This is a genomic window from Ensifer sp. 22460, assembly GCF_052044935.1.
Taxonomy (GTDB): Bacteria; Pseudomonadota; Alphaproteobacteria; order Rhizobiales; family Rhizobiaceae; genus Ensifer.
The window spans coordinates 212,574-270,244 of sequence record NZ_JBQENZ010000003.1 but is presented as its reverse complement, the minus strand read 5'-3'; the positions used below and the strand labels follow the sequence as shown (position 1 = coordinate 270,244).

Annotated in this window: 49 protein-coding genes and 1 riboswitch (1 of these 50 only partly in view); of the genes, 31 read left to right on the top strand and 18 right to left on the bottom strand. The window is 63.5% G+C overall.

The features are described 5' to 3' along the window. From ACTJKM_RS05525 to ACTJKM_RS05505, 5 genes are all read right to left on the bottom strand, one after another. On the bottom strand, positions 1–654 hold the 5' portion of the coding sequence (locus tag ACTJKM_RS05525; protein WP_058321818.1) for a carnitinyl-CoA dehydratase. It extends 129 nt beyond the left edge of the window; the window shows 654 of its 783 coding nt (coding positions 1–654); its start codon is at positions 652–654; the stop codon falls past the left edge of the window. A 3-nt stretch (positions 655–657) separates the two neighbouring features. Then, the gene (locus tag ACTJKM_RS05520; RefSeq protein ID WP_058326792.1) at positions 658–2,724 is read right to left on the bottom strand and encodes an acetate--CoA ligase family protein; all 2,067 of its coding nucleotides are present in this window, start codon (positions 2,722–2,724) and stop codon (positions 658–660) included. A gap of 195 nt (positions 2,725–2,919) precedes the next feature. Next, positions 2,920–4,080: an acyl-CoA dehydrogenase family protein gene (locus ACTJKM_RS05515; protein ID WP_058321821.1), complete on the bottom strand. Its 1,161-nt coding sequence runs from the start codon at positions 4,078–4,080 to the stop codon at positions 2,920–2,922. A gap of 140 nt (positions 4,081–4,220) precedes the next feature. Then, a complete protein-coding gene (locus ACTJKM_RS05510; protein ID WP_440660007.1) occupies positions 4,221–5,714 on the bottom strand; it encodes a carnitine 3-dehydrogenase in 1,494 nt (497 codons plus the stop codon). A gap of 16 nt (positions 5,715–5,730) precedes the next feature. Continuing rightward, on the bottom strand, positions 5,731–6,633 hold the full coding sequence (locus tag ACTJKM_RS05505) for a 3-keto-5-aminohexanoate cleavage protein (RefSeq protein ID WP_058321823.1): 903 nt from the start codon (positions 6,631–6,633) through the stop codon (positions 5,731–5,733). A 108-nt stretch (positions 6,634–6,741) separates the two neighbouring features. Here ACTJKM_RS05505 and ACTJKM_RS05500 point away from each other — a divergent pair, with 108 nt between their 5' ends. Continuing rightward, positions 6,742–7,713: a GlxA family transcriptional regulator gene (locus ACTJKM_RS05500; RefSeq protein WP_440660005.1), complete on the top strand. Its 972-nt coding sequence runs from the start codon at positions 6,742–6,744 to the stop codon at positions 7,711–7,713. 347 nt (positions 7,714–8,060) lie between these two features. Here the strand turns inward: ACTJKM_RS05500 and ACTJKM_RS05495 are convergent, their stop codons facing one another. Continuing rightward, positions 8,061–9,239: a LysR family transcriptional regulator gene (locus ACTJKM_RS05495; protein ID WP_058321825.1), complete on the bottom strand. Its 1,179-nt coding sequence runs from the start codon at positions 9,237–9,239 to the stop codon at positions 8,061–8,063. Positions 9,240–9,458: 219 nt separating this feature from the next. Here ACTJKM_RS05495 and ACTJKM_RS05490 point away from each other — a divergent pair, with 219 nt between their 5' ends. From ACTJKM_RS05490 to ACTJKM_RS05465, 6 genes are all read left to right on the top strand, one after another. Beyond that, on the top strand, positions 9,459–10,997 hold the full coding sequence (locus ACTJKM_RS05490; RefSeq protein ID WP_058321826.1) for an aromatic amino acid lyase: 1,539 nt from the start codon (positions 9,459–9,461) through the stop codon (positions 10,995–10,997). 18 nt (positions 10,998–11,015) lie between these two features. Then, a complete protein-coding gene (locus ACTJKM_RS05485) occupies positions 11,016–12,392 on the top strand; it encodes a dihydroorotase (RefSeq protein WP_058326787.1) in 1,377 nt (458 codons plus the stop codon). Then, complete coding sequence (locus ACTJKM_RS05480) at positions 12,392–13,675, top strand: Zn-dependent hydrolase (protein WP_058326786.1); 1,284 nt, start codon at positions 12,392–12,394, stop codon at positions 13,673–13,675. The genes ACTJKM_RS05485 and ACTJKM_RS05480 overlap by 1 nt, the downstream gene beginning before the upstream one ends. A 1-nt stretch (position 13,676) precedes the next feature. Further along, positions 13,677–14,771 (top strand): DUF917 domain-containing protein, encoded by a 1,095-nt coding sequence (locus ACTJKM_RS05475; RefSeq protein ID WP_058326785.1) that lies wholly within the window; start codon positions 13,677–13,679, stop codon positions 14,769–14,771. 13 nt (positions 14,772–14,784) lie between these two features. Then, positions 14,785–15,114, top strand: a complete 330-nt coding sequence (locus tag ACTJKM_RS05470; RefSeq protein ID WP_058326784.1) for a TfoX/Sxy family protein — start codon at positions 14,785–14,787, stop codon at positions 15,112–15,114. A 333-nt stretch (positions 15,115–15,447) separates the two neighbouring features. Beyond that, complete coding sequence (locus tag ACTJKM_RS05465) at positions 15,448–17,106, top strand: urocanate hydratase (protein ID WP_058326783.1); 1,659 nt, start codon at positions 15,448–15,450, stop codon at positions 17,104–17,106. 1,143 nt (positions 17,107–18,249) lie between these two features. Here ACTJKM_RS05465 and ACTJKM_RS05460 read toward each other — a convergent pair. From ACTJKM_RS05460 to ACTJKM_RS05440, 5 genes are all read right to left on the bottom strand, one after another. Then, entirely contained in the window at positions 18,250–19,011 is a 762-nt protein-coding gene (locus ACTJKM_RS05460) for an SDR family NAD(P)-dependent oxidoreductase (protein ID WP_058326782.1), read from the bottom strand. Between the two features lie 4 nt (positions 19,012–19,015). After that, positions 19,016–19,834, bottom strand: coding sequence for an ABC transporter permease (locus ACTJKM_RS05455; RefSeq protein WP_057253338.1), 819 nt, complete (start codon positions 19,832–19,834; stop codon positions 19,016–19,018). Further along, positions 19,834–20,700, bottom strand: a complete 867-nt coding sequence (locus tag ACTJKM_RS05450; protein ID WP_058321833.1) for an ABC transporter permease — start codon at positions 20,698–20,700, stop codon at positions 19,834–19,836. The genes ACTJKM_RS05455 and ACTJKM_RS05450 overlap by 1 nt, the downstream gene beginning before the upstream one ends. Positions 20,701–20,966: 266 nt before the next feature. Continuing rightward, positions 20,967–22,127, bottom strand: a complete 1,161-nt coding sequence (locus ACTJKM_RS05445; protein ID WP_058326781.1) for a polyamine ABC transporter substrate-binding protein — start codon at positions 22,125–22,127, stop codon at positions 20,967–20,969. A gap of 70 nt (positions 22,128–22,197) precedes the next feature. Then, entirely contained in the window at positions 22,198–23,280 is a 1,083-nt protein-coding gene (locus ACTJKM_RS05440) for an ABC transporter ATP-binding protein (RefSeq protein WP_057253341.1), read from the bottom strand. Positions 23,281–23,499: 219 nt separating this feature from the next. Between ACTJKM_RS05440 and ACTJKM_RS05435 the strand changes: the two genes are divergently transcribed. From ACTJKM_RS05435 to ACTJKM_RS05345, 19 genes are all read left to right on the top strand, one after another. After that, entirely contained in the window at positions 23,500–24,270 is a 771-nt protein-coding gene (locus ACTJKM_RS05435) for a helix-turn-helix transcriptional regulator (RefSeq protein ID WP_375293061.1), read from the top strand. A gap of 231 nt (positions 24,271–24,501) precedes the next feature. Continuing rightward, on the top strand, positions 24,502–25,467 hold the full coding sequence (locus ACTJKM_RS05430) for a sugar-binding transcriptional regulator (protein WP_058326839.1): 966 nt from the start codon (positions 24,502–24,504) through the stop codon (positions 25,465–25,467). Between the two features lie 122 nt (positions 25,468–25,589). Next, positions 25,590–27,032 carry an extracellular solute-binding protein gene (locus ACTJKM_RS05425; protein WP_058326780.1) on the top strand — a complete coding sequence of 481 codons (1,443 nt, stop codon included), beginning with the start codon at positions 25,590–25,592 and terminating at the stop codon, positions 27,030–27,032. Positions 27,033–27,216: 184 nt separating this feature from the next. Next, positions 27,217–28,140: a carbohydrate ABC transporter permease gene (locus tag ACTJKM_RS05420; RefSeq protein ID WP_058326779.1), complete on the top strand. Its 924-nt coding sequence runs from the start codon at positions 27,217–27,219 to the stop codon at positions 28,138–28,140. A gap of 11 nt (positions 28,141–28,151) precedes the next feature. Next, positions 28,152–29,009 (top strand): carbohydrate ABC transporter permease, encoded by an 858-nt coding sequence (locus tag ACTJKM_RS05415; RefSeq protein WP_057253349.1) that lies wholly within the window; start codon positions 28,152–28,154, stop codon positions 29,007–29,009. 3 nt (positions 29,010–29,012) lie between these two features. Then, entirely contained in the window at positions 29,013–30,131 is a 1,119-nt protein-coding gene (locus ACTJKM_RS05410) for an ABC transporter ATP-binding protein (protein ID WP_058326778.1), read from the top strand. Continuing rightward, positions 30,128–31,252, top strand: coding sequence for an ABC transporter ATP-binding protein (locus ACTJKM_RS05405; RefSeq protein ID WP_057253353.1), 1,125 nt, complete (start codon positions 30,128–30,130; stop codon positions 31,250–31,252). Before ACTJKM_RS05410 ends, ACTJKM_RS05405 begins: the two co-directional genes overlap by 4 nt. After that, a complete protein-coding gene (locus tag ACTJKM_RS05400) occupies positions 31,252–32,829 on the top strand; it encodes an FGGY-family carbohydrate kinase (protein WP_057253356.1) in 1,578 nt (525 codons plus the stop codon). The genes ACTJKM_RS05405 and ACTJKM_RS05400 overlap by 1 nt, the downstream gene beginning before the upstream one ends. After that, positions 32,826–33,863: a 2-hydroxyacid dehydrogenase gene (locus ACTJKM_RS05395; RefSeq protein ID WP_057253358.1), complete on the top strand. Its 1,038-nt coding sequence runs from the start codon at positions 32,826–32,828 to the stop codon at positions 33,861–33,863. The genes ACTJKM_RS05400 and ACTJKM_RS05395 overlap by 4 nt, the downstream gene beginning before the upstream one ends. A gap of 10 nt (positions 33,864–33,873) precedes the next feature. Further along, on the top strand, positions 33,874–34,536 hold the full coding sequence (locus ACTJKM_RS05390; protein ID WP_058326777.1) for a class II aldolase/adducin family protein: 663 nt from the start codon (positions 33,874–33,876) through the stop codon (positions 34,534–34,536). Positions 34,537–34,548: 12 nt separating this feature from the next. Beyond that, a complete protein-coding gene (locus ACTJKM_RS05385; protein ID WP_057254370.1) occupies positions 34,549–36,084 on the top strand; it encodes a glycerol-3-phosphate dehydrogenase in 1,536 nt (511 codons plus the stop codon). A gap of 11 nt (positions 36,085–36,095) precedes the next feature. Beyond that, a complete protein-coding gene (locus ACTJKM_RS05380) occupies positions 36,096–37,148 on the top strand; it encodes a class II aldolase/adducin family protein (protein ID WP_058321842.1) in 1,053 nt (350 codons plus the stop codon). Then, positions 37,145–38,425, top strand: a complete 1,281-nt coding sequence (locus tag ACTJKM_RS05375) for an FGGY-family carbohydrate kinase (protein WP_058326776.1) — start codon at positions 37,145–37,147, stop codon at positions 38,423–38,425. Before ACTJKM_RS05380 ends, ACTJKM_RS05375 begins: the two co-directional genes overlap by 4 nt. Next, positions 38,422–39,267, top strand: a complete 846-nt coding sequence (locus ACTJKM_RS05370) for a TIGR01459 family HAD-type hydrolase (protein WP_058326775.1) — start codon at positions 38,422–38,424, stop codon at positions 39,265–39,267. The genes ACTJKM_RS05375 and ACTJKM_RS05370 overlap by 4 nt, the downstream gene beginning before the upstream one ends. Positions 39,268–39,281: 14 nt before the next feature. Then, a complete protein-coding gene (locus tag ACTJKM_RS05365) occupies positions 39,282–40,220 on the top strand; it encodes a sugar phosphate isomerase/epimerase family protein (protein WP_058326774.1) in 939 nt (312 codons plus the stop codon). A 100-nt stretch (positions 40,221–40,320) separates the two neighbouring features. Continuing rightward, the gene (locus tag ACTJKM_RS05360; RefSeq protein ID WP_058326773.1) at positions 40,321–41,106 is read left to right on the top strand and encodes a DeoR/GlpR family DNA-binding transcription regulator; all 786 of its coding nucleotides are present in this window, start codon (positions 40,321–40,323) and stop codon (positions 41,104–41,106) included. Continuing rightward, positions 41,103–41,870 carry a triose-phosphate isomerase gene (locus ACTJKM_RS05355; protein ID WP_440638340.1) on the top strand — a complete coding sequence of 256 codons (768 nt, stop codon included), beginning with the start codon at positions 41,103–41,105 and terminating at the stop codon, positions 41,868–41,870. The genes ACTJKM_RS05360 and ACTJKM_RS05355 overlap by 4 nt, the downstream gene beginning before the upstream one ends. A 43-nt stretch (positions 41,871–41,913) precedes the next feature. Beyond that, positions 41,914–42,354 (top strand): D-erythrulose-4-phosphate isomerase, encoded by a 441-nt coding sequence (gene derI, locus ACTJKM_RS05350; protein ID WP_057253372.1) that lies wholly within the window; start codon positions 41,914–41,916, stop codon positions 42,352–42,354. A 156-nt stretch (positions 42,355–42,510) separates the two neighbouring features. Then, the gene (locus ACTJKM_RS05345; RefSeq protein ID WP_058326838.1) at positions 42,511–43,794 is read left to right on the top strand and encodes a low temperature requirement protein A; all 1,284 of its coding nucleotides are present in this window, start codon (positions 42,511–42,513) and stop codon (positions 43,792–43,794) included. A gap of 378 nt (positions 43,795–44,172) precedes the next feature. Here ACTJKM_RS05345 and ACTJKM_RS05340 read toward each other — a convergent pair whose 3' ends face one another. The 7 genes from ACTJKM_RS05340 to ACTJKM_RS05310 all read right to left on the bottom strand — a co-directional run bounded on the left by ACTJKM_RS05340 (position 44,173) and on the right by ACTJKM_RS05310 (position 50,917). Next, the gene (locus tag ACTJKM_RS05340; RefSeq protein ID WP_058321849.1) at positions 44,173–44,646 is read right to left on the bottom strand and encodes a 6,7-dimethyl-8-ribityllumazine synthase; all 474 of its coding nucleotides are present in this window, start codon (positions 44,644–44,646) and stop codon (positions 44,173–44,175) included. A gap of 91 nt (positions 44,647–44,737) precedes the next feature. Continuing rightward, a riboswitch (FMN riboswitch) is annotated at positions 44,738–44,888 on the bottom strand. Between the two features lie 478 nt (positions 44,889–45,366). Next, positions 45,367–45,711: a TfoX/Sxy family protein gene (locus ACTJKM_RS05335; protein WP_063891459.1), complete on the bottom strand. Its 345-nt coding sequence runs from the start codon at positions 45,709–45,711 to the stop codon at positions 45,367–45,369. A 95-nt stretch (positions 45,712–45,806) separates the two neighbouring features. Further along, on the bottom strand, positions 45,807–46,868 hold the full coding sequence (locus ACTJKM_RS05330) for an ABC transporter ATP-binding protein (RefSeq protein ID WP_057253378.1): 1,062 nt from the start codon (positions 46,866–46,868) through the stop codon (positions 45,807–45,809). 11 nt (positions 46,869–46,879) lie between these two features. Then, a complete protein-coding gene (locus tag ACTJKM_RS05325) occupies positions 46,880–47,662 on the bottom strand; it encodes an ABC transporter permease (RefSeq protein WP_057253380.1) in 783 nt (260 codons plus the stop codon). After that, positions 47,659–48,540, bottom strand: coding sequence for an ABC transporter permease (locus ACTJKM_RS05320; protein WP_057253381.1), 882 nt, complete (start codon positions 48,538–48,540; stop codon positions 47,659–47,661). The genes ACTJKM_RS05325 and ACTJKM_RS05320 overlap by 4 nt, the downstream gene beginning before the upstream one ends. Positions 48,541–48,726: 186 nt before the next feature. Then, on the bottom strand, positions 48,727–49,833 hold the full coding sequence (locus ACTJKM_RS05315; RefSeq protein WP_440660004.1) for an ABC transporter substrate-binding protein: 1,107 nt from the start codon (positions 49,831–49,833) through the stop codon (positions 48,727–48,729). Between the two features lie 205 nt (positions 49,834–50,038). Next, a complete protein-coding gene (locus ACTJKM_RS05310) occupies positions 50,039–50,917 on the bottom strand; it encodes a MurR/RpiR family transcriptional regulator (RefSeq protein WP_440660003.1) in 879 nt (292 codons plus the stop codon). Between the two features lie 174 nt (positions 50,918–51,091). Here ACTJKM_RS05310 and ACTJKM_RS05305 point away from each other — a divergent pair, with 174 nt between their 5' ends. From ACTJKM_RS05305 to ACTJKM_RS05285, 5 genes are all read left to right on the top strand, one after another. Then, on the top strand, positions 51,092–51,865 hold the full coding sequence (locus ACTJKM_RS05305; RefSeq protein ID WP_440660031.1) for an N-formylglutamate amidohydrolase: 774 nt from the start codon (positions 51,092–51,094) through the stop codon (positions 51,863–51,865). 112 nt (positions 51,866–51,977) lie between these two features. Continuing rightward, entirely contained in the window at positions 51,978–53,525 is a 1,548-nt protein-coding gene (locus tag ACTJKM_RS05300) for an amino acid permease (protein WP_057253390.1), read from the top strand. Between the two features lie 150 nt (positions 53,526–53,675). Beyond that, a complete protein-coding gene (locus ACTJKM_RS05295) occupies positions 53,676–55,040 on the top strand; it encodes a glutamine synthetase family protein (RefSeq protein ID WP_093234439.1) in 1,365 nt (454 codons plus the stop codon). A gap of 83 nt (positions 55,041–55,123) precedes the next feature. After that, entirely contained in the window at positions 55,124–56,509 is a 1,386-nt protein-coding gene (locus tag ACTJKM_RS05290; protein ID WP_440660002.1) for an aldehyde dehydrogenase family protein, read from the top strand. Next, positions 56,506–57,651, top strand: coding sequence for an iron-containing alcohol dehydrogenase (locus ACTJKM_RS05285; RefSeq protein ID WP_440660001.1), 1,146 nt, complete (start codon positions 56,506–56,508; stop codon positions 57,649–57,651). The genes ACTJKM_RS05290 and ACTJKM_RS05285 overlap by 4 nt, the downstream gene beginning before the upstream one ends. The last annotated feature ends 20 nt before the right edge of the window (positions 57,652–57,671 follow it).

Sequence of the window (57,671 nt, the reverse complement as noted above, 5' to 3'; positions counted from 1 at the left end):
GAAGGCCTCGCCTTCGGCGGCGCGCACCACTTCCTTGATCGCGGCATAGACGAGCGGCGGTCCGCTTTCGAGCAGGCGGGCGAGTTCCCAGGCGCGCTCCATCAGCTTGTTTGCCGGCAGGATCTCGTTGACGAAGCCCCAGCGGTGGGCTTCCGCCACGTCGAGCCAGCGACCGGTCAGGAGCATGTCCATGGCGATGTGATAGGGGATGCGCTTCGGAAGCTTGATCGAGGCGGCGTCCGCAACTGTGCCGGAGCGGATTTCAGGTAGCGCGAAGGTCGCGTGTTCGGCGGCAAGGATCAGATCGGTCGACAGCGCGATTTCGAGACCGCCACCGCAGCAGATGCCGTTGATCGCCGCAATGATCGGCTTGTTGAGGTCGCGCAGCTCCTGCATGCCGCCGAAACCGCCGACGCCGTAGTCGCCGTCGACTGCGTCGCCATCGGCGGCCGCCTTGAGGTCCCATCCCGGACAGAAGAATTTTTCACCGGCGCCGGTGATGATCGCGACGCGTAAGCTGTCGTCGTCGCGGAAATCACGGAAGATCTCGCCCATCACCCGGCTGGTTTTCAAGTCGATGGCATTGGCCTTCGGCCGGTCGATCGTGACTTCGAGAATGCCGCCTTCGCGGCGCGTGAGGATCGGTCCGGTCATGGGTCAGTTCCTCCGGCGGATGAGGGCGTCGGCGGCAACGGCTCCCTGGCCATTGGGCAACACCATCAAAGGATTGATATCGAGTTCTTCGAGCTTCGAGGCGTTTGAAACGACATAGGATGCCGCTGCCGCGACAGCGTCGGTCAATGCGCCGAAATCGCCGGGCGGGCTGCCGCGATAGCCGTCGATGAGCTTGCGGATTTTCAGCCCGGCGATCGCCTCCTTGATCGCTTCCGGCGTCGTCGGCAGCGTCAGGATGGCGGAATCGTCGAGCAATTCCACCAGGATGCCGCCGGCGCCGATCGTCAGTACCGGACCTGCCACGGGATCGCGCATGGCGCCGATGATCAGTTCGGCGACGGGTTTTGCCACCATCTTCTCGACCAGGTAACCCGAGGCGACGGCGGCCATTGCCTTTGCTGCCGCATAAACGTCATCGCGGTTTGCAAGGTTGAGCTTCACGGCGCCCGCTTCGGTCTTGTGGGCGACGCCCAGACCCTTGAGCACGACGGGGAAACCGAGGGCCTCGGCAGCGTTTGCGGCCTCTTCGGCGGTCGCCGCCGTTCTGCCTTCAGGCACCTTGAGGCCCGAAGCGGCAAGCTCCACCTTCGCCTCATGTTCGCTGAGCGTGATCGCCTCGCCAGCGGCGCTGCCGCTGCCGTCGAGCAGGCGGGGCGGGACCGGTTTCATCCAGGCGGCGCCGATGTCGGCGGCCGTCTCGATCGCGGCCAGCGCCTCCTCGATGCCGAAGAAGGGGACGACACCCGCCTTCATCAGGAAGAGCGCCGTCGCCTCCGGCATGTTCTCGCCAAGGCTCGCGACGATGCCGGCGCGGGCGCCGGTCGCCCGTGCCGCGTCGATCACCGCGTGGCAGGTCGTCTCCCAGTCGGTCGCGTCGCAGCGGTCAAGCCGCGGGAAATCGAGCACGAGGAGATTGATCGCATAGCCGCCCTTCATCATGGCGGTAAACGCGGTGGTCTGCTTCTCGCGGTTGCCCCAGACGAAGGTGTGGTAGTCGAGCGGGTTGGCGATCGTCACCATCTCGCCGAGCGCATCCTTGAGCGGCTTCTTCTGCTCTTCACGCAGTGCCCGGTAGTTCACCCGGTAGCGCTCGCCGGCGTCCGCCATCAGCGAGGCCTCGCCGCCGGAACAGCTCATCGAGGAGATGTCGTTGCTGTCGAGCGGGCCGGCCACATGCAGGAGCTTCAGCGTTTCGAGAAGCGCTGGCAGCGTATCGACGCGGCCGATGCCGAGGCGGGCAAGCAGAGCCGAGGAGACGCGGTCGTTGCCGGCAAGTGAAGCGGTGTGTGAGACGGTCGCAAGCTGCGCCGCCTCCGATTTGCCGACCTTCAGCGTCACGACCGGCTTGCCGAGTTCGCGCGCCCGCGTCGCCAGCCGTTCGAGGGCTGCCACGCTGTCGAAGCCTTCGATATGCAGGCCGACGGCGGTGACGCGCGGGTCTTCGAGCACGGCGCAGGCGATGTCGGACAAGCCCGTCTGCGCCTGGTTGCCGGCGGTCATGACATAGGCGAGCGGCAGGCCGCGCGTCTGCATCGAGATGTTGCAGGCGATGTTGGAGGATTGCGTCAGGATGGCGACGCCCTTTTCGACGCGCTGCATTCCATGCTGGTCCGGCCAGAGCAGGGCGCCGTCGAGCATGTTGATGAAGCCGTAGCAATTCGGCCCGACGATCGGCATGTCGCCGGCAGCCGCCACCAGCGCCTCCTGCATGTCGTTGCCGTCGTCAAGCTCGCTTGCCGCCTCGCGAAAGCCCGAGGCGTAGCAGACGGCACCACCGGCGCCGCGCGCAGAGAGATCGCGGATGATGTCGATCGTCAGCTGCCGGTTGACGCCGACGAAGGAAGCATCCGGGGCGCCAGGCAGTTCCGCCACCGAGCGGTAGCACTTGCGGCCGAGGATCTGGTCCTCGCGCGGATGCACCGGCCAGATCTCGCCGGAAAACCCCATCTTGTCGCATTGTTCGATGACACGCCGGGCTTCCTTGCCGCCGAAGACGGCGATGGTGCGCGGACGGATCAGGCGGTCGAGGGAGCGGGGGGCGTCGGTCATGCCGTCTTGCTCTCCCTCATTCCTGTGCTTGTCACAGGAATCCAGCCGGCTTGCGTCGGCAAGCCGATAGGAACTCTTTCCATCTCGAAGCGCATGCGCTTGTTGCTTTGGTCATGGGCGGCACGGACGTGCCGCTGCTGGATTCCTGTGACAAGCACAGGGATGAGGGAGGGAGAGAGGGTGGCCGTCATCCCGTCACGCTCCCAGCGGCCGGAGCAGGTCGCGGCTGATGATGTGGCGCTGGATTTCGGACGTGCCGTCCCAGATGCGCTCGACGCGGGCGTCGCGCCAGAAGCGGGCGAGCGGCAGATCGTCCATCAGGCCCATGCCGCCGAAGATCTGGATCGCCTCATCGGTGACGCGGGCGAGCATCTCGGTGGCGAACACCTTGGCCGACGCGATCTCGCGGTTCGACGGCAGGCCATTATCGAGCCGCCAGGCGGCAGACAGCGTCAGGAGGTCGGCGGCGTCGATCTCGGTGATCATGTCGGCGAGCTTGAAGGAGACGCCCTGGTTGGCGCCGATCGGCTTGCCGAATTGCTTGCGCTCGGCGGCGTAGTTGAGCGCATAGTCGAAGGCACGGCGGGCGCGGCCGACCGAGGTCGCCGCCACCGTCAGGCGGGTGGCGAACAGCCAGTCATTGGCGACGTCGAAGCCCTTGTGCACTTCGCCAAGGATCTGGGACGAGGGCAGGCGGCAATCGTCGAAGGTGAGGATGCAGTTGTTGTAGCCGCGATGCGAGACCGAATTGTAGCCCTTGCGGATCTCGAAGCCCGGTGTGCCGCGGTCGACGAGGAAACAGGTGATCTTCTTCTTGGGGCCGCGCGGCGTCTCTTCCTCGCCGGTGGCGATGAAGACGATGACGAAATCGGCGATGTCGGCATGGCTGATGAAATGCTTGGTGCCGTTGACGATCCAGTCGTCACCGTCCTTACGGGCAAAACACTTCATGCCGCGCACGTCGGAGCCGGCGTCCGGTTCGGTCATGGCGAGCGCGTCGAACTTGTCGCCCTTGACCGCCGGAAGCAGGTATTTCTCGCGCTGCTCGGCATTGCACGCCATCAGGATGCCCGAGGGGCGGCCGAAGAAGACGGTCAGGCCCATGGAGCCGCGGCCAAGCTCGCGCTCGACCAGCGTGAAGGAGGTGTGGTCGAGGCCGGCGCCGCCGACTTCTTCCGGAAAATTGCAGCCGAAGAAACCGATCTCCTTGCACTTGCGGGCGATCTCCTGGCCAAGCTCGCGCGGCACCACCCCCGTGCGCTCGACCTCGTCCTCATGCGGATAGATTTCCGTTTCGACGAAGCTCCTGACCGTATCGACGATCATCTGCTGTTCTTCGGTCAGTGCGAAATTCATTGTTCTCTACCCCTCGTTTTCGCGCCGCTGACGTCCATTCCGCAAACGAGAGATGCCTCCTCAAGCCTCCCTCTTTTGCAGTTTGCAGCCTCGCCGCCGGTGCGGCGAAGCTGCCTTGTCGTGACCTGCCGCTGTTGCGGTCAGGCGCGCTTCTGGCCGACGAAGCGGCCCACACCTTCCGGTGCCGGCAGCTGCGCATGTGCTTCGGAAATGGCGGCAAGCTTGCTCAATACGTGTTCCGGTGCCGGCACGGACTTACCGGCCTTGCTGTCGACATGGAGTGCCATCTGCTCGGCGGTCGCGACCGCTTCGTTGGTCTCGGCGTTGTAGATCGTCGAGAAGATGTGCAGGCGCTTCTCGTCGGAGGACAGCACCTGGCAGGTCGAATAGAGCGCGTCGCCGAGCCTGGCTTCGCCGAGGTTCCGGATGTGGGTCTCGACGGTGTAGTAGCTGTGGCCGTCGCGCACATAGTCGAGATCGACGCCGATCAGACGCAGCAGGCCATCGGTCGTATCGCCGAAGACCTGGAGATAGCGATGCTCGGTCATGTGGCCGTTGTAGTCGACCCAGGCAGCACTGACCTTGGTGTCGACGATGCGCAGCGGCTTGACGTCGCCGAGGTTTGCTTCCGGCTTCTTGGCCTTGGCCCAGAGCTTGGCCTCGAAATCGGCGAGCAGCTTGCCGGCACCCCAGCCTTCGCCACCATTGCCCGATTTCAGCGCATGCATGATGCCGACGAGGTTTTCGTCGCGGATGCGCTCGAGTTCGCGGATCGAGCGGCCGGCGGCCTGTGCGTCCGACTGGGCGCCGATCTTTTCGACGAGCGCATCGTCGAGATCGACGACATCGGTGAACTTCGTCCAGGCCCATTTCAGGCAGGGACCGAACTGGGCGAGGAAGTGGCGCATGCCGGCTTCGCCGCCGGCGATGCGATAGGTCTCGAACAGGCCCATCTGCGCCCAGCGCATGCCGAAGGAATAGCGCATGACGTTGTCGAGCGTTTCGGTATCGCAGATGTCGTCCTGGATCAGCCAGAGCGCCTCGCGCCAGAGCGCCTCGAGCAGGCGGTCGCCGACGAAAGCCTCGATCTCCTTGGCGATGACGACGCCCTTCATGCCGATCTGCTCGACGCCCTGCATGGCGCGCTCGATCGTCGCCTTCGACGTCTTCTTGCCGCCGACTAGTTCGACGAGCGGCAGCAGGTAGACCGGGTTATAGGGGTGCGCCACGAACATGCGCTCGGGATGGTGCATCTCGGCTTGTAGATCGGAGGGCAAAAGACCCGAGGTGGACGAGCCGATCAGCGCATCGGCCTTTGCGGCCGCATCGATCTTGGTGATAACGCCGCGCTTCAGTTCCAGCCGTTCCGGCACGCTTTCCTGAATCCAGTCAGCACCTTCGACCGCTTCCTCGATGCTCTTGCAGAAGGTGAGTTTCCCCTTCGGCGGCAGTGGCGCCATGGTCAGCATGGCGTAGGCGCGCTCAGCATTGGCCATGACTTCGCCAATGATGCGCTCGGCTTCCGGATGCGGGTCGAAGATCTTCACGTCGATGCCGGCAAGCGCGAAACGCGCAACCCAGGCGCCGCCGATAACGCCGCCGCCGACACAGGCTGCTTTGGTGATAAAGCTCATGGTGTTCTGCCCTTGCTCAGCGCTTCGTCAGCTTCAGTTTCTCGCGGACTTCCTTCGGCCCGATGATCTTGGCGCCCATGCCTTCGATGACGCCGACCGCCTTTTCGACGAGCTGGCCGTTGGTGGCGAGCTGGCCCTTGCCGATATAAAGGTTGTCTTCGAGGCCGACGCGGACGTTGCCGCCGGCAAGGACCGCCGCTGCCGGGTAGGCAAGCGCGTTGCGGCCGATGGAGAAAGCCGAGAAGGTCCAGTTATCAGGCACGTTGTTGACCATCGCCATGAAGGTGTTGAGGTCGTCAGGCGCACCCCACGGAATGCCCATGCAGAGCTGGATCAGCACCGGATCCTCGATCAGGCCTTCCTCGGCGAGTTGCTTGGCGAACCAGAGATGGCCGGTGTCGAAGGCCTCGATCTCGGGGCGGACGCCAAGTGCCGTCATCTGGCGCGCCATTTCCCGCAGCATCGATGGCGTGTTGGTCATGACATAATCGCCGAGCGAGAAGTTCATGGTGCCGCAGTCGAGCGTGCAGATTTCCGGCAGGCACTCGGCCACATGGGCGACACGCTCGGTGGCGCCGGCCATGTCGGTGCCCTTCTCGTTGACGGGCAAGGGGCTTTCGACATTGCCGAACACCAGGTCGCCGCCCATGCCGGCCGTCAGGTTCAACACGATATCGATATCGGCGGAGCGGATGCGGTCGGTCACTTCCCGGTAGAGATCGAGCCTGCGGGAGGGCGCGCCGGTTTCCGGATCGCGAACGTGGCAGTGGATCACGGCGGCCCCGGCCTTGGCTGCCTCGACCGCCGCTTCGGCGATCTGTTTCGGCGTGATCGGAACATGGCTGGACTTCGAAACGGTGTCTCCCGAGCCGGTGACGGCACAGGTGATGAATACCTCGCGGTTCATGCTGAGCGGCATTGCTGTCTCCCTTTTATTGAGACCATTACGAGCCAAGAAGGGCGCCGCTGCTTTTCATTATCGGCTGCATCCTATACATTATCGGCGACAGAGCGGAGAAGTTTGGGCATGGATCAGAACGTTTCGCAGGTGCAGCAGGTCGATATCCTGGTGCTGCCGGAGACCAATTTGATCCTCGTTGCCTCCGTCATCGAGCCGATGCGCGCGGCCAACCGCATCGCCGGGCGGCCGCTCTACGACTGGACGATCTACAGCCCGGACGGCGCGCCGATCGAGACAAAGAGCGGCATACCCATCCCCGTCTCGGGCATCTTCCGGCCGCAGCGCGAAACGTCGCCGCTCTTCATCCTCTCGAGCTACAACTGGCAGCGTAGCGCCACCTCGCAACTGAAGATGCTGCTTTCGCAGACTGCCCGGCATCGCGAGCTGATGGCCGGCATTGAGTCCGGCTCATGGCTGCTCGCCGAAACCAGCCTGCTCGACAACTTCAGCGCCACGACCCATTGGGAGGATTTCGAGGATTTCACCACCACCTATCCGCAGGTGACCATGGTGCGCGAACGCTTCGTCATCGACGGCAAGCGCATTACGACCGGCGGTTCGCTGCCGACACTCGACTTGATGCTAGAACTGATCCGCCGCGCGCACGGCTATTCGCTGGCGCTCGAAGTGTCCCGCCTGTTCATCTACGAGCAGGAGCGTACCCGCGGCGACCTCTTGCAGATGCCGGCGATCGGCAACATGCGCATCCTCGATCCGCGCGTCGGCGCCGCCGTCAAGCTGATGGAGGAGACCGTGGAGGCGCCCTTGACGCTGGCGCGGCTTGCCCGGCGTATCGGCGTCAGCACCCGCCATCTGCAGGACCTTTTCCGCGACACGATGGGTGTCGCCCCACATGAACACTATCTGGCGCTGCGTCTCAACGCCGCGCGGCGCAAGGTGATCGAGACGCGCCTGGAATTCGCCGACATCGCGGCGATCTCCGGCTTCAACTCATCCTCCTCCTTCTCGCGCAGCTACCGGGCGCATTACCGCGAAAGCCCGAGCGAAACTCGGCGGCGGCTGAAGCTGAAGACTTGAAGTCGTACTTCAAGTGTTGATTCAAGGAAGAGTTTTTCGGAGTCGTTTCAGGCGCTTGGTGGCGGATGATCAGGAACTGATTCCGAAGCCGGAGCGTCAGATGCGGAGCCTGCTTGCTTTGGTCCACGACAGTCTCTCTCCTCCGTCATTCCTGTGCTTGTCACAGGAATCTCTAGCAGTTCCGCAGGAACTGCGGGACCAGCCCAAGTCCTTGGGCTGAAAAGAGTCTTTTCGATGCGCCGACGCGCGTCGACTAGATTCCTGTGACGAGCACAGGAATGACGGCAAGGGAGATGCATCGGCATACGAGATCTTTGTGCTGTGTACTTCGTGACACCCGCACAGTGTCAGGTCGGCGCGCTCGCCTTCATCATCGAAATCATCAGTTCGCCGATCTCGCCGGCGAAAGCGCCACGCGGCCAGACAAGTGTGAGGGATTGCCGGTAAGCAGGGCCAAGCTGGATCATCGCCGGAGGCCGATGCATCCTTGCGAGCGAGGATTCCGGCAGCACCGAGAGGTAGCCGTGTTGAGCGACGAGGTTGATGATAACAGGAATGGAATCGACTTCGACGAGGGCGATGCGGCGACGCTCGGTCTCATCAAGCGTGTCGTCGAGGAAGCGTGCGGTCTCGCGGCGCAATCCGCTCCTGACGCTTGGCACTGCGATCGGGCAGGCGGCGAGCAACCTTGGCAGGTCGCCTGCGAATGCGGAAAGGACGGAGGCGGGGCCTGCCAGCGCCAGCGGCATCTGCGACACCAGCCGGCCGTCGCAATCCAAGGGGATCTCGGCGACATCGAGAAGGGCGGCGTCGAACCGCCTGCTTCTAAGGCCAGCCAAAAGTTCATCCGCCGTGGTGCTGGATATGTATAGCGGCTGGCGCGGGCGGGTGCGTTGCCAGTTCGCCGTCAGCGCCGCCAGCATGCGGGCGATCTCGCTTTCGGGACCGAGCGGCATGACGGCGCCTAGGCGCCAGGTCGCGGCGTCGCGGCGGAAGCGATCGGCCGATGCGTGTGTCAACCGCGCCCAGATGTCTAGCAGGGCCTCGACCAAGGGAATGATCCGCTCAGCGGTTGCCGTGCCGAGGACACCGCCATGAGAGCGCTCGAACAGGCGGCTGCCGAGATGGCGTTCAAGGTCGGCCATCTGCCGTGTCAGCTGCGGCTGACCGAGGCCGAGCGCCTTGGCGGTGGCGCGGATGCTGCCGGAGCGGGCGATCCGGACGAAGCGATCGAGCGCGACGAGGCCGATCGGCGGCGTGGGATCGATCGCCTCCTTACCTGCCGCCTCCATGATGGCAGCAATCTTGGTCGTTGCCTCCCTGATTTCAGTCGCGCGGGCACGCGCTTCGAGCGTCAGGACGAGTGCGGTTTCTTCTCGCCGGAACAGCGACATGGAGATCGCCTGTTCAAAGCGCTTGATGGCGGCGCTGACGCTTGAAGGCGCGCGTCCGCTGAGCTTGGCGGCGCGGCGGATGCCGCCTTCGCGGAGCACCGCATCGACGATCACGATCGTTGCCAAGTCCATTCGGCGATCCTTCTGCCAGACGAGCGGTACCATGCGCCGATGGCATGTCCATGATTACGCATTGCCCGTTCCAGATTTGGGATATAGCACGAGCGGGCGATAAGCGCATAGCATGCATAAAGCAACCAAGGCCTTGCGAGCGGCGGTTGCGAGACATCAGAGCATCCGCGCACCGTTTCGAAACCGAAGCGAGTCCGGCGCGGAAAGGTATCCATCGGCATGCTGCACCAGGTCAAAACCATCGTTCTCTGCGGGAAACCGCTGGACTTCGCGACGCTCGAGGACATCGGGACGGGAAGGGTTCGGCCGGTGGCCGATGACGGCGGCATGGAACGGGTGGCCGCCGCCCACAAGGTGGTTGCCGAGCGTGTCGCGATGGGGCTTCCCGTCTATGGTTCCAACACCGGCGTCGGCTCGATGAAGGACCGTCTCTGGACGGCCGACGATCTGGCTGAATTCAACAATTCGCTGGTCAGAGCCCATCACTTCGGCACCGGCGAGTTCTTCGCGCCGGCGATCGTGCGCATGGCGATCGCCATCCGCGTCAACACCGCCATGCGCGGCCACACCGGCTGCAGCCCGGATCTGATCCGGGCGTTTCTGTCCCTTCTTGCGTCCGACATCATTCCGGCCGTGCGCCGGCACGGCTCGATGGGCTGCGCCGATATCGGCCTGATGGGGCAGATCGCCTCGGTGCTGACAGGCGTCGGCGAGGCCTACTATCAAGGGCGCCTCGTTTCGGCCGAGACGGCGCTTGCCGAAGCGGGCCTGAAGCCATTCGTCATGCAGCCGCGCGACGCGCTGGCGGCGCTCAGCGTCAATGCCATCTCCTTCGCCGCGGCGGCCAACGTGCTGCGCGAGGCGGCGGCCGCGATCCGCGTGCTGCTCGTCACTGGCGTTATGTCATCCTTAGCGCTTGGCGCGTCGGCCGATCCGTGGCGGGTGGCGGCAACGCTCTCGACCCGCGGCGAGGCGCTGGTCGGCTCCTGGCTCTACGGTCAATCCGGTGTTGCAGACTGGCCGGTGCCGACGGCCATCCACGATCCGCTCAGCCTGCGCATGACCGCCCAGGTGTTCGGCGCCGTCGTCGATACACTGATGGTTGCCGCCGGGCGGCTGGTGGAGGCGACCTATCTCTCCGACGACAACCCGGTGGTGCTCGGCGGCCAGGTGCATTCCTCCGGTGCGTCGCTGCCGTTGACCACAACGCTCTATATCGAAGCGGCACAGATCGCCTTTTCGCATGCGGCGCGCAACGTGCTGAACCGCTGCATCCTTCTGTCGAACGGCGGACGTCGCAATCTCTCGGTCAATCTTGTCGCGCCGGGAGAGGTGGCGACCGGGCTCGGCCCGCTGATGAAGCTCGCCGTCGAGCTCTACATGCGCGTGCAGTCGCTGGCCGTGCCGCTCTCGGCGCAATCGATCGTGGTTGCCGGCGGTCTCGAGGAAGAAGCGACCTTCCTGCCGCTGATCGTCGAGCGCATGGAGACCCAGGTGCGGGACCTGCGCCAGCTTGCCGCCATCGAGGCGATGCTGTCGTCGCAGGCGATCGATCTCGTCGGTGACCAGCCGCAGGGCGTCGTCAAGCGCGCCTACGACCAGACCCGTTCCGTCAGCCCTATGTATCTCAAGGACCGGCCGCTCTCGAAGGAGATCGAGGCGCTGCAGGATGCCTTCACCTGCCACGACCTGCTGCGCTCCTTTGTCGCCACCGCGCCGATGCCCGAGTTCGACGACTTCTTCGCGCTCGGCAAGTGACACAACGAGGAGAACAGCATGTCCGATTTCGATCTCGTTCTGAAAGGCACCGTTGTTCTCCCGCACCGGATCGTCGAGGGCGGGCACGTGGCGGTGCGCGATGGCAAGGTGGTGCATGTCGGCCAGGGGGCGGCACCGGCCGCGCGTGAACGGCATGATCTCGGGAATGCGCTGATCCTGCCCGGCGCCGTCGATGCGCAGGTGCATTCGCTGTCGCAGAAGAACCAGGAGGATTTCATCTGGTCGACGCGATCGGCTGCGGCCGGCGGCGTCACCACCATCGTCGACATGCCCTATGACGAGGGCAATCTCGTCTGCTCGGCTGAAGCGCTACGCCGCAAGATCGACCATGCCGGTCCGCAGGCGCGCATCGACTTCGCGCTTTATGGCACCGTTGACCCAGAGGAGGGGCCGGCGCGCATCGGCGAAATGGTGGAGGCGGGTGTCGCCGCCTTCAAGTTCTCGACCTTCGGCACCGATCCCAAGCGCTTTCCGCGCATTCCGGCAGCGCTCCTTGAAGACTGCTTCCGCGCGATCGCGCCGTCAGGGCTTTCAGCCGGCGTGCACAACGAGGACGACGAGGCGGTGCGGGCGGCGATCGATAAGGTCAAGGCGGCGGGCATCACCGACTACCGCGCCCACGGGCTGTCGCGCCCGCCGCTGACGGAACTGCTTGCCACCAACCAGATTTATGAGACCGGCGCTGCCACGGGCTGCCCCGCGCATGTGGTGCATTGCTCGCTCGGCCGCGGCTACGAGATCGCCGCCGCCTACCGCGCGCAAGGGCACGCCGCGACGATCGAGTGCTGCATCCACTATCTGACGCTCGACGAGGAAAACGACGTTCGCCGGCTCGGCGGCAAGGCCAAGATCAATCCGCCGATCCGCCCGCGCGCCGAGGTGGAAAAGCTCTGGCGGCATGTGGCCGACGGTACGGTGACGATGGTCTCGACCGATCATGTGAGCTGGTCGGAGGATCGCAAGACCAATCCGGACATGCTGGCCAATGCCTCCGGCGTGCCGGGGCTCGAAGCCATGGTGCCGCTCTTCGTCAAGGGCGCGCTGGAGCGCGGAATTCCGCTGACTCGGGCAGCCGAACTGATGACGCTGAACCCGGCGCGGCATTTCCGCCTCGACCATCAGAAGGGCGCACTCGAAGCCGGCAAGGATGCCGATATCATCGTCATGACGCCCGAGCCCTATGTCTATGACGCGGCGGCAAGCGGTCACAACGTTGTCGGCTGGTCGCCCTATAACGGTATCAGGCTGCCCTGGCGGGTATCTGCCACGTATCTGCGCGGCAGGCTCGCCTTCGATGGTCGCGAGGTGCTTGCCGAGCCCGGTGTTGGGCAATTCGTGCGCCCGTTGCCGACGCTTGCGCTGCAGGAGGCGTAATGATCAAGACGGCCCATAACAAAGTCCCAGCCAACCTGCCGGTCAATGCCGGCCGGATCGCCGGGATCATCAACGGTCTCGCCGGCATAACCGAGCCGGATCGGCCCTATACGCGGCGCGCCTTTACGCCGCTGTTCCTCGAAGGCCGCGCATTTCTCGACCGGCGTTTTCGGGCGGCCGGGCTTGAAACCCGGATCGACGCCGCCGGAAATCTGATCGGCCGGCGCAAGGGGCGCAAGTCGGCGCTCGGCACCATCATGCTCGGCTCCCATTCCGACACGGTGCCGGAGGGTGGTCGTTTCGACGGCATTGCCGGCGTCGCGGCCGCGCTCGAAGTGGCGCGGGCGCTGACCGACAATGGAATCGAGCTCGACCATGACCTGGAGATCGTCGATTTCCTCGCCGAGGAAGTGTCGATCTTCGGCGTCTCCTGCGTCGGCAGCCGCGGCATGGCGGGCGTGCTGCCGGATGGCTGGCTGAGCCGCGCGCAGGGCGAGTTGAGTTTGCGGCAGGGTATCGTCGAGGTCGGCGGCGACCCGTCGCGGCTTTCGGGTTCGAAGCGCTCCGACATCAGGGCCTTTCTGGAACTGCACATCGAGCAGGGGCCGGTGCTCGAAACCGGGCGGCTCGATGTTGGGGTCGTTACCGCCATCTCGGGCATCACTCGCATCGAGATCATCGTCGAGGGGCAGGCCGATCACGCCGGCACGACGCCGATGGGGCATCGGCGCGACGCGTTGATCGCAGCCTCCCGGCTCGTGCTGGAGATCGAGCGGCTGGCGATGGAGTTTTCGCGGGGTGACGGACACTTTACCGCAACGGTCGGCGAATTTGCGATCGAGCCGAATGCGGCGAATGTGGTGCCTTCGCGCGTGCGGTTGTTGATCGACGCCCGCGCCGAGCTGCGCCCGCAGATGGAGCGGTTTCTCGCGACGCTTGGGCCCCTTTGCCAGGCTCTCGCCGAGGCATCGGGCGTGACGATCGCGCCTGCCAACGTGATTTCCGACAATCATCCGACGCCGGGTGACGCGCTGCTGCTTTCGACGCTCGAAGAAAGCTGCGACGCGATCGGCGCGAAGCATCGGCGCATGGCGTCCGGGGCCGGGCACGACACAGCCTGGATGGGCCGCATCACCCGCTCGGCGATGATCTTCATTCCCTGCCTCGGTGGGCGCTCGCATGCGCCGGAGGAATGGGCGGAAAACGACGACATCGCGCTTGGCGCCGCGGTTCTCTTCGATGCGGTGAAGAGGCTCGACAGACGATTGCAGGAGAAGGTGTGAGATGGGCCGGATACTGAAGGAAAAGGACGTCGAGGCGGCGGTCAAAGGTGGGTCCGTCTATGCGGCGGGCGGTGGCGGCTGGGCCGACCATGGGCGCATGCTTGGCTATGCGGCGGTCTCGATCGGCAAGCCGGAGCTGGTGTCGATCGACGAGCTCGACGCCAACGACTGGGTGGCGACGGCAGCGGCCATCGGCGCACCCGCCTCGACCACGCCCTGGGAAATGCGCGGCGTCGATTACGTCAAGGCGGTGCAACTGTTGCAGGAGGCGCTCGGTGAGAAGCTTTCTGGCCTGATCATCGGCCAGAACGGCAAGTCCTCGACGCTGAACGGCTGGCTGCCTTCGGCGATCCTCGGCACCAAGGTGGTCGACGCGGTCGGCGATATCCGCGCGCATCCGACCGGCGACATGGGCTCGATCGGCCTTGCCGGTTCACCCGAACCGATGATCCAGACGGCGGTCGGGGGAAATCGCGAAGAGAACCGCTATATCGAGCTGGTGGTGCGCGGCGCCACCGCCAAGGTCTCGCCGGTCCTGCGCACCGCGTCGGACATGTCGGGCGGCTTCATCGCGTCGTGCCGCAATCCGGTGCGCGCGTCCTACGTGAAAGCCAATGCGGCGCTCGGCGGCATTTCGCTGGCGCTGGCTCTGGGTGAGGCGATCATCGCGGCGGAGGCCAAAGGCGGCAGCGCCATCATCGACGCGATCGTCAAGACGACCAATGGCGCGATCCTAGCCGAAGGTACGATCACCGACAAATCGGTCGTCTATACCAAGGAAGCCTTCGACATCGGCACCGTTACGCTGGGGACGGGCGCTGACTCGACGGTATTGCACGTGATGAACGAATACATGGCGGTTGACTCTGCGGAAGGCCGGCGGCTTGCGACCTTCCCCGACGTCATCACCACGCTGTCGCCGGAGGGCGAGCCTTTGAGCGTCGGCCAGCTTCAGGTGGGCATGAGGATCTTTGTTCTGCATGTGCCGAAGACGGTGGTCCCGCTTTCGTCCAGCGTGCTCGACCCGACGGTTTATCCGTCTGTCGAAAAGGCGATGGGCATCGAGCTTGCCCGCTACGCGCTTTCCGAAAGCTGATGGGAGCGATGCCATGGCGCGTGATGCCGGGCTTGAGGAACTGATACGGGAGGAACTCGGCGAGCGAGCCGGCCTTTCGGAAAAGGCGATGTTCGGCGGCTGGGCCTATTTGCTGCATGGCAACCTGCTCCTTGGCGCACGCGAGGGTTCGCTGCTGGTGCGGCTCGGCAAGGGCAATGACGGCTGGGCGCTTGCGCTGCCCGATATCGAGCTGATGGTGATGAACGGACGCGCGATGCATGGCTGGGTGCGCGCGGGTGCGGATGCCTATGGCGACGATGCCTTGCGCCGGCGGCTGCTCGATGGGGCGATTGCCTTCGTCGAGACGCTGCCGCCGAAGTGAAGGTTGGTGGTCTGCCCGCCAATAAGTGTTGGCGGGGTTGCCCCTCACCCTAACCCTCTCCCCGCAGGCGGGGAGAGGGGACGTGGCCGCCATTCTCCGCAGTGCGTGTGGCACGCGGTGCGCCATTCACCGGCCGATCGTGGAAGGGGAAACGGCCGCGGTTCGCATTCGGCAACCGAGGCAAACGCAACGCCATCCCCTCTCCCCGCAAGCGGGGAGAGGGCTAGGGTGAGGGGCAGCGACTCCCGCCGACGTAAATGGGGGCAGCGACCTTCTGCCGACATGAATGAGAGGGGCAATCACCCCGCCGAGACAACAATGAGGAACAGGACAATGCCCAAGGCCAACCCCCGTCACCCTGGTTTCCCGATCCCCGGCGGGCCGGAGCTGCGCGCCAAGGGCTGGCGGCAGGAGGCGCTGCTGCGGCTGCTCGAAAATGTGCTCTCCGTCGGCGAGGATCCGGACAATCTCGTCGTCTATGCCGCCCTCGGCAAGGCGGCGCGCAACTGGCCGGCGCATCGCGCCATCGTCAAGGCGCTCACCGAGATGGACGAAGACCAGACGCTCATCATCCAGTCGGGCAAGCCGGTGGGGCTGTTGAAGACCCATGCCAAGGCGCCGCTCGTCATCATGGCCAACTGCAACATCGTCGGCCAATGGGCGAAGGCCGAGGTGTTCTACGAATTGCAGCGCAAGGGGCTGATCTGCTGGGGCGGGCTGACGGCCGGCGCCTGGCAATATATCGGCAGCCAGGGGGTGATCCAAGGCACCTACGAGATTTTCATGCGCATCGCCGAGCGCCGATTCGGCGGCGATCTCTTCGGTCGTTTCGTGCTGACGGCGGGTCTCGGCGGCATGGGCGGGGCGCAGCCGCTAGCCGGCCGCATGGCGGGGGCTGCGATCCTCTGCGTTGACATTGATGCGGAGCGGGCGAAGAAGCGCCGGGAGATCGGCTATCTCCAGGAGATCGCGCCGGATCTCGATGCGGCGCTGGCGATGATCGACGCGGCCGTGAAGGAGAAGCGCGCGCTTTCCGTCGGCCTCGTCGGCAATGCGGCGGAAATCTACCCGGAAATCGCACGGCGCGGCATCGTGCCCGACGTGGTGACCGACCAGACCTCGGCGCATGATCTCGTCTACGGCTACGTGCCGAAGGGCATGAGCCTCGACCAGGTGAAGTCGCTGCGCGATGACGGCCAGGGGCAATTGATGGCGGCAAGCCGTGCCTCGATCGTCGAACACGTCAAGGCGATGCTCGACTTCCAGAAAAAGGGCTCGGAAGTCTTCGACAACGGCAACCTGATCCGCACCCAGGCCCGCGAGGGCGGCGTTGCCAATGCCTTCGACATTCCGATCTTCACCGAAGCCTATCTCAGGCCGCTTTTTGCCCGCGCCATCGGGCCGTTCCGCTGGATGGCGCTGTCAGGCGAGGAGAGCGACATCGCCCGCATCGACGACCTTTTGCTGGAGATGTTCCCGGACAACAAGATCATCACCAACTGGATCAAGCTCGCACGTCAGCATATCCCCTTCGAGGGCCTGCCGGCCCGCATCGCCTGGCTCGGCCATGGCGAGCGCACGGCACTGGCGCGGCGCGTCAACGAGCTGGTCGCATTCGGCGAACTCAAGGGACCGATCGCGTTCTCGCGCGACCATCTCGATGCCGGCGCCATGGCGCACCCGAACATCATGACCGAGCGGATGAAGGACGGATCGGACGCGATCGCCGACTGGCCCTTGCTCGACGCCATGCTGCTCTGCTCGTCGATGGCCGATCTCGTCGTCGTGCATTCCGGCGGCGGCGGCTATGCCGGCTATATGACCAGCTGCGGCGTGACCGTCGTTGCCGACGGCACGGCTGAGGCCGACGAGCGGCTCGACCATGCGCTCACCAATGATACCGCTCTCGGTGTCATCCGCTATGCCGATGCCGGCTACGACGAGAGTTTCGAGGAGATTGCTGCCAAGGGCATCGGGCATGTGAAGGTGTGAGACGAGGCGTGAGAGGTTTCCCGAGTGGAGCCTCAATAAATCCTTGATTCGAGCCGTTTTAATCTGTGCGCCTGGTGATTGCGAGTGCATGAAGCAAAAACATGAAATGTAGAAATAGTGCGGAAAAAGTAGATGTAGCGATATTTGAAACTGTCTTGTGAAGGCCGAGCATAGTAAACTGGCCTTTGTCAACAAGAATTCCGTCAGAGTCTGTAATAGATACCGCCGGCGATCCGGATCCAAAATAATATATATAGAAAACAAATGCTATAATAGAATTTACGAATATCATGTCTGAGATCATCAATGATCTAAAAATAGTATAATTAGATATTGAACCAGAGATGTTGTTAATAAGTTCAACTATGGCAAATATTATCGCTAGCCAAGCGGTGAGAAGTGCAGACCTCAAGAATATTCCAAATATAATTGGCATTGCCATGTGTTGAGAAAAATAAACAATACCAGCGTCAATGATAAATGCCATAAATAGTACAAATATTATGCATAGAAATCTGATGAATAAGATAGTTGAGGTGCGCTGCATATTCCATCCAGGTGGAAACTACGCTCATAATGCGAGTTTTTTCACTTTATTTCAGGGGTGCCCGAGCCTCAGAAATACCGCCTGCCATTCGCCAGTCACCATCTGCAGAAGTACAGTCGTGTCCGACTTAAATGATTATCGCGAGAATGGAGACGGCTCCAATTATCAGAAAGGACGTTAAGAGGCGCTTATTTCCCCTTTTCTTGATGTTCCTAATGAGCACTTCAAAATTAGTTCCGTCAATGGTCTGGCTGACGGATTTATGGCGAGACGCGTTGAGCCCCGCAACCGGACGGGCACGTACTATCTACGCCTTGGTGCAAGGCGTGGCGCGGGACGGTTCCGGAGGCTTGATAAGGTCGCCTCCCTCATCTCTGTGCTTGTCACAGAGATCCAGCGGTGCCGCGTCGGTGGCGCGAAAGGCACTTTCGATCAGGCGTTCTCAAGAGTCATTCACGGCGCGGACGCGCCGTGGCTGGATTTCTGTGACAGGCACAGAAATGAGGGAGGGGAGGAGGCGCTCCAAGCCCAACTGCATGAGGGGAACGCGCGATTGCCGCACCTCGCGACATCGGGAGGATGCTACGTCAGCATCTTCACACCACCGTCTCGCCACCGTCGACCACGAGGATCTGGCCGGTCATGTAGGAGGAGCGGTCGGAGACGAGGAAGAGGATCGACTCGGCGATCTCGTCGACACTTGCCCAGCGGCCGAGCGGCACCTTTTCGCGGATATAGGATTCGATCGCGCCGCGCCCGCCCATCTGGGCGATGAAGGGCTCGTTGAAGGGCGTATCGACCCAGCCGGGGCAGAGCGCGTTGACCCGGATGCCGTGGCGTGCGTAGTCGCCGGCCATCTGCTTGGTCATGGCGATGACGGCGTGTTTGGTGGTCGTATAGGCGATCATCTCGCGATCATAGAGCACGCCTGAGGAGGACGAGGTATTGACGATGACGCCGCGGCCGGCCCCCCTCATCGACGGCATGACGAGGCGTGCGGCCATGAAATGGGCGCGGACGTTGAGGTTCCAGGAGCGATCAAAGCCTGCGACCTCGACTTCTTCGAGATCGCCCGCCACTTGAGCGCCGGCATGGTTGTGCAGGATGTCGATGCGGCCGTGGCGATAGAGGATATCGGCGATACCATCGCTGAGCGCTGAGTCATCCGTCACGTCGATGGCAAGCGCCTCGGCGCTGCCGCCCTTGGCGGCGATCGCCTCGACGGCGGTGCTGGCAGCCGCAAGGCTGCGGTCGACGACGACGACATGGGCGCCCTCGCGCGCCATGATGGCAGCACCCGCCTGACCGATCCCGGAGCCGGCTCCGGTCACGATCGCGACCCGGTCTTTCAGGATCATGGTTTCACTCCCCGGATTTTGTTTTCTTCTCTCGCATCAGGATGCGGGCGGTCAGGATCAGAAGCAGCGAGGCGACAAGCACCAGCGTCGCGATCGCGTTGATCTCGGGCGTCACGCCGCGGCGGATCGAGGCGAAGACGTAGATCGGTAGCGTGGTTTTCGAGCCCGCGACGAAGAAGGCGATGATGAAATCGTCGAAGGAGAAGGTGAAGGCCAGAAGAAAGCCGGCGAGGATCGACGGCAGGATCTGCGGCAGCACGATCAGCCGGAAGGTCGTGAGCGGTGTCGCGTAAAGGTCGCTCGAAGCCTCGACGATATCGCGGCCGAGGCTGGCGATGCGGGCCTTCACGATCATCGTCACCAGCGCCATCGAGAACAGGCCGTGGGCGGCGATGATCGAGCCGTAGCCGAGGCCGAGCTGCGGCGGCTGATCGCCCGGCCAGATGGTGGCGAGCGCCGGATTGATGAAGGAGAAGACGGCGACCAACGCCACCAGCGTCGCGATGCCGATGACGACGCCGGGCACGACGATTGCCGCTGCAAAGAGCGCATCGAAGATCGCCCGGTTGCGCGGCGCCAGCCGCTCCATGCCAAGGGCCGCCATGGTGCCGAAGATCGCCGCAAGCGTGGCGCTGGTGAAGGCGATCAGCAGGCTGTTCTGCAAGGCCGAGACCAGGAAGGTGTTGCCCAGCGCCTTGCCGTACCAGGCGGTCGAAAACCCGGTGAACTCGCTGGCGTTGCGCCCGGCGTTGAAGGAGAACAAGACGACGAGGGCGATCGGCGCGTAGAGGAAGAGATAGACGGAGGAGATGAAGGCGCGCATCAGACGAGATCCACCTGTCTTGTGCCGGCAACGCGGAAGGCAATGCGCATCGCCACCATCAGGATCACCACGACGACGGCAACCAGGGTGACGGCGATCGCCGAGCCGAAGGGCCAGTTTCGCGATTGCAGGAAGAGATCGACCAGCGCATTGCCGATGAAGAACACCTTGCCACCACCGAGCAACTGCGGGATCAGATATTCGCCAAGAAGCAGGATCGTCACCAGGGCGACGCCGGTCATGACGCCGGGCAACGACAGCGGCAGCGTGACGCCGAAGAAGGTCGAAACGGGTTTTGCACCGAGATCGGCGGAGGCTTCAAGCAGCCGGCGATCGAGTTTTTCGAGGCTGACATAAATCGGCATGATCATCAGCGGCAGGTAGCCGTAGACGATGCCAAGAAGGACTGCGCCCGGCGTGTTCAGCATCCTCACGTCCTCGATGCCGATCATCGAGAGCAGGTTCGGAATGCCACGCGAGCCGAGGATATACATCCAGGCATAGGTGCGCACGAGCAGGCTGGTCCAGAAGGGTACGACCACCAGCGATACGAGGATCAGCCGGTAGCGCGGGTTCGCCTTGACCGCGAGGTAGTAGGCGACCGGATAGGCGATCAGCAGGCAGGCGAGCGCGCCGATCGGCGCGAGAACGAGCGTGTTCCAGAAGGCCGCCGCACGTGTCGGCAGGTTGGCGAACTGGGCAAAGGTGAAGGCCGCCTGATAGCCGCCTTCCGGTGCGCGCTCGCCGAAGGCAAACACCAGCATGGCGATGAAGGGCAGCACGAGGAAGATCATCAGCCAGGCCGCCGCCGGCGCCACCAGCGCCGCCGTCACCAGGTTTCTCTTCGTATTCGTCGCCGCGGGCATAAAGGTCATCCGTTCGAGTTTCAGTCGTGTTTCGGTCTGCTTGGCGCGGTGAGGGAAAATGCCCCTCTTCTGTACACAGTGGGTAAGCGCCCCTCATCCGGTCTGCCGGCCACCTTCTCCCCGCTTGCGGGGCGAAGGACACTCGTGGCCCTCGCTCGGTCCCTCTCTTCCGACAGAATCAAGAGGGCAGGGAGCTCGCCGCTTGTTCCTTCTCCCCGCAAGCGGGGAGAAGGTGCCGGCAGGCGGATGAGGGGCAATTTCCAGGTTCAAGCCGACTTGAAGCGCGCCATCAGTTCGGCGCGGCCGGGGTCGGTGAGCGTCACGGCGGCGCCGAATTCGAGCGGGGTCAGCGATGCCTCGTCCGGATAGACGATCTTGTTGCCGGTCACGTCGGCCGGCAGCAGCTTCAGCACGCGGCTGTCGGTGGTCGGTGCGCCGTTGGCGATGTGCTCCTTCATGGCGTTTTCCGGCGCCATCAGATAGTTCAGCAGGGCATAGCCGGCGGCCTTGTTGGCGGCACTCTTCGGGATCGCGTAGAAATCCGACCAGATTTCACCACCGTCCTTGCCGAGCACGAACTGGATTTCCGGCATGTCGCGGTTGAGCTGGGCGCCGTCATTGGTCCAGCACATGGTCATCCAGGCATCGGTCGCGCGCATCGACGGCTGGTAGTCGCTGTTGATGGCGTAGAGATGCGGCTTCACCTTGATCAGCAGCTCCTCGGCCTTGGCTAGTTCGTCCGGCTTGATCGAGTTGAAGGAAAACCCAAGCGATACCAGCGCATTGCCGATGGTGGTGAGCTGGTAGTCGTGGACCATGGCGCGGCCGTCGGCCTCGGTCATGGCGATCTCGAAGAAGTCCTTCCAGCTGGTCACCGGCGTCTTGATCTTTCCGGAGTTGAGCGCGATGCCGGTTGTGCCCCAGTTCTTCGGCACGGCATAGGTCTTGCCGTCGACGACGCCTTCGTTTGTGAAGCGCGCCGTCTCGGTCGAGGCGTCGTAATTCGGCAGCTTCGACAGATCGAGCTCGTCGATGAGGCCGAGCTTCACATAGGTGGAGATCGTGTAGTTGGTGGGAACGAAGAGGTCCCAACCGGTGCCGCCGGCCTGGAGCTTCGCCAGCATTTCCTCGTTGGAGCCGAAGACATTGACCTCGACGGCAACGCCGGTTGCCGCCTGGAAGGCCTCGAACGTCGCGGGGTCATGGTAGTTCGGCCAGGTGGCGATCGACATCTGCGTGCCGAGATCGCCGGCGAAGGCGGTGGAATTGAAGAGGCCCGGCTGGCGCGCGAGAACTGCGGTCGCAAGCCCGAGGCCGGTGACGCCGAGGAAGTGGCGGCGCGTAACCGAGCCGCGCTTCAGGCGCATCAGTTCGTCCGAGAGCTGATCGGCGGTGATAGGGGCATTTTCTCTGTACCATTTGCTCATGACGCTGTTCCCTTTATCGTTTGACGTTCATGCGTAGGCGGCAGAACCGGCTTGGTGAGGCCGGGAGAGTTCAGGCTGGAAAGACGTGCAGCGCGTTCGGATCGAAGGCGAGGCCGACCTTTTCGCCGGGCTCCACCAGTTCGCTGTCGCCGAGCGTGCGACGGTCGGCCGTCACCAGGAAATCGCCGAGCCCGTCGACCGCGACGGAGTATTCGACGGCTGAGCCCAAAAAGATCCGGTGAGTGACGGTGCCGGCAAGCGCGTCTGCGCTGGCGGCGCCGTTGCGCGTCAGGCGGATCGCTTCGGGCCTGAGCGCCACCGTTGCCGCACCCTTCGTTCCATTGACGGCAGGGGTGGCGAAGCGGGCGCCGTTGGCAAGGACAAGCGACGAGGCGCCGTCGACGGTCGCATCGATGCGGTTGGTCTTGCCGACGAAATCGGCGACGAAGAGGCTTGCGGGACGATCGTAGATCTCCTGCGGCGGGCCGACCTGGACGATGCGGCCGGCATTCATGACGCAGACAAAATCGCTCATCGACAGCGCTTCTTCCTGATCGTGGGTGACGAGCACGAAGGTGATGCCGAGCTCGCGCTGCAGCGTCTGCAGCTCGATCTGCATGGCGGTGCGCAACTTCTTGTCGAGGGCCGCCAGCGGCTCGTCGAGCAAAAGCACCTTCGGCTTGTTGACGATGGCGCGGGCAAGCGCCACGCGCTGCTGCTGGCCGCCGGACATTTCGTGGATGCGGCGTTTGCCGAAGCCGCCGAGCCGCACCATTTCCAGCGCCTCCTGGGCGCGGCGGGAAATCTCGGCGCTGGCGATGCGCGGCCGCATCTGCCTCAAGCCGTAGGAGACGTTCTGCTCGACATCGAGATGGGGAAACAGCGCATAGTGCTGGAACACCATGTTGACCGGGCGGCGGTAGGCGGCAACACCGTTCATCGGCTCGCCGCTGATGAAGACCGTGCCCTCGCTCGGCTGCTCGAAGCCGCCGATCATGCGCAGGCAGGTGGTCTTGCCGCAGCCGGAAGGCCCGAGAAGCGCCATGAAGGCGCCACGCGGCACCTCGAGATTAATGTCCGATACGGCCGTCACGGCGCCATAACGTTTGGCGACCGAACGGAATTCGATGTCGTTCGTCGAAGCGGATGTCACGTCTGTTCCCTGCGGTTGTTTTCGGATGCAGCCAGGAATCTCCCGTCCTGGCACTCCACCGTCATTGATACGCAGCCTAGTCAGCGCGCACCCTGCCGGTATATACCCCGAGAGAGGTATTTCAACGTGGAATGCTCTGTGTGAGGAGTATACCCCGGAGCAGGAAATATCGGCCGGGAGGGCGGTTTGAGCGTCGATCTCGAGGGGCTTTTTCAGGTCATGGCACCGTTGGTGGCAGGTCCTGCGCTAGACGACGAGGCGGTCGGCACCGCCTATCGGCGGCTGATGTCGACGCTGATGACCTTCGACTATGTGGTCGTCTTTGCCTATCGCGGCAAGGAACGGCCGATCGATCTCTTCAGCACCTTCAACGCCAAGGATCATGTGCTTTTCGTCAGCCTCTACCAGGCGGGGCCCTATCTGCTTGACCCGTTCTACCATGCGGCGTCACAGGGCAAGCCGGGCATCTGGCGGATGCGGGAGCTTGCGCCCGATCGGTTCTTCTCCTCGGAATACTACCGCACCTACTATGTGCAGACCGGGCTTGCGGAGGAAGTCGGCTTCTTCGTGCCGGTCGACGAGCAGATCACCGTCGTGCTGTCGCTGATGCGGCGCGAGGCGACGGGGCCGTTCAGCCCGGCGGAGTTTGCGCTGTTGAAGAAGGTCGAGCCGCTGGTCTCGGCACTGGTGCGCCATCATTGGGCGGGTCTCGGCCGACGGTTCGATGCGGCGCTGGCGAAAACCGGCCGCAGCCGCCGCAAGGCGACGCATCCACCGGCCGATGGCGTCTGGCAGCATCTCAATCTGACGGAGCGGGAATCCTCGATCATCGAACTGGTTCTGCAGGGCCATTCGTCGGAATCGATCGGCCTCAGGCTCGGCATCTCCACCGGTACGGTCAAGGTTCACCGCCGGAACGTCTACCGCAAGCTCGGCATTTCCTCGCAGACGCAATTGCTGTCGCTGTATCTGAGAAACCTCGGGCAGTAAGCCGTGTAGGCGCCGCCCATCACTGCATGCCCGCCCGTAGCGGCGCCCCGACGGCGCGCCGCGCCGGTCGATGCCGGCTCTCCCAATCCCATTCCTCCACAAACGTGATCGATCGTGCGGCTGATCGCTATTGACATTTTTTGCACGCCATGAAATTTCTTTCATTAACGGATAAAAATATCACGCGGTGCAAAATTTATCATGCAACGCAACAAGGACCGGGTGGAGACAATGACGATTGGCGGGACAGGTATTCGTGACGACGAGACCAGCATGGCGACGCGGGCGGCCTGGCTGCACTATGCCGGCGGACTGACGCAGGCGGAGGTCGCCAAGCGACTCGGCCTTACATCGCTCAAAGCCCACCGGCTGATCATGAAGGCCAACCAGGAAGGGCTGGTGAAGGTCTATATCGACGGCGAAGTCTCCGAATGCGTCGAACTCGAGCAGGCGCTTTCGGCCCGCTTTGGCCTCGACTATTGCGAGGTGGTGCCGGACTTCGATTCCGACGATCTGCCCCTGAAGGCGCTCGGCATTTCCGGCGCGCAGTTCCTGAAGCGCGAGATCGAGCGCGGCGAGACGGCACTGGTCGGCGTCGGCCACGGCCGCACGCTTGCCGCTTGCGTCGAGTATCTGCCGCGCATGACAAGCGGCAACACCCGCTTCGTCTCGCTGCTCGGCGGTCTCACCCGCAAGTTTTCGGCCAACCCGCATGACGTGATCCACCGGCTCGCCGAACGCACCGGTGCTGAAGCCTATGTCATGCCGGTGCCGTTCTTCGCCAACACGGTCGAGGATCGTGACGTGCTCTTCAGCCAGCGCGGCGTGCGCGAGGTCTTCGATCTCGCCAAGACCGCCGACCTGCTGATGGTCGGCATCGGCACCGTCGAGCGAGAGGCGTCGCTGGTCTCGACCAGCATGATCGAAATGAGCGAGATCGAGGAGATCCAGAAGGGCGGGGCGATGGGCGAACTGCTCGGCCATTTCTTCGACGAGAACGGCCGGCCGGTCGAGACCGCGCTTTCGGACCGAACCTTCACGCTCAGCCGCGACGACCTGAAGAACCGCCGCACGGTTGCCGTGGCCGGCGGCAAGATCAAGGTGCCGGCCATTCGCGCCGTGCTCGCAAGCGGGCACCTGAGCGGCCTCATCACCGACGAGCGGACTGCACGGGCGCTTGCCGCTGAGAGCGCATGAGGCGCTGAACATTCGGGGCCATTGCGGAGGGCAGGGAGGATCTGCCGTCCAGGCCTTAAAGGGAGGAATACCGGTGGGGTAGCCGGCAGTCGCAATCATACCCGCAACGGAGGAGAAGACGAATGTACGAGAAGGAGAAGGACCTCATCAGCGCATTCCTGCGTGGGGAGGTGGACCGCCGTGGCATGCTCAAGGGATTGGGTGCCGCAGGCCTGACCGCCGGCACGGCCGGCACGTTGTTCAACATGATGTCGACCCGGGCGCTTGCTGCCGATTTCGACTGGAAGGCGCATTCCGGCAAGAAGCTGAAGCTGCTTTTGAACAAGCACCCTTACGCCGACGCGATGATCGCCAACCTGCAGGCCTTCAAGGATCTGACGGGCATCGAGGTCACCTATGACGTGTTCCCGGAAGACGTCTATTTCGACAAGGTGACGGCGGCGCTGTCGTCGGGATCGGCAGAATACGACGCCTTCATGACCGGCGCCTACATGACCTGGACCTATGGTCCGGCCGGCTGGATCGCCGACCTCAACGAATGGATCAAGGATCCGGCCAAGACCAACCCCAACTACAACTGGGACGATTTCCTTGCCGGCGTGAAGAACTCCTGCGCCTGGAACGGCCAGCCGGGCGGAGCGCTTGGGTCGGAAGACGCCAAGCAATGGTGCATTCCGTGGGCGTTCGAACAGAACAACATCACCTATAACCGCGAGATGTTCGACAAGGCCGGCGTCGAATTGCCGAAGAACCTCGACGACATGATCGCGGTTGCGGCCAAGCTGCAGAAGGACATCGGCGGCATTTACGGCATCGGCGTGCGTGGTTCGCGCTCCTGGGCGACGATCCATCCGGGCTTCCTGTCGGGTTATGCCAACTTCAACCAGAAGGACCTGAACGTCGGCGCGGACGGCAAGCTGTCGGCAGCGATGAACACCGACGGTTCGAAGGCCTATCACGCCAAGTTCGTGCAGATGATCCAGGAAAGCGGCCCGAAGGACTGGTCGACCTATACCTGGTACCAGGTCGGCACCGACCTCGGCGCCGGCGCATCGGCCATGATCTTCGACGCCGATTGCCTGGGCTACTTCATGAACGGCGGCGACAACAAGATGGCCGGCAAGCTCGGCTATGCCGCCTTTGCCGCAAACCCGGAGGCCACGGCCTCGACGCCGAACATCTGGATCTGGTCGCTCGCCATGTCCAACTTCTCCAGGGATAAGGACGCCACCTGGTACTTCCTGCAGTGGGCTTCCGGTCCCGAACATGCGCTGTTCGGCGCCACAAAGATGGACTTCGTCGATCCTGTTCGCCAGTCGATCTGGAAGGACGAGATCTTCCGCGAGAAGCTGAACGGCAAGTATCCGGGTTACGTCGAAATGTTCGACGCCTCGGCCGCCGGCGCCTCCATCAAGTTCACGCCGCAGCCGCTGTTCTTCGACGTCACCACCGAATGGGCGGCGACGCTGCAGAAGATGGTCGCCAAGCAGGTGCCTGTCGATGAAGGTCTCGACCAGCTTGCAGAAAGCATCAACCGCCAGCTCCAAGAGGCGGGTCTCGGCTGATAGGCCTCCCAAGCGATGCCCGGCGCTGACAAGCGCCGGGCACCCGAGATGCCGGCTGAGCCGGCCTGTTGCGACCGGTTTGAGGTTGCACCGAAATCAACCCGAGATGCCGAGGGACTGGCGCGGCGCCTATAGGCTCCCGCGTGCCGCGTGCTCTTTAAAGACTTCAGGAACGGAGCTCGACATGGCTTCAACAGAAACCCTCCGCAGACCGGCCTCCGGTTTCAGGATCAGCAGGAAGATGCTTCCCTACGTGCTGAGCCTGCCGGCGTTGCTCGTCTGCATCGGCATCCTCATCCCGTTCTTCACGGCAGTGATCTATTCCTTCCAGCGCTACCGGCTGAGCCAGCCCTGGAGCCGCCAGTTCAACTGGGGCGAAAACTACCTCAACTTCTTCACCGACCCGGCCTTCTGGAACACGCTCAAGGTGTCGCTGCTTTATGCCGGCCTCACCGTGACGCTGGAACTGCTGCTCGGCCTTGGCATCGCGCTGCTGCTGCAGCGGCGCTCGACCATCAACAACTTCATCTCGATCATGCTGCTTCTGCCGCTGATGATCGCGCCGGCGCTGGCCGCGCTGATGTGGAAGCTGATGACCAATCCGAGCTTCGGCATTCTCAGCTATCTCGCAAGCCTGATCGGCCTGCATGATTTCCGCTGGGCGTCCTCGCCGGACACCGCGCTTCTGACCGTCGTTCTCGTCGATATCTGGGTCTACACGCCCTTCATCATGATCCTGCTGCTGGCGGGTCTGCGCTCGCTGCCGACGCAGCCTTTCGAGGCGGCGGCCCTCGACGGCGTGCCGCGCAGCTTCGTCTTCTTCCGCATCACGCTTCCGATGCTGACGCCCTATATCCTGACGGCGACGCTGTTCCGGCTGCTCGACAGCATCCAGCAGTTCGACATCATCTATGCGATGACGCAAGGCGGACCCGGCAACACGCTCACCGTCTTCCAGGTCGAGGCCTATCTCAACTTCTTCCAGTCGACCAATGTCGGTCGTTCGGCAGCGCTTCTGATCATCCTGTGGGCGATCACCTACACGCTGTCCAACGTCTTCATCAAGAACTGGCTGCGGCTGCGCGAACGCGCTCGCGGCGAAGCTTAAGGGAGGGACCAATGGAAACCATGTCTCCGCTCGAACGGGTCTTGCGCGGTCTCGCCCTCACGCTCGTCGTGGTCTTCTTCATGTTCCCGATCTTCTGGATCTTCCTGATGTCGTTCCAGACGAACGAGACGATCCTCGCCATCCCACCGTCGATCGTGTTCTCGCCGACGCTCTCGAACTATGCGGCGCTGATCACCGGCAAGCTGCAGACGGCGGCCGGTACGCTCGACATCGCCTTCATGCGCAATCTCGGCAACTCGATCTTCCTGTCGGTCGCCTCCGTTGCCGTAGCGCTCGTGCTCGGCGTGCCCGCGGCCTATGCGTTTGCCCGCCACAAGTTCAAAGGTTCGGAGGACATCGCGTTTACGCTGCTGTCCTTCCGCTTCGCGCCGCCGCTCCTGGTGCTACTGCCGCTGACGCAGTATTTCCAGTGGCTCGGCCTCTCCAACACCTATTTCGGCCTGATCTGGGTCTACCAGCTCATCTGCCTGCCACTCATCCTCTGGATCGTGCGCGGCTACTTCGAGGATATCTCGGCCGACGTCGAATATGCCTATCGCATCGCCGGCCATTCTTGGTTTGCGACCTTCCGCAAGATCGCCCTGCCGCTCGCCGGACCCGGCATTGCCGCCGCCGGCCTGCTCGCCTTCATCTTCGCCTGGAACAACTTCGTCTTCGCGCTGGTGCTGGCGTCCGCCGACAAGCAGCCGGTGACGGTGGGCGCGCTCGCCTTCGTCACGTCCTCGGGCATCCAGTACGGGCAGATCGCCGCCGCCATCGTGCTTTCGGTCACGCCGACGCTCGCACTTGCACTCTACGCCCAGCGCTACCTCGTCGAAGGCCTGTCGCTCGGCGCGGTGAAAGGGTAACTCATGACCACGCTGCAACTGAAGAATATCGTCAAGCGCTACAAGAGCCAGACGGTTCTCGACGACTTGACTCTCGACGTCGCCGATGGCGAGCGGCTGGTGCTTTTCGGCCCCTCCGGCGCCGGCAAGACGGTGCTGCTCCGGCTGGTGGCCGGGGTCATCGAGCCCGACGAGGGCCGGGTGCTGATCGGTGGCGAGGACATGACCGACGTCGATGCCGAGCATCGCGGCGTCGGCATGGCCTTCCAGAACTTCGCGCTCTTCCCGCACATGAGCGCCTTCGACAACATCGCAAGCCCGCTGACGGCGACGCGATCGTCGAAGGAGAAGATCGCCGCCGGCGTGCAGAAGGTCGCGAAACTGCTCAAGATCGACCATGTGCTGACGCATCATCCGAAGGCGCTTTCCAACGGCCAGAAGCAGAGAACGGCACTTGCCCGCGCGCTCGTCGGCTCGCCGCCGCTCTTGCTGCTGGACGATCCCTTGCGCAACGTCGACGCCAAGCTCCGCTTCGAGATGCGGCTGGAACTGCCGCGGCTGCTCGCGGCGCAAGGCGCCACCGTCGTCTACGTCACCCAGGACTACAAGGAGGCGATGGCGCTCGGTGACCGCATCGCCGTCATGGCTGCCGGCCGCATCCGCCAGGTCGGAACGCCGCAGGAAATCTACAATGCGCCGGCCGATATCGAGATCGCGCGGCTCTTCGGCGATCCCACCATCAACCTGCTCGACGTGGTGCCGCAGTGCAGCGGCGAGGGCGTGTTCGTCGAGCTCTCCAATGTCCGGGTACGCCTTGCCGATTATGATGCCGATGTCGCGGGTAAGGAATGCGTCCTCGGCCTGCGGCCGGAGGCGATCAGCTTTGCCGATGCCGTTGCACCCGGCGCGATCCCCGTGACGGTGGAGGCGGAAACGCCGCTCAACGAAAAGACCGTGACGCTGGCACTGACCGCCCGCGGCCGCGAAATCCTGGTGTCGCGTCCGGCCGGTACGCCTGGTCCGGTCGCCGGCCCGGCCCATATTGCCGTCAATGGCACCCAGGCCTTCCTCTTCGACAAGACGAGCGGCGCCCTGCTGCCGCGCGCCGACCTCGCAGCCAAGCGCAGTGGAGAAGCGGCATGACCGACACCGCTCTTTTGATCAAGGACGTCGACAAGTTCTACGGCCCTGTCGATTACGGCGTGCATGCCGTGAAGAAGCTGAACATGGATGTTCAGAAGGGCGAGATCATCGCGCTGCTCGGCTCGTCCGGCTGCGGCAAGACCTCGACATTGCGGATGATCGCCGGCTTCGAGGCGGTCTCGCGTGGCACGATCTCGCTTGCTGGCCGGCCGGTGCAGACCCTGCCGCCGGTGCGCCGCAACGTCGCCATGGCGTTTGAGGGCTATTCGCTCTACCCGCCGCTCACGGTGCGCGAGAACATCGCCTTCGCGCTCAAGGCTTCGAAGCTTTCGCAGGGTGTCGTCGACGAGAAGGTCGCTGGTATCGCCAAGCTTTTGGAGATCGAAGACATTCTCGGGCGCTATCCAAGCTCGATCTCCGGCGGCCAGCAGCAGCGCGCCTCGCTTGGGCGGGCTCTCATCCGCGATGCCAGCCTGCACCTGCTCGACGAGCCGATGGGACAACTGGAGCCGCAGCTTCGCGCGCTGCTTCGCGGCCGCATCAAGCACTACATCAAGGAGCGGGGGCTGACGGCGATCCTCGTCACCCACGACCAGACCGAGGCCAACGCGCTCGCCGACCGCATCGCCGTCATGGAAGGCGGCGTGCTGCAGCAGTTCGACACGCCGCAGAAGATCAAGGAGCGCCCGGCCAATCTCTTCACCGGCACCTTCGTCGGCGAGCCGCCGATGAACGTCTTCGAGGCCAGCGTTTCGGGATCGGAGAGCAAAGTTGCCTTCGGCCTCAAGGATGGCGTGCGGCTCGAATATCCAGCCTCGGACTTCTCGCATGCGGTGCGTGATGCGCTGGTTCAGCGGCAGAAGGTGGTGCTCGGCATAAGGCCCTATTCGGTGCGCCGCAGCGCCGACGGCGTCACCGGCCGCGTCGCCGTCAACCAATGGCTGGGTGACCAGACCCATATCGCCGCGGATTTTGCCGGCGGCACCATGGTGCTGGTCGAGCACGACCGGACGGAGCTTGATGTCGGCCAGCCGATCGGTATCCATCTCGACCCGTCGAGCCTGCATGTCTTCGACGGCGAAAGCGGCCGGGCGATCAGCCATGGACAGGAGCTCGCCTGATGCGGGATATCCTCATCGGCATAGATGCGGGTACGTCGGTCATCAAATCGGTGGCCTTCGACCTGCGCGGTCGGCAGATCGCCATGGCGGCCCTGCCGAACGCCTATGAGGCCGTGGGCCGCGCCGGCAGCGTGCAGGATCTCGACCGCACCTGGGCCGATGCGGCAGCGACGCTCAAGCAGCTCTCCGACAAGATCGAAAACCTCCCTGGCCGTGTTGCCGCGATCGCGGTGACCGGTCAGGGGGACGGCACCTGGATGATCGACAGGGACGGCGCGCCTGTCGGCAAGGGCTGGCTCTGGCTCGATGCGCGCGCCGGCGAGACGGTGGAGCGGCTGCGCGCCGACAGCGGCGATATCGACCGCTTTCAAAGCACGGGCGTGGGGCTCGCCGCCTGCCAGCAGGGCCCGCAGCTTCGCTGGATGCGCGACCATGCGCCCGAGATGCTCAACGGTGTCGCAACGACGTTCCATTGCAAGGACTGGCTCTATTTCAAGCTGACCGGCAAGCGGGCGACCGACCCATCCGAGGCCAATTTCAGCTTCGGCAATTTCCGCACCCGCAGCTACAACGACGACGTCATCGCCTTCCTCGGCCTCGAAAAGCTGAAGCATGTGCTGCCCGAGATCGTCGATGGTGCCTCGACCCATCACCTGCTTTCGGCCGAAGCCGCTCGCATCACGGGGCTCACCGAAGGCACGCCTGTTGTGCTCGGTTACGTCGATGTGGTCTGCACCGCGCTCGGTGCCGGCCTCTATGATCCCGGCACCGATACTGGCTGCTCGATCATCGGTTCGACCGGCATGCATATGCGACTGGCCAACGGTGCCGACGATGTGCGCCTCAACCGCGACTTGACCGGCTACACCATGTGCATGCCGATCCCGGGCACCTATGCGCAGATGCAGTCGAATATGGCAGCGACGCTCAACATCGACTGGATCCTGTCGGTGGCATCCGGGCTGCTCAAGGGCATGGGCGTCGAAAAATCGAAGGACGAACTGCTTTCCCATGTCGACGGCTGGCTTGCGGACGCCAAGGACACGCCGCTGATCTTCCAGCCCTATATCTCGGAGGCGGGCGAGCGCGGGCCTTTCGTCGACGCCTCGGCCCGCGCCTCCTTCGTCGGCCTCTCGATCACCCACGGTTTCGGCGACATGGTGAAGGCGGTCTTTGACGGGCTCGCCATGGCGGCGCGCGATTGCTACGCGGAAATGGGGCCGCTGCCGGCGCGCATCCAGCTGACGGGTGGTGCTGCCCGCAGCGCCTCGCTCCGCCGCATCCTCGGAGCGGCGCTCGGCGCCAGCGTCCAGACGAGCGAACGGGAAGAGGCGGGTGCTGCCGGTGCTGCCATGATCGCCGCCGTCTCGCTCGGCATCTATCCCTCGATGGCCGATTGCCTCGGCGATTGGGTCACCCCCTACCAACGACCGGCGGAAGCCGCCGATCCGGTGCTTAGCTGTCGCTTTGACGAACTCTTCCCCGCCTACCAGCAGTCGCGAACAGCGCTCAGACCCGTCTGGCACGCACTCTCCCAAGGTGTTGACGCCGGAAATCAACAGGAAAGACCGAAATGAAGAAGATAGCCATTATCGGCGACCGGTTCATGCTGCCGGACGTCTTCCGCGACAAGATCGTCGAGGCGACCGGCAACGGCCATGACATCCGCACGCTCGAACTGCCCTGGCCCGATGTGCCGATGGAGCACGGCTATGCCGTCGAAGGCATGGACGGGCTGAAGGAATACCTCGGCAAGCCCGAGGACATCGTCGAATTCATCGGTGACGCGGAAATCCTGGTGACGCAGCTGGCGCCGCTGTCGCGAGGGATGCTTGCGGCACTGCCCGGCCTCAAGCTCGTCGCGGTCTCGCGCGGCGGACCTGTGAATATCGACATGGGTGCGGCGCGCGACGCAGGTGTGCGCGTCGTCAACACGCCCGGCCGCAATGCGAGCGCCGTTGCCGAATTCACGCTCGGCGCGATCCTCGCCGAGACGCGGCTGATCCGCACCGGGCATGAGGCGCTGCGCAAGGGCGAATGGCGCGGCGATCTCTATCGCGCCGACCGCACCGGCCGCGAACTCTGCGAAATGACCGTTGGCGTCATCGGTTACGGCAATATCGGCACGAAGGTCGTGCGTCTGCTGCGCGCCTTCGGCACCAAGGTGCTGGTGCACGACCCCTATGTGCAGCTTTCGGCGGACGACCTCAATGCTGGCGTCGAGCAGGTCTCGCTCGACGATCTTCTGTCCCGCTCGGACCTCGTGACGCTGCATCCCCGCGTCACGGAGGAGACGCGCAATATGATGAACGCCGAGACCTTCGCCAAGATGAAGCCGGGCGCGATCTTCGTGAACACGGCGCGTGGCCCGCTCTGCGACTACGACGCGCTCTATGAAAACCTGCTGAGCGGCCATCTCTCGGCGGCGATGCTGGAGACCTTCGCCGTGGAGCCGGTACCGGAGGATTGGCCGCTGCTGCAACTCCCCAATGTGACGCTGACGCCGCATATCGCCGGCGCCTCGGTGCGCACCGTGACCTTTGCCGCCGAAATGGCGGCCGAGGAAGTCCGCCGCTACATCGCCGGCCTGCCGCCGGTTCATCCCTGCTGAGGTGACAGTTATGAGCGAACGCGAACTGCGCCAGTCGATCGTCGACCATTGCCGCCACATGAACGCCATCGGGCTCAACCAGGGCACGTCGGGCAATATCAGCCTGCGCCACGGCGAGACCATGCTGGTGACGCCCTCGGGCATTCCCTATGACGAGATGACGTCCGAGATGATCGTCGCCATGCAGATCGAGGGCGAATACGGAAGCTGGTCAGGGCCGAAGAAGCCGTCGGTCGAATGGCCGTTTCACCTGGATATCCTGCGCGCTCGGCCGGAGGTCGGTGCCGTCGTCCACACCCATGCGATGTATTCGACCATTCTGGCGATCGCCCGCAAGCCGATCCCGGCCTGCCACTACATGATCGCGGCCTTCGGCGGCAGTGATGTGCGCGTCGCGGACTACGAGCGCTATGGCACCAAGGCGCTCTCCGACAGCGTCTTGCGCGCCCTCGAAGGCCGCAGTGCCTGCCTGATGGCGAACCACGGCATGATCGCGACCGGCGCGAGCCTGGAGAAGGCGATGTGGGCGGCGGTCGAGCTCGAGACGATCGCCAAGCAGTACTACCACACGCTGCTGATCGGCGGCCCGGTGCTCCTGTCGGAGGCCGAGATATCAGGCGTGATCGAGGGCTTCTCCACCTATGGCCTGCAGGACAAGACGAAGGCGGCGTGAGGCATGGCGGCGATGGCGACAGGAGTAACGACGGTGGGTTCCGAGACCAGAGTGTATGATCTGTTTGTCATCGGCGGCGGCGTCAATGGCGCGGGCATTGCGCGCGACGCCGCCGGGCGAGGGCTTTCGGTTCTCTTGTGCGAGAAGGACGATCTGGCGCAGGGCACGAGCTCGCGTTCGGGCAAGCTGGTGCATGGCGGTCTGCGCTATCTCGAATATTACGAGTTTCGTCTGGTGCGCGAGGCGCTGATCGAACGCGAGGTGCTGCTTCAGTCCGCGCCGCACATCATCTGGCCGATGCGTTTCGTGCTGCCGCACAACCCGGAGGATCGGCCGGCCTGGCTCGTGCGGCTCGGGCTCTTCCTCTATGACCATCTCGGCGGACGCAAACGGCTGCCGGGGACGCGGAGCCTCAATCTTTCGACCGCGCCTGAGGGCGCGCCGATCAAGCGCGAGTATCGCAGGGCGTTCGAGTATTCCGACTGTTGGGTGGATGACGCCCGCCTCGTGGTTCTGAACGCGCTCGATGCACGCTCCCGTGGCGCCCGGGTCTTGACGCGCACCGCCTGCAGCGCGATCCGCCGGCGGGACGGGCTCTGGTTTATCGAGATGACCGATACGCGAACCGGGGCGAAGACCGAGGCGAGGGCGCGGTGTGTGGTCAACACGGCCGGCCCCTGGGTCAACGACGTCATCGGCCGGATCGGCGGGCTGAACTCCAGCCGCAGCGTGCGCCTGGTCAAGGGCAGCCACATCGTCGTGCCGAAGTTCTGGGAGGGACGGCAGGCCTACCTGGTGCAGAACCCGGACAAGCGGGTGATCTTCATCAACCCCTACCAGAATGACCTGGCGCTGATCGGGACGACGGATATCCCTTACGAAGGCCGGCCGGAGGACGTATCGGCCGACGGCAACGAGATCAGCTATCTGCTGAAGTCGGTAAACCGCTACTTCAAGCAACAACTGACCTCTGACGATATCGTCTACAGCTTCTCCGGCGTGCGCCCGCTCTATGACGACAATGCCGAAAACCCCTCCGCCGTCACCCGCGACTACATCTTCGAGGTCGATGCGGCCGATGGCCAGGCGCCTCTGCTCTCGGTCTTCGGCGGCAAGATCACCACGTTCCGCAAGCTTTCCGAACATGCATTGGAACGGCTGAAGCCCTTCTTCCACAAGATGGGGCCAGCCTGGACGGCGAGCGCGCATCTGCCGGGCGGCGATATGGCGGATGCCGATTTCGAGCAGTTCCTGGGTGATCTCAAGGCGCGCTACCGCTGGCTGCCCGCCGATCTCGCCAAGCATTATGCGCGGCTCTACGGCACGCGGACGCATGCGCTGCTCGCCGGTGCCACCGCGGTCGAGGATCTCGGGCGGGCCTTCGGTTCGCTCCTTCGTGAGCGCGAGGCGCGCTTCCTCATCGAAAACGAATGGGCGCTGACGGCGGACGACATTCTCGACCGTCGGACAAAACACGGCCTGCACATGACACTGGCCGAGCGGCAGGCCTTCACCCATTGGCTGGAACGCCAGCAGGCGGCGGCCTGAAGGAGACTGAGATGCGAAGTCTGGAATTCGAAGCGCTTCTCGATCTTTCGGCCCGTATCGGGTCGGATCCGCTGCTGGTGCAGGGGGCGGGCGGCAACACCTCGATCAAGGAGGGTGGGGCGCTCTGGATCAAGGCCTCGGGGCTCTGGCTGGCGCATGCCCGCCAGCGCGACGTCATGGTGCCAGTGGCGCTCGATCCGTTGCTCGATGCGCTGGAGCGCAATGATCCGGCGACGGAGAAGGCCCAGGACTTCGTGATTGCCGAGCGCAACCCCTCTGGCCTGCGCCCTTCGATCGAAACGACGGTGCATGCGCTGATGCCGCAGAGGGTGGTGGTGCATGTGCATTGCGTCGAGACGATCGCGACGGCGGTGCAGACGATCGGTGCCGCGATCGCCGCCGAGCGGCTTTCCGGTTTCCCGCATGTCTTTGTGCCCTATGCCCGGCCAGGCCTGCCGCTTGCCCGGGCGATCGCCGAACGGGTGCAGGACAACACCTCGGCGCTGGTTCTCGGCAACCATGGCCTCGTCGTCGCTGCTGATAGCGTGACGGATGCGGCGATCCTTTTGACCGACATCACGCGCTGCCTGACCGGGCAGAGGCGGGAGGCGCCGGCGGCTGATGTGGCGGCGCTTTCGCGGCTTGCCGTCGACAGCGACTACCGGCTGCCGGAGGATCCGTACCTGCACACGGTGGCGGCCGATCTCGACAGTTGCCGGCTTGCGGCTGGCGGCAGCCTCTATCCCGATCATGTGATCTTCCTCGGCAAGGGCGTCGTAGTAGCCGCTCCCGGCGAGACTGCCTTATCGATCGAGGAGAAGCGGCGCGCAGCCGGCGAGAGCCTGCCGCCGTTGCTGCTCTTCCCCGGCAAGGGCGTGCTGGTGCAGAAGGAAATTTCGGCCGGCGCCTTCGCCATGGCGCGGTGCCTCGCTGACGTGACGGCACGCATTCCGGCGGATGCTCGCCTGCGCTACCTGACCGAAGCGGAGAACGCCGAGCTTCTCGGCTGGGACGCTGAGAAATACCGCCAGCAGCTCAACCGCGCCGGACAGGTGCTGCAATGAGCGGTGACAAGCTGGTCCTCGGCATCGATATTGGCACCTCGGGCGCGCGCGCAGTGGCCATGGCGGCAGATGGTAGCGTCGTCGCATCGGGTGCGGCGAAGCTTTTGTCCCACAGCGACGATCACCGCGATCCGATCGGCTGGTGGAAGGCGGTGCAGGTGGCGCTTGCCGAAGCGCTCGGCGGCATCGATCGGCAGAAGGTCTCAGCACTTTCGATCGACGGCACGTCCGGCACGGTGCTGCCGGTCGATCCGACGGGCGCGCCGCTGGCGACGCCGATGATGTACAACGACCCGGTTGGCGACCGCGCTCTTCTCGATGCGATCGCTAACCATGCGCCGCGGGAGAGCGCCGCCCATGGCGCCACATCCGGCCTTGCCAAGCTTCTCGCCTTCCAGTCGGTGCCGGATGTTTTCCGGGTGATCCATCAAGCCGATTGGCTCGCTGGGCATTTCACCGGGCTCTATGATGTCTCCGACGAAAACAATGCCCTCAAGACTGGCTACGACCCGGTATCACGCTCGTGGCCGGAGTGGATCGGAAGGACGGGGGCGCGTGTCGAGCTTTTGCCAGACGTGCTGCCAGCCGGCGCGCCGATCGCGACCATCGCGCCGGCAGCGGCTGAAGCCTTCGGGCTTTCAGCCGCCGTGGTGGTCGTTGCCGGCACCACGGACGGGTGCGCCTCGTTCCTGGCAACGGGCGCCGATCAGCCGGGGGACGGCGTCAGCGCGCTTGGCACGACTTTGACGGTGAAGATGCTCTCCGAACGGCCGCTGTTTGCGCCGGAATACGGGCTTTACAGCCACCGCATCGGCGAGATGTGGCTTGCGGGCGGGGCATCCAATACCGGCGGGGTGGTGCTCGCCGAGCATTTCTCGCCGGAAAGGATCGCCGTGCTTTCTGAGAAGATCAACCCGGTCGTCGATACCGGGCTCGACTACTATCCGCTCGTCAAACCCGGCGAGCGTTTTCCGGTCGCCGATCCGGATTTTCTGCCGCGGATGAGCCCACGGCCGGCCGATGATGCCACCTTTCTCAAGGCAATCTTCGAAGGCATCGCCGGGGTCGAGAGCCTTGCCTACCAGCGGCTGACCGAGCTCGGCGGACCGGCGCTCCGTTCGCTCCGCAGCGTCGGCGGCGGCGCGAAGAATGTGGCCTGGACCGCGATCCGCATGCGCAAGCTCGGCGTCCCATTCCTGCCGGTTCTGTCCGAAGAGGCAGCCGCCGGCACGGCGCGGCTTGCGCTTGCCGGCGCCAGAAAGGCGGGTGTGCTGTGACGGTTATCGAGACGATCGCCGGCCTCAGCGAGATTGCCGATCGCTACGACGCCTTCCTGATCGACCAGTTCGGCGTGCTGCGCGACGGGCGCGGTCCGTATCCGGTGGCGGCCGACACGCTGGTGCGGCTGAAGGATGCCGGAAAACGCATCATCATCCTCTCCAACTCGGGCAAACGTTCCGCGGAGAACGACCGTCGCCTTGTAGACATCGGCTTTGCCGCCGGCAGCTGGGACTGGTTCCTGACTTCGGGGGAGGTCGCCTGGCAGATCCTCAAGCGAGAAGGCGCAGGCAGCGCAGGCACGCCGCGCAAGTGCCTGCTGATCAGCCGTGACAACGATCTGTCGCCGATCAAAGGGCTCGACCTCGAGCGCACGACAAGCGGCGCTGATGCCGATATCGTGCTGCTTTCGGCGAGCGAAGGCGATCTCTATCCGCTCTCTCACTATGAGGCGCTGCTGGCACCGGCGGCCGCGCGTGGCGTTCCCTGCCTCTGTACCAATCCCGACAAGGTGATGCTGACGAAGACGGGTACCGCCTTTGGTGCCGGTCGCATCGCCGACCTCTACGAAGAACTTGGCGGCAAGGTGCGCTGGATCGGCAAGCCCTTCGCCGACATCTACGCGCTCGCGCTCGACTTCCTCGGTCATCCCGATCCGACGCGGGTCTGTGCCATCGGCGACAGCATAGAGCATGACATCGCCGGTGCGGCGAATGCGGGGCTGCATTCCGTGCTGGTGATGACCGGGATCCTGGAACACGCCGTGGACGAGGAACGTCGCCGGCTCTTTGCCGAGCACGGCGCGTCTCCCGATTTCATCCTTCCGAAATTTCACTGGTAGCCGGGAGTAAGGTCGTGGCCTTCACGCTGTCGCTCAACACCAATCCGCTGGTCAACCGCTTCGCCGAGGCCGACGACCTGATCGACACCATCGCCGACCAGATCCGCATCGGCTACGTGCAGTTGACCCATGAATTCGTCAATCCCGGCTGGCCGGCGGCGACGATCGCCAAGACCCTCAGACAGTTTCGGCGGGCGCTTGATCGCACCGGCGTGAAGGTCACCTCGGGCATGACCGGGCCCTATGGCCGGCTCAACCATTTCGGCCATCCGGACCCGGATGTCCGACGATACTATGTCGACTGGTTCAAGACCTTTGCCGATATCTCCGCCGAACTCGGCGCGTCCGGCATGGGCACGCAGTTCGCGATCTTCACGCTGAAGGATTACGACGATCCGGCGCGGCGCGAGGAGATGATGCGGATCGCCATCGAATGCTGGCGCGAAGTGGCAGAGCACGGCAAGGCGGCGGGGCTCTCCTACGTCTTCTGGGAGCCGATGTCGGTCGGCCGCGAATTCGGCCACACGATCGAGGAATGCCGATCGCTCGACCGGCGGCTGGCCGAGGCCGATCTGCCGATTCCGATGAAGATGATGGTCGATATCGACCATGGCGACGTCACCTCGGACAATCCCGATGATATCGATCCCTATGCCTGGGCCGGGGCGTTCCCCGAGCGCTCGCCGATCATCCACATCAAGCAGTCGTCGATGAATAAGGGCGGCCACTGGCCGTTCACCGCCGCCTACAACAGGGACGGCCGCATCACGCCCGACAAGCTGATCGGCGCAGTCAAAGCCGGTGGCGGCACCGATAACGAGATCTGCCTGGAGCTTTCCTTCCGCGAGCGCGAGCCGACCGATCACAACGTGGTCGAGATGATCCGGGAGTCCGTCGAATTCTGGGAACCTTACATCGACACGGGCTTTAATCGCCCACAGAAATCACATTGAAATATCACAAAATCACACAACAGAAATTGAAATCTAACAAATAGCTGTTATCTTCTCACTGTGAGCGCGGCCATGGCTGCGCGCGATTGGGGCTGAGACGATGAAGCCGGAAGACAGGCGACAGGCGATCATGGATGTGCTGATGGAGGCCGGAGCGGCGTCCGTCGAAGACCTGTCCTTGCGCTTCGGCGTCAGCAAGATGACGGTGCATCGCGACCTCGACGACCTCGAACAGGCGGGCCTGCTGCGCAAGGTGCATGGTGGCGCCTCGATCCAGTCGAGCCCACAATTCGAAAGCGACTTCCGTTACCGTGAGAAGATCGCCACCGCCGAAAAGCGGCGGATCGCCGAAAATGCGGCGGGGCTGATCGAGCCCGGGCAGAGCATCCTGATCGACGACAGCTCGACGACGGGCGCGATCGCTGAGTGCATCCGCGACATCCGCCCGCTGACGGTCATCACCAACAATCTTGGCGTGATCACCAGCCTTTCGGGTACTGCCGGCATCAACGTCATCGCGCTCGGCGGCCAGTACAGCAAGAAGTTCAACGGCTTCTTCGGCATCGTCACCGACGAGGCGCTTCGGTCGCTGCGCGTCGACATCGCCTTTCTGTCGAGCTCGGCAATCGAAGGGACGACGGCCTTCCACCAGGACCAGGAGGTGGTGCAGGCCAAGCGCCTGATGGTGAAGGCGGCCAAGCGCAAATACCTGCTGGTGGACCACGACAAATTCGGGCGCTCGGCGCTCCATTTCCTGACCGGCCTCGATGCCTTCGATGCGGTGCTGACCGGCGCCGAAGTGGCTGCCGAGCATGCAGCACCACTCGAAGAGGCAGGCATTCGGCTGGTCAGGGTCGGCAATAGCAAGGCATCGGAGAAAGCATGAACAAGTCCGGGCTCTGGGTCGGCACCAGCTGGAAGATGAACAAGACGCTGGCCGAGGCGATGGTCTTTGCCGATGGCCTGGCCGCTACCGATGCGACGCGCGACGATCGTGTCCAGCGCTTCGTCATCCCGCCGTTCACGGCGGTGCGCGAGGTCAAGGCGCGGCTTGCCGCAACCAGTGTCAAGGTCGGCGCGCAGAACATGCATTGGGACGATGCCGGCGCCTGGACCGGCGAGGTGTCGCCGCTGATGCTTGCGGATTGCAACGTCGACGTGGTCGAGCTTGGCCACAGCGAGCGGCGCGAGCATTTCGGCGAGACCGACCGCACCGTCGGCCTGAAGACGGCAGCCGCCGTGCGCCATGGTCTGGTGCCGCTGATCTGCATCGGCGAGACGCTTTCCGAGCGTGAAGCGGGCGAGGCGGATCTGGTGCTGAGGCGTCAGGTCGAAGGCGCACTGGCGCTTCTCGAAGGCGAGGCGAAGCAGGCGACCATCCTGCTTGCCTACGAGCCGGTCTGGGCGATCGGCGTCAACGGCATTCCCGCGACATCGGACTATGCGGACGAGCGCCACAAGCGCATCGCCGACGTCGCCGAAGCGGCGCTCGGCCGGCGCGTGCCGGTGCTCTATGGCGGCAGCGTCAATCCCGGCAACTGCGAAGAATTGATCGCGCAGGTGCATATCGACGGCCTCTTCATCGGTCGCTCCGCCTGGGACGTCACTGGCTATCTCGACATTCTGCAGCGTGTCGTAAAGGCGATCTGAGCCTTCGGCCGCGGCAGTTCCTGAAGAATGGAAAGGAACAATCATGAAGATTGCAATCGGGGCAGACAGCGCCGGCAAGCCCCTGCTGGACGTCATTGCCGCCCATCTCGCGGGCCGGGCCGACGTCGAGGTCGTAGACCTCAGCCAGTCCGGCTTTTACGCGGATCTCGCGCAGAAGCTGGCGCAGCAGGTCGTCGAGGGCAAGCACGACCGCGGCATCCTGTTCTGCGGCACGGGCATCGGCGTCTGCATCTCCGCCAACAAGGTGCCGGGCATCCGTGCAGCACTGACGCACGACACCTATTCGGCCGAGCGTGCGGCGAAGTCGAACAACGCCCAGATCATCACCATGGGTGCGCGGGTCATCGGGCCGGAGTTGGCGAAATCGATCGTCGATACCTGGCTTGCGTCCGAATTCGATCCGCAGGGCGCTTCGGCCGGCAACGTGCAAGCGATCGACCGTCTCGATGCTGCCAAGGCATAAAGAACATCGCGACGCCCGTTGATCCTCCCTCAGGCATCGTGACGAGACGCCCGGCAGAGATGCCGGGCGTTTTCGTATCTGGCGCGCACCACGCCTTGACGACGCTTCCGCAAATATTTGAATATGCTTGCAGATCGTCAGCAGGGACCTTACCGCATGAGCGAAGCAACCTCGACTGAACCGCATCCGAGCGCTCACCACCACGTGGCGCGCATGAGTGGACGTGATACGCACGAACATCACAGGACTGCGACGACACTCGAACTCCTGTTCGACCTCACTTTCGTCATCGCCTTCAGCCTGGCCGCCTCGCAGCTCGCGCATCTCTTCGCCGAGGGCCACTTCACCGCAGGGCTGATCGGCTTCGGCTTTGCCACCTTCGCCATCTGCTGGGCCTGGATCAACTTCAGCTGGTTCGCTTCGGCCTACGACACCGACGACTGGATCTTTCGCAGCGTCACCATGGTGCAGATGGTCGGCGTGCTGATCCTGGCGATCGGCCTGCCGCCGATGTTCGAATCGATCGACAAGGGCGAGCACCTCAACAACGGCGTCATGGTGCTCGGCTATGTCGTCATGCGCGTCGCGATGGTCTTCCAGTGGCTGCGCGCCAGCCGGCAGGATCCGGCGCGGCGGGAAGCCTGCATGGCCTATGTGAAGGCGATCAGCGTCGCCCAGCTTGGCTGGATCGTTTTGATCTTCTTCGACTTCTCGCTGGCGGTGACCTTTGCCATGGTCGTCGCGCTGACGGCGATCGAGATGCTCGGCCCCTACATTGCCGAGATGCACTATGGCGGCACGCCCTGGCATGCGCATCACATCGCCGAACGCTATGGGCTCTTGGCGATCATCGCGCTCGGGGAAGGGGTGGTCGGAACGGTCGCCTCGATCTCTGCCGTGGTCGAGGGCGAGGGCTGGAACCTCGACGTTGCGCTCGTCTGCCTCGCCGGCACCGGGCTCACTTTCGGCATGTGGTGGATCTATTTCCTTTTGCCGAGCGCCGAGGTGCTGCACCACCACCGCCTCAAGCGGTCCTTCGTCTGGGGTTATGGCCACATACCGATCTTCGCCGCGATAGTCGCCACCGGCGCCGGGCTGCACGTGGCGGCCTATTATATCGAGCACAAGGCCCATATCAGCTCGGTCGCAACTGTGCTGACGGTCGCGGTTCCAGTCGGACTCTACATCGGCCTGCTCTACGCGATGTACGCGTATCTGCTGCGGCAGACGAACCGGCTGCATCTCTGGCTGCTTTGCGGCACGGCGCTGGTGCTGATCGCGTCCGTCGTCGTGGCGATGCTTGGGCTCGATATGGCGATGTGCCTGATCATCCTGACGCTCGCGCCCGTCGTCACCATCGTCGGCTACGAGGCCGGCGGCCACCGCCACCGGATGGCGGCGCTGGAGCGCAGCCTGCAGGACGGCGAGGCGGCGCGGTAGGCGCGAATTTGAGAGTCGAGACAGGGGCTTATCGGCTGGGGCTGCCGGCTTGAATCAGGTGGCTCACAAGTTGATTCAACGGGAGTGCTTGTGGCGTTCCGGGGGGCTGCGAGTTCGGCATGATCTGAGAGCAATTCTGCCCCTCACCCTAACCCTCTCCCCGCAGGCGGGGCGAGGGGACGAGAGCTCTCGCTGGCGGGATGGCTCTGATTGACCTCAGGGGGGCCGGCCGTTCTCGAGAGAGGATGAGTTTGGGTGACAAGGAGCCACGCGTGTCCTTCTCCCCGCAAGCGGGGAGAAGGTGGCCGGCAGGCCGGATGAGGGGCAGCGCGCTTACGGCGCACCCGCCAGGCAGGCTCACTTCGGAGCCGCAGACGATCAGGCGTTGACCAGCGCCAGCTTGGCGCGGGCATCCAAAATCTGCGAGCAGGCGTTGGCGGCTTCCGTGCCCTTGGTGACGAAGTGTTCGCGGAAGAAGGCAATGAGCGGTTCGCTTTCCTGGAAATTGTGCGGTGTCAGTACGGCCGAAAGCACCGGCACATTGGTGTCGAGCTGCACGCGCATCATGCCGTCGAGCACGGTGCCGGCGACGAAGTCGTGGCGGTAGATGCCGCCGTCGACGACGAAGGCGGTGCCGAGGATCGCGGCGTAGCGGCCGGTCTTTGCCAGCGTCTGCGCATGCAGCGGGATTTCGAGCGCGCCCGGCACATCGAAGATCTCAACGTCGGCAGCCGAACCGCCGAGCTTCGTCCATTGCGCGACGAAGGCATCGACGCAGCGGTCGACGATATCGGCATGCCAGCGGGCACGGACGATCGCGATCTTGGCGGCGGGGTGGGAAAAAATGGTCATGGTCTCAAGCCTTTCAGGGTTTGGCGTTTCCAATGATCCCGTCGGGCGAACATGCATGCGCGCGAGGTCCCGTCGCTGGGCCCACGTTCCTGCTTGCTCTCTTCCATCCGGACTGTGACCGTCGGCTCCGGAATTCGACCGGATCTGCTGACCTCTGGAGCGTAAGCTCCAGAGCGCTCGCGGGCTTCGGCCTTTCGGCCGCTACCGCCGGTGGGGAATTTCGCCCCGCCCTGAGAACAACGCGACTATATAGTCCGCCTGCGAGCGATCAAACGCACGGCGCGACGAAAAGAGGGGAAATCACGACAGATTTTTGCATGTCCGGCCGGAGCGCGAGAAACTCTTTCTCGTTCCGGTATTTTCGCGCTGGCTGCGGCCGACTTTATCTGCAGGGCGATCAGCTGTCGGGGATCGATGCATCACCTGTGGAAAGGTCGAATAACAAGCGCGAGATATCAACGGTTCCTCACCTGGGGACGAGAACCCAGAAACCACTTGCGCACCCAGGACGATTCATAGTTAGTGCGAAGCAGAAGCAGCCTTCATCAATTTTTCTTTTGGTGACAGAAAGGCGCTCCGATTGGCAAAACTCCCCACGAAACCCGACAGTGAGCACCTCAAGCTGAAGCTTTGGGTTCTTGAGGCATCCGCGATTGGGCGGTATCCCATCACGTGTGTCTTTGTCATCGCCTTGCTGTTTATGGGTGGCAAGGTGAAGCGCTATCCGCGCAGTTCGTCGTCTTCGGCTGAAAGTGCCCTCCCGGCCCAATGGAGAAGGGCGTCGCGATCGTCGAGGCAGTCGACAGGCGCTTCGTAGAAGCGATGCACGACCACGGTCTTGCCGCCCTTCTCATAGGTGAACGGCTGGCAACCCTCTGTGATAAGCGCGTCTTTCAGCGCCTGATCAACCCTGAAATAGAGGCGGTCCTTGATGCTGACGGCAAAGCGCTTGTCTGCGACGACGTAGGCCCAGCCGCCGAAGAAGCGGTCAATCTGAACAGGCCCGAGATCGGAGAGTTCATCCTGGATATGCCTGACGAAGGCGCTTGGTTCAGCCTTGGCCATGATTGCAACCTCGCGGGTCTCCGGCAATGGTGCAACGAACCGCTGCATACTCGCTGGCGCCCTGCGCGCCAGCGTTCATCGGTCTTCTGCAAGGCCTACTCGCGAATAACGAGCAGGTCCTTGGCGGCGAAGCGCAGGGTGACGTTGTCGCCCGAGACCGGCGGGGTTACGCCCGGATTGTTGAACATGTCGAAGGAGATGACATCGCCGCCGACGCGAAGCCGCGTGCGGATGACCGAGCCGAGGAAGCTCGTCGAGACGACCTCGCCGGCAAGCGCCGTATCGCCTTGCGCCCCTTCGGCAATCGAGCCCGCTTCAGGGCGCAACGCCAGCGAGATGCTGTCGCCACCCTTCATGCCGGCAATCGGGTCTTTCAGAGCCACCTGCTGGTTGCCGATCGTTACGGCGCCCGAGGCCGGATCCGCGACCTTGCCCTCGATGATGTTCAGCGTGCCGACGAAGGAAGCGACGAAGCGCGTTGACGGCGTGTTGTAGATCTCGAAGGGGGTGCCGATCTGGTCGGCACGTCCGGCATTCATGACGACGATACGATCGGAGATCGACAGCGCCTCTTCCTGGTCGTGGGTGACGAAGACCGTGGTGATGCCGAGCTGCTGCTGGATCTGCCGGATTTCTTCGCGCAGCGACACGCGGATCTTGGCGTCGAGCGCCGAAAGCGGCTCGTCGAGCAGCAGCACCTGCGGCTTGACCGCAATGGCGCGGGCAAGCGCCACGCGCTGCTGCTGGCCGCCGGAGAGCTGGTAGGGGAAGCGGTCCGCCAGGTGCTCGAGCTTGATCAGCCCGAGCATCTGCTTCACCCGTGCGTCGATCTCCGACTTGTCAGTGCCTGCGACCTTGAGGCCGAAGGCAACGTTGTCATGCACGTTCATGTTCGGAAACAGCGCATAGGCCTGAAACACCATGCCGATGTTGCGCTGGTTGGGTTTCAACGACCCTTGGTCCTTGCCGTTGATCACGATAGAGCCGGCGGAGGGTGTCTCGAAGCCGGCGATCATGCGCAGGACGGTCGTCTTGCCGCAGCCGGACGGACCCAGGAAGGAGACGAATTCGCCCTTCTCGATGTCCATGTCGAAATCGTGCACGACGTGAACAGGGCCGAAGGACTTCTTGATGCTGGTGAGTGACAGAAAACTCATGGGTGCGGTCCTCAGGCCTTGGGAGGCGCGCTTTTTTGGAAGCGCGAGACGAGCTGGATGAGGCCGAGGCAGCCCCAGGTGATGCCGAATGCGATAACGGCGAGTGCGGCAGGCTCATAGGCGCGGTTGGCGCCCAAGAGCTGCATGTACGGGCCGAAGGCCGGGCGGTTCAGAAGTGCCGCCATGGTGAACTCGCCGATGACGATGGCAAAGGTCAGGAAGGCGCCTGAAAGCACCGCGACGAGCACGTTCGGCAGAATGATCTTGGCGAGGATCGTCGCCCACCCGGCGCCGAGGCTTTGGGCGGCCTCGGTCAGGGTGGCGACGTCGATGGTGCGAAGGCCGGTGTCGACCGCGCGGTACATGTAGGGCAGAGCGAGCGTCGCGTAGCCGAACATCAGGAGGATGTTGGTCCCCGTCAGCGAGCCCGTCAGCGGCAGCCAGCTCGAGGTGTTGTAGAGCCGGATATAGCCGAAGACGATGACGATCGCCGGGATAACGAGCGGCAGAAGCGTGATGAACTCGATATAGGGGCGCAGCCGCGGCAGCTTCAGCCGGACCCAATAGGCGGTAGGTACGACGAGCAGCACGCCGAAGACGATGGTGAACAGCGCCTGCAGCACCGAATAGCTGAAGGTTTCCTGGAAGCGCGGATCGGCGAAAACCTTCTGATAGGCGTCGAAGGAATATTCGCCGCGGCGCATCTTCAAGGAGAAGTTGGTCATGCCGATGAGCGGCAGGGTGAAATAGAGGAGGCCGAAAACCAGGGCCCCCCAGGCCCAGATCTTCTTCATTTCAGCCACCTTTCGCTGCGGCCGCGCAGCCAGATGTAGATCGCGTTGGCAATGCCGGTGACGACGATCATGCCGAAGGCGAGCGCATAGCCGAGATGCGGATTGCCGAGCACGTCGCCGCGGATCTGGGCGAACAGCAGGATCGGCACGATCGACAGCGACGAGCCGGTGAGCGCGATCGCGGTCGCAACGGCGCCGAAGGCATTGGCGAAGAGCAGCGCCAGCGTGCCGAGCAGCGAGGGAAGCAGGATCGGGAAGGCGACCATGCGCCAGTACTGCAGGCCGGTGGCACCGAGGATTTCGGCGGCCTCGCGCCATTCGCGCTTCAGGCCGTCGAGCGCCGGCGTGATGATGAGGATCATCAGCGGGATCTGGAAAAAGAGGTAGGTGACTGTCAGCCCCCAGAAGGACAGGAGATTGAAGCCGAGCATTCTGAGGTCGAGACCGAAGTTCGAGCGCAGGAACACCGTAACGATGCCGACCGGGCCGAGGGTAGCGAGAAAGGCGAAGGCGAGCGGCACGCCGGCAAAGTTGGAGGCAACGCCGGAAAAGGTCAGAAGCGGCCCGCGGATGCCCTTCGGCAAGCCGCCGAAGACAATGGCCGAGGCCATGGCAAAGCCAATCAGGCAGCCGAGGAGCGCCGAGGCTATGCTGATCTTGATCGAGATCCAGTAGGCCGCAAGGATCGAGGGCGTGAACAGGCCACGGATGTTCTCGAACGTGAAGCTGCCATCCGGTGTCTGAAAGGCGCCGACCACGATCTTTGCCGTCGGCAATATCAGAAACAGCGTCACAAAGGCGGCAAAGGGCAGAATGCCCAGCCAGTGAAGCGGTAGGCGACGCGCCGGCGGGCTGGCGTCGGGTTTAGCAGATGACATTCCGTTCGCGCCCCTGAAACCGCGTTATCGACGCGGGCGTTATTGATACTTGCAAGTTAGAGCGGGGTGCGGGCTGAAACCCGCGCACATTTTTCCTCATTCCGCTCCAAAGACTTGAATTCCTTACGAATAACTTATGTCGCCCCGGCCGGAAAACCGGCCGAGGCGACATGTCTGTGGAAAGACTTACTGAACGTTCGCGCCGACGACGGAATCCCAGCCGCCGGTGACGGCAGCCTTGTTGGCATCGACTTCTTCGAGCGTCGGGAAGTAGGCCTTTTCATAAGACGCTGCCGGCGGCAGGGCGTCGATCAGTGCCTGCGGAACCTTGCCGGCCTTGACCATCGCGTTGAAGCGGGTCGGGTGGCAGAAGCCCTTGAGCCAGCCGAGCTGACCTTCGTCGGAATAGAGGTGCTCCATCCACAGCTTCGCTGCGTTCGGGTGCGGCGCGTAGGCCGAGATGCCCTGAACGTAGACGCCGGCGAGAACGCCGCTGGCCGGAACGACGACTTCGGTCGGCGGGTTGCCGTTGAGGGTCTTGGCCCAGCCGAGCGCGTTGTAGTCCCAGGCAACGATGATAGGGGTCGAGCCCTGGGCGAGCGTACCGGACTTGCCGATGACCGGAACGAAGTTGCCGGCCTTGTTGAGTTCGGCGAAGTAGCCGAGGCCAGCTTCACCGGCTTCCTTGCCCGACTTCGCACCCTTGGCGAGACCGGCGGCGAGAACGCCGAGGATCGCCTGGTTCGACGCGCGCGGATCGCCGGCGAGAGCGACCTGACCGGCATATTCCGGCTTCAGGAGGTCGGCCCAGTCCTTCGGTGCGTTCTGGACGAGGTCCTTGTTCACGAGGAAGGACATCACGCCGTAATAGTCGCCGTACCAGTAGCCTTCGGCGTCCTTGACGCTGTCCGGGATCTCGTCCCAGGTGGAAACCTTGTAGGGCTGCAGCAGGCCTTCGGCCTTCATCTGCGGGCCGAAGGCGAGACCGACGTCGACGACGTCAGGGGCCTGCGGACCCTTGTTGTCCTTGTTGGCCTTGACGGCTTCGACTTCGTCGGCCGAGCCCGCGTCCGGGTTCAGTTCGTTGACCTGGATTTCCGGATACTTGGCCTTGAAGGAGGCGATGACGTCGCCATAGCCGCACCAGTCGTGGGGCAGGGCGACGGTGGTCAGCATGCCTTCCTTCTTGGCGGCTTCGATGAGTTCGGCGCTCGGCTCGGCGGCGGCGATTGCGGTCGTCGCCAGGAAAACGGCGGTGGAAAGCGAAAGCAGGCGATGGGTTCTTGAAATCACTGGTGTTCTCCTTATGGGTTTAGTCAAATTCGTGGGGTATTCAGTCGATTTCGGCTAGGCTGTTAAAGAGATGCCATGAAAGTAATGTGACAGCAGTTTATCCGTTCGCGCCGCCTATGTCGTTGGAAGAACATTTCTTTTTCTGGCGGGGTGGCTCACTGTCGCACAACTGTATGAAATTCCGTGAACGGGTCGGCGAGCACTCCTAGACGGGTTTGCGAAAGATGCGGGTGGAATCGAAAAGGCCCTCGAGCGTTTTCATTCGATCCCGGGTTTCCTCCCAGTTCGAACTTTGCACCGCCTCGATCAGTGCTTCGATCAAGAACAGGATCACCACCGAGCTGTCCCAGGCTGACGGTACTTCGATCTGCGAGCGGAACACGCGGGAGGCGGATTTGGCGACCGGCGAAGTCCAGCGATCGGTGAAGAGGATGATCTCGACGCCACGCTCGCGGGCGGATTTGGCGAGCGTCGCCATCTCCTGCTCGTAGCGGCGAATGTCGAACAGAATCAAGACGTCGCTCTGGCGCATATCGAGCACGTAGTGCGGCCAGGCGCTGGCGTTGGAGGCGATCTCGGTGACACCCGGACGAATGACCTGAAGATGGGTGAAGAGATAGTCGGCAAGCGCATGGGTGATGCGGCCGCCGAGCAGATAGATGCTGCGCTTGCGGTCGGCGATGAGGGCAGCGGCCTCGTCGAATTCCCGTGGATCGATCTGGGTCAGCGTCTCGCGCAGATTGCTGGTGATCGCGTCGGCGAAGCGGTTGAGCGTGTGGGTTCCCGGCGCATTGGCGGCCCAGCGGTCGTGCTTGGTGATCGGATTGGAGATCGTCGCTTCCAGTTCCTGGTGCAGCCGCGCCTGGAAATCCGGAAAGCCGCGGAAGCCGAGCTTCTGCACCATGCGCGCGACGGTCGGAGTCGATACGCCGGCGTTCTCGGCGACCGTGGTGATCGAGCCGAGTCCCGATACGGGATAATTGTCGAGAAGTGTCTCCGCCAGTTGCTTCTCCGCGCGGGTCAGCGCGGTGAAGTGGGCATTGATCACATCCGACACCGTCGTCGATGTCGCCTTGCTGCTCAAAATGTCTCCCCTGAACCGATCTAGAGCCGGTTTGTGACAGATTAAACATCGCTGTCACAATTGGAGTCAATCGCAATTTTGAAGAGATCGTTTCAGATTTTGATTGACACTCGCCAATCTCTGAAGAATTCTTTTCATTAACGAACGTCTAACGGGCAAAAGGGGATGCCGGTGTTGACGCGACTTTTGACCGAAGCAGATGGCGATCCGGTTGCGATCGAAAACGCCACAGGGAAGGGCGATATCGTGCTCGTCTGCGAGCACGCCTCGCGTCGGGTTCCGGAGCGCCTCGGTACGCTCGGCCTTACCGAGCAGGCTCTCGAAAGCCACATCGCCTGGGACCCGGGCGCGCTGGCCGTCGCCAGGCTTCTTGCCGGCAAGCTCGATGCGGCGTTGATCTACCAGCGCTTCTCGCGGCTTGCCTATGATTGCAACCGTCCGCCCGAGGCGGAGGCGGCGATGCCGGTTCTGAGCGAAGTTTACGAGATCCCGGGAAACCGGACGATGACCGACGACGAGCGGCAGGCGCGGGTCGAGGAGATCTATCGCCCGTTTCACGATTCGGTCGCGCGCTTCGTTTCCGCCCGCAAGGCCGCCGGCAGGCCGCCGATCCTGGTGACGATGCATAGCTTCACGCCCGTCTATTTCGGCAAGCCGCGGGCCGTCGAGGTCGGTATCCTGCACGATGCGGACAGCCGCCTTGCCGACCATATGCTGGCGGTCGCGACGAAGGGGCAGGTCGCCTACGACATCCGCCGCAACGAGCCCTATGGCCCGGCCGACGGCGTTACTCACAGTCTGATTGAATACGGCGTCCTCAACGGACTGCCGAATGTGATGATCGAGATCCGCAACGATCTCATTCGCAATGACATCGGCCAAAGGGTCATGGCCGACTATCTGGAAGGATTGCTCCGCAAAGGCGCAGTGGCACTTTCAGCACAATAAAAGACCCTGGGGAGCGGCTTGCCGCGGTCCTGTTCCGGCCAGCCGGGGCAGGTGGTTGATGGGACCCTGCCGCAATGGGGCGGTGTGGTCTGAATAAATCAGGGGAAGAAAAATGTCAGACTACAGCGATTTGGACAAAAAGCAGGACATGAGTGTCTTGCACTCGATGGGCTATGCCCAGGAGCTCGAGCGGCGCATGAGCCAGTTCTCGAACTTCGCGGTGTCGTTCTCGATCATCTGCATTCTCTCCGGCGGCATCAATTCGCTCGCCCAGGCGACAGCCGGCGCAGGGGGCGCCGCGATCGGCATCGGCTGGCCGCTTGGCTGCTTCATTTCCTTGGTCTTTGCGGTCGCCATGGCGCAGATCAGCTCGGCCTATCCGACGGCCGGCGGCCTCTACCACTGGGGTTCGATCCTTGGTAACCGCTTTACCGGCTGGGTGACCGCCTGGTTCAACCTGCTCGGTCTCGTCACCGTTCTCGGCGCGATCAACGTCGGCACCTATTACTTCTTCATGGGTTCCTTCGGCACGCCCTATTTCGCGCTGGAGGACACAACCACTACCCGCATCGTCTTCCTGGCGATCATCACCGGCGCACAGGCGCTCGTGAACCACATGGGCATCGGGCTCACCGCCAAGCTCACCGATTTCTCCGGCTACCTGATCTTCGCAACTGCGATCCTGCTTGCCGTCGTTTGCCTCGCGGCCGCCGACAGCTACGACATCGCAAGGCTCTTCACCTTCTCCAACTATTCCGGTGAAGCCGGCGGCAACGTCTGGCCGCAGACGTCGGGCACCTGGGTGTTCCTGCTCGGCCTTCTGCTGCCGATCTACACGATCACCGGCTACGACGCTTCTGCCCACACCTCGGAAGAAACCGTCAAGGCGGCGGAATCCGTGCCGCGCGGTATGGTTTCTTCCGTGCTCTGGTCGGCGCTCTTCGGCTACATCATGCTGTGCGCCTTCGTGCTGATGATCCCGAACATGGACGAAGCTGCCAAGCAGGGCTGGAACGTGTTCTTCTGGGCGATGGACGCCCAAGTCAACCCGGTCATAAAGGACATCCTCTATCTCGCCATCCTCGTCAGCCAGTGGCTGTGCGGCCTGGCGACGGTGACCTCGGTATCACGCATGATCTTCGCCTTCTCGCGTGACGGCGGTCTGCCGGCCTCCAGGGCGCTCGCCAAGGTCAGCCCGACCCACCGGTCGCCGGTTGCGGCGATCTGGACCGGCTCGATCCTCTCGGTCCTGTTCGTCTGGGGCTCGTCGCTCGTGTCGATCGGCGAAACGCCGGTTTATACGATCGTCGTCTCGTGCACGGTCATCTTCCTGTTCTTCTCCTTCGCGATCCCGATCACGCTCGGCCTTTTCGCCTGGGGAACCTCGAAGTGGGATAAAATGGGCCCGTGGAACCTGGGCGAGGCGATGTTCAAGCTCTTCGCGGTTCTGTCGATCATCGCCATGGTGCTGATCTTCGTTCTCGGTATCCAACCGCCGAACGACTGGGCGCTCTACATCACCGTGGGCTTCCTGGTGCTGACGGCTCTGATCTGGTTCGGCTTCGAAACCCGCCGCTTCCGCGGCCCGCCGATCGGCGACGAAGTGGCGCGCCGCCAGGCCGAGATTGCCGCTGCCGAAAAGGCCGTCGGCGAAGTCTGAACACCAACAAAATGGGCGGGAGCGCGACCGCGACTTCCGCCTTTTCTTTTCCGGAGCTTGTCCGGTTACTTGAACGGATCACGTCCACGCGGCCCAAAAATATCGTGACCCAAGGGAACGGCCGCGTGACCAAACATGGGATGGAAGTTGATGAGCTATACGTTTGATGAGTTGAAGGAAGACGTCGCCGCCGGGCGCATCGATACGGTTCTCGCCTGCCAGGTCGACATGCAGGGCCGGCTGATGGGCAAGCGCTTCCACGCGCAGTTCTTCGTCGACGGCGCCTGGAAGGAAACGCATAGCTGCAACTATCTGCTTGCGACCGACATGGAGATGGAGACCGTTCCCGGCTACAAGGCGACGAGCTGGGAGAAGGGCTACGGCGACTATACGATGAAGCCGGACCTTTCGACACTTCGCCGCATTCCCTGGCTCGAAGGCACGGCGCTCGTGCTTTGCGACATGCTCGACCATCACACCCACGAGGAAGTGCCGCACTCGCCGCGCGCGATCCTGAAGAAGCAGGTGGCGCGGCTCGAGAAGATGGGGCTCAAGGCCTACATGGCGAGCGAGCTCGAATTCTTCCTGTTCGACCAGTCCTACGACGATGCCCGCCAATCCGGCTATCGCGACCTGCAACTCGTCAGCGGCTACAACGAGGACTACCACATCTTCCAGACCACCAAGGAAGAAGATGTGATGCGGGCGATCCGCAACGGCCTGCAGGGCGCCGGCATCCCGGTCGAAAATTCCAAGGGCGAGGCGTCGGCCGGGCAGGAAGAGATCAACGTGCGTTATGCCGACGCGCTGACAATGGCCGACCGGCACGCGATCATCAAGAATGGCTGCAAGGAGATCGCCTGGTCGCGCGGCAAGGCCATCACCTTCCTCGCCAAGTGGAATTATTCGGCCGCCGGCTCCTCCTCGCATATCCACCAGTCGCTCTGGAGTGCCGACGGCAAGACCTCGAAATTCTTCGACGAGAGCGGCAAATACGGCATGTCGGAGATGATGCGCCACTATGTGGCGGGGCTGCTCACCCATGCGAGCGAGATCACCTATTTCCTTGCGCCCTACATCAACTCCTACAAGCGCTTCATGGCCGGCACCTTCGCGCCGACCAAGGCGGTCTGGAGCAAGGATAACCGCACCGCCGGCTATCGCCTTTGCGGCGAGGACACCAAGGCGATCCGCATCGAATGCCGCGTCGGCGGCTCCGATCTCAATCCCTATCTCGCCTTCGCGGCTTTGATCGCCGCCGGCATTTCCGGTATCGAAAACAAGATGGAACTGGAAGCGCCCTTCGTCGGCGACGCCTATGGCGGCAAGGACGTGCGCGAGATCCCGCGCACGCTCAGAGACGCGACGGCGGCGCTTAGCGAATCCAAGATGCTGCGCGACGCCTTTGGTGATGAGGTCATCGAGCACTACGCGCGGGCCGGGCACTGGGAACAGGAAGAATATGACCGCCGCGTCACCGATTGGGAGGTCGCACGCGGTTTCGAACGGGCCTGATCCTGGTCCCTATCTCTCACACGGTGGCCGATCCTGGCAGGGTCGGCCACCGCATCATTCGCAATGAAAGCAGGAAAACGATCATGAGCATGATCAAGTGCATTTCGCCCGTGAACGGCGAAGTCTACGCGGAACGCCCGGCGATGCCGCTGGAACTGGCAAAACAGGTGGTTTCCCGCGCCCGCCAGGCGCAGAAGGCCTGGGCGCGCCGTCCGCTCGACGAGCGCGTCAACCTGGTGCTATCAGGTGTCGCCCGCCTCAATGAAATGGTCGACGAGGTGGTGCCGGAGCTTGCCTGGCAGATGGGCCGGCCGGTGCGCTACGGCGGCGAGTTCAAAGGCTTCAACGAGCGCTCGAACTATGTCGCGACGATCGCCGCCGATGCGCTGAAGCCGCTGGTGATCGAGGAAAGCGACCGCTTCGAGCGCCGCATCGCGCGCGAGCCGCATGGCGTCGTCTTCGTCGTCGCGCCGTGGAATTATCCTTACATGACCGCGATCAACACGGTGGCGCCGGCGCTGATGGCCGGTAACACCGTCATCATCAAGCATGCGAGCCAGACGATCCTCGTCGGCGAGCGCATGGTGCGCGCCTTCGTCGAAGCCGGCGTTCCCGCCGACGTCTTCCAGAACATCTTCCTCGACCACGAAACGACCGCAGCACTGATCGCTGCCAAGAGCTTCGACTTCGTCAACTTCACCGGCTCTGTCGAAGGCGGGCGGTCGATCGAGCGCGCGGCTGCCGGCACCTTCACCGGTCTCGGTCTCGAACTCGGCGGCAAGGATCCGGGCTACGTCATGGAAGACGCGGATCTCGACGCGGCCGTCGACACGCTGATGGACGGCGCCACCTACAATTCCGGCCAGTGCTGCTGCGGCATCGAGCGCATTTACGTGCATGAAAAGCTCTATGACGCCTTCGTCGAGAAGTCGGTCGCCTGGGTTTCCAACTACAAGCTCGGCAACCCGCTCGATCCGGAAACGACGCTTGGGCCGATGGCGAACAAGCGCTTCGCCGCGACCGTGCGCGAGCAGATCGCCGATGCGGTTGCCAAGGGCGCCAAGGCTCTCATCGACCCGAAGCTGTTCCCGCAGGATGACGGTGGCGCCTATCTCGCGCCGCAGGTCCTTACCAATGTCGATCACTCCATGGCCTTCATGCGCGAAGAGACCTTCGGTCCGGCCGTCGGCATCATGAAGGTGAAGAGCGACAGCCAGGCGATCGAGCTGATGAACGACAGCCAGTACGGTCTGACAGCATCGCTCTGGACCAAGGATGCCGAGCGCGCCGCGCGCATCGGCGCTGACATCGAGACCGGCACGGTGTTCATGAACCGCGCCGACTATCTCGACCCGGCGCTTTGCTGGACCGGCGTCAAGGAAACCGGCCGTGGCGGCTCGCTCTCGGTCATCGGCTTCCAGAACCTCACCCGTCCGAAATCCTATCATCTGAAGAAAGTAACCGCATGACGATCACCGCCAACTGGAGCTATCCGACGTCAATCAAGTTCGGTGCCGGCCGGATCAAGGAGCTTGCCGACCATTGCAAGGCGGTCGGCATGAAGAAGCCGCTTCTGATCACCGACCGGGGCCTCGCGCCGATGGCGATCACCCAGAACGCGCTCGACATCCTCGCAGCCGCCGATCTCGGTAGGGCGATCTTCGCCGACGTCGATCCGAACCCGAATGACGTCAACCTTGAAGCCGGCGTCAAGGCGTTCAAGGACGGCGGCCACGACGGTGTCGTCGCCTTCGGCGGCGGCTCGGGCCTCGATCTCGGCAAGTGCGTCGCCTTCATGGCCGGCCAGAGCCGCCCCGTCTGGGATTTCGAGGACATCGGCGACTGGTGGACACGCGCGAGCGTCGAGGGCATCGCGCCGATCGTCGCCGTGCCGACGACGGCCGGCACCGGCTCGGAAGTCGGACGCGCCAGCGTCATCACCAATTCCGCAAGCCACGTGAAGAAGGTGATCTTCCATCCGAAGTTCCTGCCGGCAGTGACGATCTACGACCCGGAACTGACGGTCGGCATGCCGAAGGTGATTACTGCCGGCACCGGCATGGATGCCTTTGCCCATTGCCTGGAAGCCTACTCCTCGCCCTTCTACCATCCGATGTCGGCCGGCATCGCGCTCGAAGGCATGCGCCTGGTGAAAGAGTACTTGCCGCGCGCCTACAAGGACGGCGCCGACATCGAGGCCCGCGCCAATATGATGAGTGCCGCTGCCATGGGTGCCGTCGCCTTCCAGAAGGGCCTCGGCGCGATCCATTCGCTGTCGCACCCAGTCGGCGCCATCTACAACACCCATCACGGCATGACCAATGCGGTGGTGATGCCGCCGGTGCTGCGCTTCAACCGCCCGGCAATCGAAGAGAAGATCGTGCGTGCCGCCGCCTATCTCGGCATTGCCGGCGGCTTCGATGGTTTTTACGACTACGTGCTGAAGCTGCGCGAGGAACTCGGCGTACCGGACAAGCTTTCAGCACTCGGCGTCGGGACCGACCGCATCGACGAGATGTCGGAGATGGCCATCGTCGATCCAACGGCCGGCGGCAACCCGGTCGAGCTCACGCTGGATGCCGCGAAGAAGCTCTTCCGCGAGTGCATCTGACATAGTGTGCTGGCGCCTCG

What these genes read in the sequence shown, in the direction of transcription:
- ACTJKM_RS05520 (WP_058326792.1), bottom strand. Translation starts at nt 2,724, where the DNA reads ATGACCGACGCCCCCCGCTCCCTCGACCGCCTGATCCGTCCGCGCACC.
- ACTJKM_RS05515 (WP_058321821.1), bottom strand. Translation starts at nt 4,080, where the DNA reads ATGAATTTCGCACTGACCGAAGAACAGCAGATGATCGTCGATACGGTC.
- ACTJKM_RS05510 (WP_440660007.1), bottom strand. Translation starts at nt 5,714, where the DNA reads ATGAGCTTTATCACCAAAGCAGCCTGTGTCGGCGGCGGCGTTATCGGC.
- ACTJKM_RS05505 (WP_058321823.1), bottom strand. Translation starts at nt 6,633, where the DNA reads ATGCCGCTCAGCATGAACCGCGAGGTATTCATCACCTGTGCCGTCACC.
- ACTJKM_RS05500 (WP_440660005.1), top strand. Translation starts at nt 6,742, where the DNA reads ATGGATCAGAACGTTTCGCAGGTGCAGCAGGTCGATATCCTGGTGCTG.
- ACTJKM_RS05495 (WP_058321825.1), bottom strand. Translation starts at nt 9,239, where the DNA reads ATGGACTTGGCAACGATCGTGATCGTCGATGCGGTGCTCCGCGAAGGC.
- ACTJKM_RS05490 (WP_058321826.1), top strand. Translation starts at nt 9,459, where the DNA reads ATGCTGCACCAGGTCAAAACCATCGTTCTCTGCGGGAAACCGCTGGAC.
- ACTJKM_RS05485 (WP_058326787.1), top strand. Translation starts at nt 11,016, where the DNA reads ATGTCCGATTTCGATCTCGTTCTGAAAGGCACCGTTGTTCTCCCGCAC.
- ACTJKM_RS05480 (WP_058326786.1), top strand. Translation starts at nt 12,392, where the DNA reads ATGATCAAGACGGCCCATAACAAAGTCCCAGCCAACCTGCCGGTCAAT.
- ACTJKM_RS05475 (WP_058326785.1), top strand. Translation starts at nt 13,677, where the DNA reads ATGGGCCGGATACTGAAGGAAAAGGACGTCGAGGCGGCGGTCAAAGGT.
- ACTJKM_RS05470 (WP_058326784.1), top strand. Translation starts at nt 14,785, where the DNA reads ATGGCGCGTGATGCCGGGCTTGAGGAACTGATACGGGAGGAACTCGGC.
- ACTJKM_RS05465 (WP_058326783.1), top strand. Translation starts at nt 15,448, where the DNA reads ATGCCCAAGGCCAACCCCCGTCACCCTGGTTTCCCGATCCCCGGCGGG.
- ACTJKM_RS05460 (WP_058326782.1), bottom strand. Translation starts at nt 19,011, where the DNA reads ATGATCCTGAAAGACCGGGTCGCGATCGTGACCGGAGCCGGCTCCGGG.
- ACTJKM_RS05455 (WP_057253338.1), bottom strand. Translation starts at nt 19,834, where the DNA reads ATGCGCGCCTTCATCTCCTCCGTCTATCTCTTCCTCTACGCGCCGATC.
- ACTJKM_RS05450 (WP_058321833.1), bottom strand. Translation starts at nt 20,700, where the DNA reads ATGCCCGCGGCGACGAATACGAAGAGAAACCTGGTGACGGCGGCGCTG.
- ACTJKM_RS05445 (WP_058326781.1), bottom strand. Translation starts at nt 22,127, where the DNA reads ATGAGCAAATGGTACAGAGAAAATGCCCCTATCACCGCCGATCAGCTC.
- ACTJKM_RS05435 (WP_375293061.1), top strand. Translation starts at nt 23,500, where the DNA reads ATGGCACCGTTGGTGGCAGGTCCTGCGCTAGACGACGAGGCGGTCGGC.
- ACTJKM_RS05430 (WP_058326839.1), top strand. Translation starts at nt 24,502, where the DNA reads ATGACGATTGGCGGGACAGGTATTCGTGACGACGAGACCAGCATGGCG.
- ACTJKM_RS05425 (WP_058326780.1), top strand. Translation starts at nt 25,590, where the DNA reads ATGTACGAGAAGGAGAAGGACCTCATCAGCGCATTCCTGCGTGGGGAG.
- ACTJKM_RS05420 (WP_058326779.1), top strand. Translation starts at nt 27,217, where the DNA reads ATGGCTTCAACAGAAACCCTCCGCAGACCGGCCTCCGGTTTCAGGATC.
- ACTJKM_RS05415 (WP_057253349.1), top strand. Translation starts at nt 28,152, where the DNA reads ATGGAAACCATGTCTCCGCTCGAACGGGTCTTGCGCGGTCTCGCCCTC.
- ACTJKM_RS05410 (WP_058326778.1), top strand. Translation starts at nt 29,013, where the DNA reads ATGACCACGCTGCAACTGAAGAATATCGTCAAGCGCTACAAGAGCCAG.
- ACTJKM_RS05405 (WP_057253353.1), top strand. Translation starts at nt 30,128, where the DNA reads ATGACCGACACCGCTCTTTTGATCAAGGACGTCGACAAGTTCTACGGC.
- ACTJKM_RS05400 (WP_057253356.1), top strand. Translation starts at nt 31,252, where the DNA reads ATGCGGGATATCCTCATCGGCATAGATGCGGGTACGTCGGTCATCAAA.
- ACTJKM_RS05395 (WP_057253358.1), top strand. Translation starts at nt 32,826, where the DNA reads ATGAAGAAGATAGCCATTATCGGCGACCGGTTCATGCTGCCGGACGTC.
- ACTJKM_RS05390 (WP_058326777.1), top strand. Translation starts at nt 33,874, where the DNA reads ATGAGCGAACGCGAACTGCGCCAGTCGATCGTCGACCATTGCCGCCAC.
- ACTJKM_RS05385 (WP_057254370.1), top strand. Translation starts at nt 34,549, where the DNA reads ATGGCGACAGGAGTAACGACGGTGGGTTCCGAGACCAGAGTGTATGAT.
- ACTJKM_RS05380 (WP_058321842.1), top strand. Translation starts at nt 36,096, where the DNA reads ATGCGAAGTCTGGAATTCGAAGCGCTTCTCGATCTTTCGGCCCGTATC.
- ACTJKM_RS05375 (WP_058326776.1), top strand. Translation starts at nt 37,145, where the DNA reads ATGAGCGGTGACAAGCTGGTCCTCGGCATCGATATTGGCACCTCGGGC.
- ACTJKM_RS05360 (WP_058326773.1), top strand. Translation starts at nt 40,321, where the DNA reads ATGAAGCCGGAAGACAGGCGACAGGCGATCATGGATGTGCTGATGGAG.
- ACTJKM_RS05355 (WP_440638340.1), top strand. Translation starts at nt 41,103, where the DNA reads ATGAACAAGTCCGGGCTCTGGGTCGGCACCAGCTGGAAGATGAACAAG.
- derI (WP_057253372.1), top strand. Translation starts at nt 41,914, where the DNA reads ATGAAGATTGCAATCGGGGCAGACAGCGCCGGCAAGCCCCTGCTGGAC.
- ACTJKM_RS05345 (WP_058326838.1), top strand. Translation starts at nt 42,511, where the DNA reads ATGAGCGAAGCAACCTCGACTGAACCGCATCCGAGCGCTCACCACCAC.
- ACTJKM_RS05340 (WP_058321849.1), bottom strand. Translation starts at nt 44,646, where the DNA reads ATGACCATTTTTTCCCACCCCGCCGCCAAGATCGCGATCGTCCGTGCC.
- ACTJKM_RS05335 (WP_063891459.1), bottom strand. Translation starts at nt 45,711, where the DNA reads ATGGCCAAGGCTGAACCAAGCGCCTTCGTCAGGCATATCCAGGATGAA.
- ACTJKM_RS05330 (WP_057253378.1), bottom strand. Translation starts at nt 46,868, where the DNA reads ATGAGTTTTCTGTCACTCACCAGCATCAAGAAGTCCTTCGGCCCTGTT.
- ACTJKM_RS05325 (WP_057253380.1), bottom strand. Translation starts at nt 47,662, where the DNA reads ATGAAGAAGATCTGGGCCTGGGGGGCCCTGGTTTTCGGCCTCCTCTAT.
- ACTJKM_RS05320 (WP_057253381.1), bottom strand. Translation starts at nt 48,540, where the DNA reads ATGTCATCTGCTAAACCCGACGCCAGCCCGCCGGCGCGTCGCCTACCG.
- ACTJKM_RS05300 (WP_057253390.1), top strand. Translation starts at nt 51,978, where the DNA reads ATGTCAGACTACAGCGATTTGGACAAAAAGCAGGACATGAGTGTCTTG.
- ACTJKM_RS05295 (WP_093234439.1), top strand. Translation starts at nt 53,676, where the DNA reads ATGAGCTATACGTTTGATGAGTTGAAGGAAGACGTCGCCGCCGGGCGC.
- ACTJKM_RS05290 (WP_440660002.1), top strand. Translation starts at nt 55,124, where the DNA reads ATGAGCATGATCAAGTGCATTTCGCCCGTGAACGGCGAAGTCTACGCG.
- ACTJKM_RS05285 (WP_440660001.1), top strand. Translation starts at nt 56,506, where the DNA reads ATGACGATCACCGCCAACTGGAGCTATCCGACGTCAATCAAGTTCGGT.